Origin of the sequence: Cohnella xylanilytica (genome assembly GCF_014212175.1) — a bacterium.
Classification (GTDB): Bacteria; Bacillota; Bacilli; order Paenibacillales; family Paenibacillaceae; genus Cohnella; species Cohnella xylanilytica.
In genome coordinates, this window is sequence record NZ_JACJVR010000013.1 from 1 (window position 1) to 54,866 (window position 54,866).

49 protein-coding genes are annotated in these 54,866 nt (G+C 62.4%); 9 read left to right on the forward strand and 40 right to left on the reverse strand.

Annotated elements, in window-relative coordinates:
* Window positions 1-158 precede the first annotated feature (158 nt).
* From H7B90_RS04175 to H7B90_RS04195, 5 genes are all read right to left on the reverse strand, one after another.
* Complete coding sequence (locus H7B90_RS04175; RefSeq protein WP_185134626.1) at window positions 159-848, reverse strand: hypothetical protein; 690 nt, start codon at window positions 846-848, stop codon at window positions 159-161.
* Window positions 849-1,427: 579 nt separating this feature from the next.
* A complete protein-coding gene (nagZ, locus tag H7B90_RS04180; RefSeq protein WP_185134627.1) occupies window positions 1,428-3,029 on the reverse strand; it encodes a beta-N-acetylhexosaminidase in 1,602 nt (533 codons plus the stop codon).
* Window positions 3,026-4,687 (reverse strand): response regulator, encoded by a 1,662-nt coding sequence (locus tag H7B90_RS04185; protein WP_185134628.1) that lies wholly within the window; start codon window positions 4,685-4,687, stop codon window positions 3,026-3,028. The genes nagZ and H7B90_RS04185 overlap by 4 nt, the downstream gene beginning before the upstream one ends.
* Before the next feature lie 26 nt (window positions 4,688-4,713).
* Window positions 4,714-6,534, reverse strand: a complete 1,821-nt coding sequence (locus H7B90_RS04190) for a cache domain-containing sensor histidine kinase (protein ID WP_185134629.1) — start codon at window positions 6,532-6,534, stop codon at window positions 4,714-4,716.
* A gap of 280 nt (window positions 6,535-6,814) precedes the next feature.
* The gene (locus H7B90_RS04195; RefSeq protein WP_185134630.1) at window positions 6,815-8,287 is read right to left on the reverse strand and encodes an MDR family MFS transporter; all 1,473 of its coding nucleotides are present in this window, start codon (window positions 8,285-8,287) and stop codon (window positions 6,815-6,817) included.
* A gap of 162 nt (window positions 8,288-8,449) precedes the next feature.
* Here H7B90_RS04195 and H7B90_RS04200 point away from each other — a divergent pair, with 162 nt between their 5' ends.
* Window positions 8,450-9,139, forward strand: coding sequence for a TetR/AcrR family transcriptional regulator (locus H7B90_RS04200; protein WP_185134631.1), 690 nt, complete (start codon window positions 8,450-8,452; stop codon window positions 9,137-9,139).
* A 598-nt stretch (window positions 9,140-9,737) separates the two neighbouring features.
* On the opposite strand, the gene hemG is transcribed toward H7B90_RS04200, so the two are convergent.
* The 3 genes from hemG to hemE all read right to left on the reverse strand — a co-directional run bounded on the left by hemG (window position 9,738) and on the right by hemE (window position 13,304).
* Window positions 9,738-11,234: a protoporphyrinogen oxidase gene (hemG, locus tag H7B90_RS04205; RefSeq protein ID WP_185134632.1), complete on the reverse strand. Its 1,497-nt coding sequence runs from the start codon at window positions 11,232-11,234 to the stop codon at window positions 9,738-9,740.
* 91 nt (window positions 11,235-11,325) lie between these two features.
* Window positions 11,326-12,258: a ferrochelatase gene (gene hemH, locus H7B90_RS04210; protein ID WP_185134633.1), complete on the reverse strand. Its 933-nt coding sequence runs from the start codon at window positions 12,256-12,258 to the stop codon at window positions 11,326-11,328.
* Window positions 12,255-13,304 (reverse strand): uroporphyrinogen decarboxylase, encoded by a 1,050-nt coding sequence (gene hemE, locus H7B90_RS04215; protein ID WP_185134634.1) that lies wholly within the window; start codon window positions 13,302-13,304, stop codon window positions 12,255-12,257. Before hemE ends, hemH begins: the two co-directional genes overlap by 4 nt.
* A gap of 234 nt (window positions 13,305-13,538) precedes the next feature.
* Here hemE and H7B90_RS04220 point away from each other — a divergent pair, with 234 nt between their 5' ends.
* Entirely contained in the window at window positions 13,539-14,747 is a 1,209-nt protein-coding gene (locus H7B90_RS04220) for an MFS transporter (protein ID WP_185134635.1), read from the forward strand.
* Window positions 14,748-14,779: 32 nt separating this feature from the next.
* Here the strand turns inward: H7B90_RS04220 and H7B90_RS04225 are convergent, their stop codons facing one another.
* Window positions 14,780-15,505, reverse strand: a complete 726-nt coding sequence (locus H7B90_RS04225; RefSeq protein ID WP_185134636.1) for an O-methyltransferase — start codon at window positions 15,503-15,505, stop codon at window positions 14,780-14,782.
* A 349-nt stretch (window positions 15,506-15,854) separates the two neighbouring features.
* Here H7B90_RS04225 and H7B90_RS04230 point away from each other — a divergent pair, with 349 nt between their 5' ends.
* The 3 genes from H7B90_RS04230 to H7B90_RS04240 all read left to right on the forward strand — a co-directional run bounded on the left by H7B90_RS04230 (window position 15,855) and on the right by H7B90_RS04240 (window position 20,940).
* Window positions 15,855-17,849, forward strand: coding sequence for an LTA synthase family protein (locus H7B90_RS04230; RefSeq protein WP_185134637.1), 1,995 nt, complete (start codon window positions 15,855-15,857; stop codon window positions 17,847-17,849).
* Window positions 17,850-18,060: 211 nt separating this feature from the next.
* Window positions 18,061-19,449 carry an MBOAT family O-acyltransferase gene (locus tag H7B90_RS04235; protein WP_185134638.1) on the forward strand — a complete coding sequence of 463 codons (1,389 nt, stop codon included), beginning with the start codon at window positions 18,061-18,063 and terminating at the stop codon, window positions 19,447-19,449.
* A gap of 18 nt (window positions 19,450-19,467) precedes the next feature.
* Window positions 19,468-20,940, forward strand: a complete 1,473-nt coding sequence (locus H7B90_RS04240; protein ID WP_185134639.1) for a copper amine oxidase N-terminal domain-containing protein — start codon at window positions 19,468-19,470, stop codon at window positions 20,938-20,940.
* 99 nt (window positions 20,941-21,039) lie between these two features.
* Here the strand turns inward: H7B90_RS04240 and H7B90_RS04245 are convergent, their stop codons facing one another.
* The 11 genes from H7B90_RS04245 to H7B90_RS04295 form a co-directional block, all read right to left on the reverse strand.
* Window positions 21,040-21,300, reverse strand: a complete 261-nt coding sequence (locus tag H7B90_RS04245; RefSeq protein WP_185134640.1) for a YuzB family protein — start codon at window positions 21,298-21,300, stop codon at window positions 21,040-21,042.
* Entirely contained in the window at window positions 21,287-21,589 is a 303-nt protein-coding gene (locus tag H7B90_RS04250; protein WP_185134641.1) for an iron-sulfur cluster assembly accessory protein, read from the reverse strand. The genes H7B90_RS04245 and H7B90_RS04250 overlap by 14 nt, the downstream gene beginning before the upstream one ends.
* A 138-nt stretch (window positions 21,590-21,727) precedes the next feature.
* Window positions 21,728-21,979: a hypothetical protein gene (locus tag H7B90_RS04255; RefSeq protein ID WP_185134642.1), complete on the reverse strand. Its 252-nt coding sequence runs from the start codon at window positions 21,977-21,979 to the stop codon at window positions 21,728-21,730.
* 103 nt (window positions 21,980-22,082) lie between these two features.
* Window positions 22,083-23,297 (reverse strand): M14 family metallopeptidase, encoded by a 1,215-nt coding sequence (locus H7B90_RS04260; protein ID WP_185134643.1) that lies wholly within the window; start codon window positions 23,295-23,297, stop codon window positions 22,083-22,085.
* Between the two features lie 131 nt (window positions 23,298-23,428).
* On the reverse strand, window positions 23,429-24,241 hold the full coding sequence (gene racE, locus H7B90_RS04265; protein WP_185134644.1) for a glutamate racemase: 813 nt from the start codon (window positions 24,239-24,241) through the stop codon (window positions 23,429-23,431).
* A gap of 177 nt (window positions 24,242-24,418) precedes the next feature.
* On the reverse strand, window positions 24,419-24,724 hold the full coding sequence (locus tag H7B90_RS04270; RefSeq protein WP_185134645.1) for a YtxH domain-containing protein: 306 nt from the start codon (window positions 24,722-24,724) through the stop codon (window positions 24,419-24,421).
* A gap of 100 nt (window positions 24,725-24,824) precedes the next feature.
* A complete protein-coding gene (locus tag H7B90_RS04275; protein ID WP_185134646.1) occupies window positions 24,825-25,310 on the reverse strand; it encodes a hypothetical protein in 486 nt (161 codons plus the stop codon).
* 855 nt (window positions 25,311-26,165) lie between these two features.
* A complete protein-coding gene (locus tag H7B90_RS04280; protein WP_185134647.1) occupies window positions 26,166-26,837 on the reverse strand; it encodes a helix-turn-helix transcriptional regulator in 672 nt (223 codons plus the stop codon).
* Between the two features lie 190 nt (window positions 26,838-27,027).
* A complete protein-coding gene (locus H7B90_RS04285; RefSeq protein ID WP_185134648.1) occupies window positions 27,028-27,465 on the reverse strand; it encodes a DUF86 domain-containing protein in 438 nt (145 codons plus the stop codon).
* Window positions 27,466-27,468: 3 nt separating this feature from the next.
* Window positions 27,469-27,606: a hypothetical protein gene (locus tag H7B90_RS04290; RefSeq protein ID WP_185134674.1), complete on the reverse strand. Its 138-nt coding sequence runs from the start codon at window positions 27,604-27,606 to the stop codon at window positions 27,469-27,471.
* 13 nt (window positions 27,607-27,619) lie between these two features.
* Window positions 27,620-27,907 carry a Dabb family protein gene (locus tag H7B90_RS04295; protein ID WP_185134649.1) on the reverse strand — a complete coding sequence of 96 codons (288 nt, stop codon included), beginning with the start codon at window positions 27,905-27,907 and terminating at the stop codon, window positions 27,620-27,622.
* A 115-nt stretch (window positions 27,908-28,022) separates the two neighbouring features.
* Between H7B90_RS04295 and H7B90_RS04300 the strand changes: the two genes are divergently transcribed.
* Window positions 28,023-28,280, forward strand: coding sequence for a hypothetical protein (locus H7B90_RS04300; RefSeq protein ID WP_185134650.1), 258 nt, complete (start codon window positions 28,023-28,025; stop codon window positions 28,278-28,280).
* Window positions 28,281-28,328: 48 nt separating this feature from the next.
* Here the strand turns inward: H7B90_RS04300 and H7B90_RS04305 are convergent, their stop codons facing one another.
* Window positions 28,329-28,703 carry a cupredoxin domain-containing protein gene (locus H7B90_RS04305; protein WP_185134651.1) on the reverse strand — a complete coding sequence of 125 codons (375 nt, stop codon included), beginning with the start codon at window positions 28,701-28,703 and terminating at the stop codon, window positions 28,329-28,331.
* A gap of 139 nt (window positions 28,704-28,842) precedes the next feature.
* Complete coding sequence (locus H7B90_RS04310; RefSeq protein ID WP_185134652.1) at window positions 28,843-29,277, reverse strand: phage holin family protein; 435 nt, start codon at window positions 29,275-29,277, stop codon at window positions 28,843-28,845.
* 278 nt (window positions 29,278-29,555) lie between these two features.
* Between H7B90_RS04310 and H7B90_RS04315 the strand changes: the two genes are divergently transcribed.
* Genes H7B90_RS04315 through H7B90_RS04325 form a run of 3 tightly spaced genes read left to right on the forward strand, consistent with a single transcriptional unit; the run spans window position 29,556 to window position 31,601 of the window.
* The gene (locus H7B90_RS04315) at window positions 29,556-29,894 is read left to right on the forward strand and encodes a hypothetical protein (RefSeq protein WP_185134653.1); all 339 of its coding nucleotides are present in this window, start codon (window positions 29,556-29,558) and stop codon (window positions 29,892-29,894) included.
* Between the two features lie 35 nt (window positions 29,895-29,929).
* Window positions 29,930-31,000, forward strand: coding sequence for an FAD:protein FMN transferase (locus H7B90_RS04320; protein ID WP_185134654.1), 1,071 nt, complete (start codon window positions 29,930-29,932; stop codon window positions 30,998-31,000).
* Entirely contained in the window at window positions 30,984-31,601 is a 618-nt protein-coding gene (locus H7B90_RS04325; protein WP_185134655.1) for a ferric reductase-like transmembrane domain-containing protein, read from the forward strand. The genes H7B90_RS04320 and H7B90_RS04325 overlap by 17 nt, the downstream gene beginning before the upstream one ends.
* A gap of 97 nt (window positions 31,602-31,698) precedes the next feature.
* On the opposite strand, the gene phoU is transcribed toward H7B90_RS04325, so the two are convergent.
* From phoU to H7B90_RS04415, 18 genes are all read right to left on the reverse strand, one after another.
* The gene (gene phoU / locus H7B90_RS04330; protein ID WP_185134656.1) at window positions 31,699-32,358 is read right to left on the reverse strand and encodes a phosphate signaling complex protein PhoU; all 660 of its coding nucleotides are present in this window, start codon (window positions 32,356-32,358) and stop codon (window positions 31,699-31,701) included.
* Between the two features lie 30 nt (window positions 32,359-32,388).
* Complete coding sequence (gene pstB, locus H7B90_RS04335) at window positions 32,389-33,144, reverse strand: phosphate ABC transporter ATP-binding protein PstB (RefSeq protein ID WP_185134657.1); 756 nt, start codon at window positions 33,142-33,144, stop codon at window positions 32,389-32,391.
* 137 nt (window positions 33,145-33,281) lie between these two features.
* Entirely contained in the window at window positions 33,282-34,181 is a 900-nt protein-coding gene (pstA, locus tag H7B90_RS04340) for a phosphate ABC transporter permease PstA (RefSeq protein WP_185134658.1), read from the reverse strand.
* Window positions 34,178-35,140, reverse strand: a complete 963-nt coding sequence (pstC, locus tag H7B90_RS04345) for a phosphate ABC transporter permease subunit PstC (protein WP_185134659.1) — start codon at window positions 35,138-35,140, stop codon at window positions 34,178-34,180. The genes pstA and pstC overlap by 4 nt, the downstream gene beginning before the upstream one ends.
* A 105-nt stretch (window positions 35,141-35,245) precedes the next feature.
* Entirely contained in the window at window positions 35,246-36,103 is an 858-nt protein-coding gene (locus tag H7B90_RS04350) for a phosphate ABC transporter substrate-binding protein (protein ID WP_185134660.1), read from the reverse strand.
* Between the two features lie 33 nt (window positions 36,104-36,136).
* Window positions 36,137-37,531 (reverse strand): stalk domain-containing protein, encoded by a 1,395-nt coding sequence (locus tag H7B90_RS04355; protein ID WP_246578769.1) that lies wholly within the window; start codon window positions 37,529-37,531, stop codon window positions 36,137-36,139.
* A gap of 819 nt (window positions 37,532-38,350) precedes the next feature.
* Window positions 38,351-39,139, reverse strand: coding sequence for an alpha/beta hydrolase (locus H7B90_RS04360; protein WP_185134662.1), 789 nt, complete (start codon window positions 39,137-39,139; stop codon window positions 38,351-38,353).
* 183 nt (window positions 39,140-39,322) lie between these two features.
* Entirely contained in the window at window positions 39,323-41,764 is a 2,442-nt protein-coding gene (locus tag H7B90_RS04365) for a beta-mannosidase (protein ID WP_185134663.1), read from the reverse strand.
* A 148-nt stretch (window positions 41,765-41,912) separates the two neighbouring features.
* Entirely contained in the window at window positions 41,913-43,391 is a 1,479-nt protein-coding gene (gene hpaB, locus H7B90_RS04370) for a 4-hydroxyphenylacetate 3-monooxygenase, oxygenase component (protein WP_185134664.1), read from the reverse strand.
* A gap of 199 nt (window positions 43,392-43,590) precedes the next feature.
* The gene (locus H7B90_RS04375; RefSeq protein ID WP_260410744.1) at window positions 43,591-44,415 is read right to left on the reverse strand and encodes a phospholipase D-like domain-containing protein; all 825 of its coding nucleotides are present in this window, start codon (window positions 44,413-44,415) and stop codon (window positions 43,591-43,593) included.
* A gap of 145 nt (window positions 44,416-44,560) precedes the next feature.
* Window positions 44,561-45,643, reverse strand: a complete 1,083-nt coding sequence (locus tag H7B90_RS04380) for a Gfo/Idh/MocA family protein (RefSeq protein WP_185134666.1) — start codon at window positions 45,641-45,643, stop codon at window positions 44,561-44,563.
* 30 nt (window positions 45,644-45,673) lie between these two features.
* Window positions 45,674-46,393, reverse strand: coding sequence for a ThuA domain-containing protein (locus H7B90_RS04385; RefSeq protein WP_185134667.1), 720 nt, complete (start codon window positions 46,391-46,393; stop codon window positions 45,674-45,676).
* A 16-nt stretch (window positions 46,394-46,409) separates the two neighbouring features.
* On the reverse strand, window positions 46,410-47,429 hold the full coding sequence (locus tag H7B90_RS04390; protein WP_185134668.1) for a LacI family DNA-binding transcriptional regulator: 1,020 nt from the start codon (window positions 47,427-47,429) through the stop codon (window positions 46,410-46,412).
* Window positions 47,430-48,326: 897 nt separating this feature from the next.
* Entirely contained in the window at window positions 48,327-50,246 is a 1,920-nt protein-coding gene (locus H7B90_RS04395) for an LTA synthase family protein (RefSeq protein ID WP_185134669.1), read from the reverse strand.
* Window positions 50,247-50,559: 313 nt separating this feature from the next.
* On the reverse strand, window positions 50,560-51,717 hold the full coding sequence (locus tag H7B90_RS04400; RefSeq protein ID WP_260410745.1) for an NAD(P)/FAD-dependent oxidoreductase: 1,158 nt from the start codon (window positions 51,715-51,717) through the stop codon (window positions 50,560-50,562).
* On the reverse strand, window positions 51,714-52,463 hold the full coding sequence (locus H7B90_RS04405; protein WP_185134673.1) for a methyltransferase domain-containing protein: 750 nt from the start codon (window positions 52,461-52,463) through the stop codon (window positions 51,714-51,716). Before H7B90_RS04405 ends, H7B90_RS04400 begins: the two co-directional genes overlap by 4 nt.
* Window positions 52,456-53,616 carry a type III polyketide synthase gene (locus tag H7B90_RS04410; RefSeq protein WP_185134670.1) on the reverse strand — a complete coding sequence of 387 codons (1,161 nt, stop codon included), beginning with the start codon at window positions 53,614-53,616 and terminating at the stop codon, window positions 52,456-52,458. Before H7B90_RS04410 ends, H7B90_RS04405 begins: the two co-directional genes overlap by 8 nt.
* A 173-nt stretch (window positions 53,617-53,789) precedes the next feature.
* Window positions 53,790-54,779, reverse strand: coding sequence for a Gfo/Idh/MocA family protein (locus tag H7B90_RS04415; protein WP_185134671.1), 990 nt, complete (start codon window positions 54,777-54,779; stop codon window positions 53,790-53,792).
* Window positions 54,780-54,866 lie beyond the last annotated feature (87 nt).

Consider the following 54,866-nt stretch of genomic DNA (forward strand, 5'->3'; position numbering starts at 1 on the left):
TTTTAGAACATCTCCCTCTCGCCGCCCCCTCTTTCGACCGAGATACTCGATGTTTTAGAACATCTCCCTCTCACTAGCCCCTTTTCCGTCCGAGATACTTGATGTTTTAGAACATCTCCCTCTCGCAGGCCCCTCTTCCGACCAAGATACTTGATGTTTTAGAACATCTCCCCCGTGCGAGTCTCATCCTCGTAGATAAGAGATGCCGCATTCCCGGTCAGCATGAACCGGTGACACCTTCTCTCGCTTCCTCCCACCGGCGCGATCCAACGGGCCGCTTCCAGCTTGCTCAAAATTTTGCGCGTCGTCTCCTTGCCCAACTGGAGCCATTGGCTGGCGATCGCGAGGTCGAAGGAGTCGTTCCAATACAAAGCGCAACGAACGACCTCCCTCTCGTAGACAGGCAAACGCATCAATCCCGTATTGCTCGCGCTGCCGACCCGGCCGATAAACTCGTACAGATCGCGCCGGCACCAATCAGGCTTCCTCTCCAGCTCATCCCGTCCGTATGGATAGTAAACGAGGCCTAACGCAGCCATCGAGCGTGCGCGAGCGCGTTCGAAAGAGAACCGCCCCCTTGTCATCTTCTCCGCGTGGGTGATGTAGTGCTCCTCTTCGAACACGGTCCTTAACCTCGGACAATAGACGTCTCCGTAAATTTTCACTCCCGATAGACTCGTCATCTCATGCTCCAGCACGAGGCCGTCAAAGGTGCCGAATACCGGGAGCAGCACCGTCTGCAGCAGAATCTTCGTTCCCGTCAAATCCCTTCCCAGCATCTCCTTCCTCTGCCCCTCGGCCCCTCGAACCTGCTCTCTCCAATAAGCTTCGAACTTCTCGTCAAACATCCTCAATGCCTCCTTAGAAAAAAATAAAAGCGCCGCCTACCCCATCAAAGGAGCAGGCGGCGCGTGCTTCGCGCCGACTATCGTACATCAACAAGATAGCATATCCTTCCAGAAACGGCAACCGGCGACGGGGGCATGACAGCGTTCAAACAAGGGCCGCCAACCCCATCGAAGGAGCAGGCGGCGCGTGCTTCGTGCCGACTATATCGTACATCAACAAGATAGCATATCCTTCCAGAAAACGGCTACCGGCGACGGGGGCAAGACAGCGTTCAAACGAGCGCCGCCAACAACATCGAAGGAGCAGGCGGCGCGTGCTTCGGGACAGCTATATTGTTCTTCAACAAGGCAGCAAATCCTTCCAGAAGCGGCTACCGGCGACGGGGGCAAGACAGCGTTCAAACGAGCGCCGCCAACAACATCGAAGGAGCAGGCGGCGCGTGCTTCGGGACAGCTCTATCGTACTAACAAGATAGCAATTCTCGCCAGAAGGGCAACCGGCGACGGGGGCATGACAGCGTTCAAACAAAAGAAGCTGTCCGCGCGGACAGCTTCCGATGGATGTAACGATGGCCGGTATCAGGCCAGCTCTTGCCTCGCGAACGGGCCGATCGTCACGGGCAGGCGGCCCTTGGCCGGAAGCCGCCCCGACAGAACGCCGGCGAGCGCGGTCATCATCGTCGGCTTGTTCTCGAACGTGCATACGTAAGCGGGCACGTCCGGCACCTCGAGCAGGTCGTAAGGCGTGCGCGTCGCGACGAGCACGAGCGGCTTGCCGAGCGCGGCGAGCCTCGCGATCAGATCGGCCTGGCGCCGCGAGAAGCCGGCGTCGTACGACGCGAACACGATCGCGTCCGCCTGCTCCGCCCACTCCAGAGCCGCCGCGCTCTCGGCCTCGTCGGGCTCGAGCCCGACGCGCACTTCCTCCACGGCGTAGCCCTCGTCCCACAGCGCCGCCCCAACCGTGCGCTCCTGCGCGATAACCTCGATCACTTCCGTGCCGACCCGAGCCTCCGCCCAGACGCTGAGCACCTGCGAGACGCGGCTCAGAGGCAGCAGCTCCGCCCCCTTGACGACCGTCACCGCCGCCTCGCTGGCGAGTCTCGCAACCTCCCGGGCCGCGGCCGCGTCCGGATTCACCGGGAGCGAAGCCGCGAACAGGCCTCGCTCGAGCTTCAGCTTCCGCACCCGCTCCGCCGCCTCGTTGATCCGCGATTCCGGGATCTCTCCCGCGAGCACGGCCTCGTACACCGCTTCGAGCGCAGCGATCTGCCGGTCCAGCCGATGGCTGACGAGCACGAGGTCCGCTCCTCCCTTCACCGCCTCGACCGCCCCCCGCGCGACGCCGATCGTGCCCGCGATCGCGTTCATCTCCAGGCAGTCGGTCACGACGACGCCGTCATAGCCGAGCCGCTCGCGAAGCAGGCCGGTCAAGATCCGCTTCGACAGCGTCGCGGGAACGTTGTCCGGCTCGTAAGCCGGGAACACGACGTGCGCCGTCATGATCGCGTCGACGCCGGCTTCGATCGCCGCGCGGAACGGCAGCAGCTCCACCGCGTCCAGCCGGTCCCGCCCGTGCGGAACGACCGGCAGCTCGTGGTGCGAGTCGGCGGCCGTGTCCCCATGTCCCGGGAAATGCTTGGCCACGGCGGCCACGCCGCTCTCCTGATACCCTCTCACGGCGGCGACGCCGAGAACGGCCACCCGCTTCGGATCCTCCCCGTAGGAACGGACGCCGATAACCGGGTTCGCCGGATTGTTATTCACGTCCAGGCACGGGGCGAAGTTCATGTTGACGCCGATCCGCCGCAGCTCCGCGCCGGACCAGCGGGCCGTCTCGTAGGCCCAGGCCGGCTCGCCCGCGGCGCCGAGCGCCATCGAACCCGGCATGACCGTGACGCCTTCCTCCAGCCGGACGACCATGCCGCCCTCCTGGTCGATGGAGACGAACAGCGGCACGTCCGCCTCCGCCTGCAGCTTCGCCGTCAGCGCGGCGACCTGCTCCGCATCCCGCAGGTTGCGGCGGAAGTAAATAACGCCGCCAAGCCCGTATTCCTTGATCAGCCGACGGATGCCATCCGTCGGCTCATAGCCGTCGAAGCCGCAGACGAACAGCTGCCCCACCTTTTCCTTCAAGCTCATCTGCCGCCAGTCTTGCCGTTCGTCGCGATTGCTCGTCATCCTAGACTCTCCTTATCGGTCCATCCGGACAGGATCGGTTGTTCTTCGGACCGGCTGTGCGCCTTCTCGCGGTATTCGGAAGGCAGCATGCCGGTATACTTGCTGAATACCCGGGTGAAATAGCGGCGTTCGGCATACCCGACCATCTGCCCGACGACGGTGACGCTCTTGTCGCTCAGGGCGAGCAGCGACTTCGCCATCTCCATCCTCTGCTTCGTCACGTATTCGACGAACGTGTCGCCGAAGTGCTGCTTGAACAGCAGACTGAAGTAGCTGCCGCTGATGCCGAGGTAATCGGCCAGCATGTCGATGCTCAGATCCGAGGAGAGATTCCTCTCAATGTAGTCTTTGGCCGAGAGCATAAGCACGTCGCTCGTCTTCTTCTTCATGACGTTGTCGATCGACTGGTCGACGAGGCGGTTGATGAGCTGAAGCGTCTCCCGAATGCCCGGGCTGCGGTCGATCTGGCCCCAATAGTCCTTCTCGTCGTCCCGGCCGATGACGTCCATCGCCCTCATCTCGCGCAGCAGGTGGAGGCAGACGTAATGCAGAATCGGCTCCACCCGCTCGAAGGACGTCTCCGGCAGCCTCCGGAAGCTCTCGTTCAGCTCCTTCAGCGCGGATTCGGTCTTGCGCCGGTCGCAGCGCTTCAGCCCCGTCACCATCTCCTCGATGCGGTCCCACAGCTCCTGCGTCTCGTCCTGGACTCCCTTCCGGCGGTCCGGAACGAGAATTCCGTTCCCCTGCCCGCTCCCCTTCTCCAGCCCGCTTCCGAGATGAAGCGAGCGCTGAAGATGTTTGTACGTCTTGGCGAGCCGCTCCAGCGTCACGGGGGACGGATGCAGGGCGACGCGAATGTTCATTTTCAGATAGTTCACGACCGCCATCCGCAGCTTCGCCGCCCACGCCTCGCATTCCTCCCGGTCGAACGTCTCCGGCGGTATCCGCTCGATCAGGACGCACCACTCGCCGCTGCGCGCCTGCAGCACGGAATAAGGCACTTCGAACGATTGAAGGTTCTCCTGCAGGATGTTATGGATCGCGAAGTTCCACAGCTTGCGCTCCTTCTCGTTCCACAGGCATTCCTTCCGGGAATATTCCTCGACGTCGACGAGCATCATCGCGAACGTGAGGTCTTCGCCGGACATCTCGCGGAACTGAAGGAACGGCTTCGATTGCCCCCCTCCCACGTCGATGAGCAGGTCGTACAGCACCTTCTCGTAGGCAAGGCGGAACACCTGGCGCCATTCCTTCTGGATCGTCTGCTGCTCGGCGTTCCGCTCGCGGATGCCGTCCGCCAGCCGGGCGATCGTCTGCGCCAGCTCGTCGTAATCGATCGGCTTCAGGATATAGTCCCGCACCTCGTAGCGGATGACGGACCGGACGTAACTGAAGTCCTGGTAGCCGGTCATCATGATCACTTCGGCATCCGCGTCGAACTCCCGCAGCGCGCCGAGGAACTCGATCCCGTCCATGACCGGCATTCGGATGTCGCACAGAATGAGGTCCGGCTTCCACTCCTTCGCCAGCTCGAGGGCGATCTCGCCGTTCTTCGCCGTCCCGATCACCTTCGCTCCCATCTCTTCCCACGGCACGACGGCCTGAAGATTTTTGAGAATGTTGATCTCGTCGTCCACGAGCAGCACCTTCAAATCCATGGCCATTCCTCCCTGCCCGATTGTTCTCACTTCGGTATGAGACACTTGATGACAGTTCCTTGACCGGGAGAACTGCAGACCAGCAAGCCGTATCCCGGACCGTAGTGAATGCGCAGGCGGTCGGCCACGTTGCCGACGCCGAGCCCGCGCCGCTCTCCGGTCTCCGGCGACTCTTCGTACAGCTCTCCGAGAGTCGTCACGCCGCCGGTCGCGAACCGGGCGAGCCTCTCCTGCGGGATGCCGATTCCGTTGTCTTCCACGTAGAAGGCGATATGGTCCCCTTCTTCTTGGGCTCTGACCGTAATTTTGCCCAGATAATCGATCCCTTCGAAGCCGTGCTGGATGCTGTTCTCGACGAGCGGCTGCAGCGTCAGCTTCAGAATGCCGTAGGACCACAGCGATTCGGGAACGTCGATCTCGAACTCGAACAGCTCCTCGAAGCGGAACTTCTGAATCTCCAGGTAGCTGCGAAGATGCTCGAGCTCCTGATCGATCCGGATGATCTCCTTCTGCTGGATGCTGATGCGGAAAATATTCGCGAGCCGCTGCACCATCTTGCTCACCTTGCGGCCTTCGTTCTGGACGGCGAGAATGTTGATCGACTCCAGCGCGTTGAACAGGAAGTGAGGCTTGATCTGCGCCTGCAGCAGCATCATCTCGGCCTTCCGCTTCCGTCTCTGCTCCCGGGTCACGTCCTCCAGCAGCTCCGACACCCGCTCGACGAGGCTGTTGAAGCCCTTGGCCAAAATAACGGTCTCGTCGTTGCCGACGATCGGCACCCGCGTCGTCAGATCGCCCCGCTCGACCCGTCTCATCGCCCCGACGACCCGGACGATGAAGCCGACCGTCCGGCGGACGAACATCAGGTTGAACAGCAGGGCGCAGCCGAGCGACGCCGCCGTAATGCCGACCACCCAGGCGAGCACGGCCGTCTGGTCGCCGGACAGATACTTCCAATCGGTGACGGTGACGAGCGTCCAGTCGCCGACGCCGAGCCGCTTGATATCGCCCAGATTGTGGACCGACACGAGACTCTGCCGGCCGAGGAACTTCATCTTCTCGCTCTGGAAGTTCCTCTCCAGGCGCAGCTTGCCGTTCGGATCGGCGCTCAAGTAGAAGTTCTGGCCTTCGAGGGAGGCGCCGCTGTCGTAGACGACGGTGCCTCCCCGGCCGACGATCAGATAGCGGCGGCTGTCGCTCGCCCCCGTGTTATAGAAGTCGAAGGTCCGGCTCAGCTCGTTCATCTGGAACCGGATGACCAGAATTCCCTTGCTCGTCATCGTATCGATGTCGAGGAGCACGCGGATCTGCGTGAACAGGTTGTTCTCCCCCGTCAGCCGGCGGTCCTCGTTCGGACCGATCCACACCGGAGCCCCGTTCTTCTTGATTACTTCCTCGTAGATCGGGTTCTGGCGGAGCGTCGTGATGGAGAACGGGTTGTCCGGAATGAACTTCACGCTGACGACGCGCCCGTCGTTCCGGTAGAGCGTCACCGACTTGATGCCCGGGTACGTCAGCAGCACCCGCTGGCTCAGCTTCTGGTTCTCCAGCATCTCGTCGATGATCGCGTCGTTCTGGCCCGACAGGGGAGGCCCCTCCCCGCGGAACGACTGGTCGACGCTCTCGACGCTGTCCTTGGTCGTCACCCAGAAGTCGGAGAAGTAGTTCGCCTCGCGGAACATGCTGCTCAGGTTGCGTCCGATCGCGTTCATGGACAGCTCCATCTGCTCCGTGTATTTCTCTTGGGTAATGTGCTGGAAGACGAGATATGAGACGGTTCCGAGCACGAATAACGGCACGATGATAAAAATAAAAAAAGCGGTGAACACCCGTCTGCCCAGGCTCATCGGATCGCGTTCATCCCTTTCCGTAGTCCATTCACCCTGATTATATCAGGAAGAACGCGGCGAATACTCTCATTATAGTAGGTCGCGAGCGGCGCTATAAGAGCGTATCCTCTTCCGGGGGGATAAAAATGAACACAAAGAAGGGACGATCCGGATCTACTCGTCCGTTCGTCCCTTCGGCGGGTCGGCTTATCCCTTTTATCGTAAAAATCAGAAGCCTTTGGCAATCGTTCTATAAAGTCGATCTCAATGTATCGCCAGCCGACGGCGTTCTTCTGCCTTAAGCCGTCTTCCCTTCCCCGAGGCCGCCCGCGATTCCCGGAGTGCGGGCTTCCTTCCGCTTGCCGACGAGAAGGCCGAACGGCAGCGCCGCGATCCCGATGACGGTCGCGATCAGGAACACGTCGTTGACGCTCATCGTATAAGCGTGGAGCGGAATCGACGCGGCGTCGCCCCCTCCGGCGGCCAGCGTCTTCCCGTGGCTCGCCGCGTGGGAGATGAGCAGCGAGGTGAACAAGGCGATGGAGAACGAGCCGCCTACGTTGCGAACCCAGTTCGTGACCGAGGAGGCGTGGCCGGATTGGGCCGGCGGAATCTCCTCCATGCTCGCCGTGCTCGTAGCCGCCATCGCGAACGACACGCCGATATTGCGGACGGTCATCCATAGAATAATGTAGAGATGGCTGGTGCCGACGTCCAGCCGGGTCATCTCGAACGTGCCGAGCAGCACGAGCGCGAGACCGCCTACCGTCATCCAGCGGGGGCCGATCCGCGAATACAGCCGGCCGGCCAGCGGCATGCAGAGCGCCATAATAAGCGACGCCGGAAGCATGATGATGCCCGTGTCGAGCGGCGTAACGTGCTGGACGTTCTGCAGGAACAGCGGCACGAGCAGCGTCCCCGAGTAGAGGCTGATCATGAACACCGTGCTGGAGACGAGAGTGATCGAGAACCGGCGATTCGACAACACCCTCAGGTTCAGAAGAGGCTCTTTCGCTCTCAGCTCGCGCCAGATGAACAGCGCCAGCATGACGAAGCCGAAGACGAACAGGCCGAGCGTCTTCCAGGACGTCCACCCCCATTGGCGCCCTTCGCTAAGCGCCAGCAGAATGGAGGCGCTGCTGACGACGACCGTGGCGAGACCCGACTTGTCGAGCGACTTGCCGCCGCCGATCCGGTAGTCGGGAATCATCCATTGGATGAACAGAATCGCGACGAGCCCGATCGGCACGTTGATGAAGAACAGCCACGTCCAGCTGTAATTCTGAATCAGCCAGCCGCTGATCGTCGGGCCGAAGGCGGGCGCCAGCATGGCCGACAGCCCCCAGATGCTGACGGCGAACGCCTGCTTTTCCCGCGGGATGACTTGGAAAATAATCGTCATGGTAGCCGGAAGCACGAGGCCGCTGAACACGCCCTGCGCGATCCGGAAGACGATGAGCGACGTCGCGCTCCAGGCGAACCCGCACAGCAGCGAGAACGCGACGAAGCCGATCATCGCGTACAGATACAGCTTCTTGAACCCGATCTTCTCCCCCAGGTAGCCGGTCAGCGGGGCGATGACGCCGAGCGAGAGCATGAAGCCGGTGAGCACCCATTGAATCGTGTTCAGGCTGCTGTGGAAATCCTCCATAAGGAGCGGCAGCGCGATGTTGATCGTGCTGATGCCGAGGACGCTTAGGAACGATCCGAAAAATATCGCGAACATAATCGGCCAGAAACGGATCTTCGTCTCTTCTTGGCTTGCGGTCATGGTTACTCCCTCATCCCTTTGTGTCTAGTATGGTGAGAAGATCATACAACACAATTCAGACCGTGTAAACTACTTTCGATTATTTTAGTTTAGTTTGTCTATTTGGTTTACCTGGCCGCCAATCTTGTTTATACTGTTCTAAAGAAGGGATGGAGAGCGCTTATGAGAACTCAGGAAGACGGCGCCGTCGGCTGGCGCTACACCGATCCGGAATGCCGGAATAAGCTGGTCTCCAAGCTGCTGTACCCGTTCAAGTCGGGCGGGTTCCAACAATTGCGCATGGACGACGTCGCCAAGCAGATGGACATCTCGAAGGCGACGCTTTATAAATATTTCAGCTCCAAGGAAGAGATCGTGGGGATCGTCGTCGATCTGTTTATCCGTCGGATTATCGATCTGTACAAGGATTATCTCGGCGATTCGGAGCTGCCCTACCCGGTTCGGTTCCAGAAGTCGTTCCCCCAGACGCTGCTGATCGCCAACTACGGCAGCGAACCGTTCATGAACGACCTTCGCGACTCGCTTCCGGAGCTGTACGAACAGGTGGACGCCGCGATCGGCGCGCGGAACGAGAGCTTGAAGGAGTTCTACGAGGCGGGGATGGAGGCGAAGGCGTTCCATCGCCAGAACGCGACGCTGATCGTCATGCAGGACGAACTCATGTGCAAGCAGCTGGTCAACCCGGTCGTCTTGATGAAGAACAACCTGACGCTGCAGAACGCCATCTGCGATTATTACCGGATGCGCAAGCTGCAACTGCTGACGCCGGAGGCTCACGGCTCCCTCGACGATTCGGAGCTTCAGGGCAAGCTGGAGATGCTCGTCAAGAAGATCATGTTCGGGATGGCATAAACCGGGAGTCCGGATCGGAGCTTGGATAGAGCGGGCTTGGAGAACGTTTTGGGGCGCGGAAGGCGAGATGGCGAACGGGAAATTGGCGAACGGGAAACGGCGGGCGATGACTCGCGGAAGGCGCACGGAGCATGGCTACGAATCGAGGAAACGCTATTTTGGTGAAAATAAGCAAATTTCGTGTCTAACGAATCGTAGCAACGCTATTTCGTTCCGGAAGCCCGATTTTGCCCCTCGACGGCCCAAATAAGGTCGCTGGGATTCGTTAGACCCTCTATTAGGGGCATTCGGGCCAAATAGCGATTCCTGGGTTCGTTAAAGCGCGAGCCCTCCGAAAAGCCCCGATCGTATCGAAGGTCATTCGTTTTCGCCGCTAGGCGCCAAGCCGTCCTACCGAATTCGGCGTTCATAACGGCCGAGGTGACCGTTACGTTCTCTCGGACGTATGGGGCGTGCCTATCTTGAGTCCGCTTTCTGTATCGAAGAGGCTAGAGAATAGGTCTGCCTTGAAAAAAGAGACCTTCCGAAGGAAAACGGCGATTCCGTTCTCCATCGGAAGGTCTCTTTGTCTTTGCGCTCGCGATACGAAGCTCGGAAATCAGGCCTCGTCCGCAAGCATCCGCTCGGCGGCTTCCTTCGCCATCTGGACGCAGTCCGGCAAGCCGACGCCGTCGAACGGGGCGCCCGTCGCGTAGACGCCGGGAAGCCGGCTCGCCAGCTCCGCGCGGAACGCCGCGACGCGATCGGCGTGGCCGACCGGATACTGCGGCATCGAGCGGCGCAGCCGCGTGATCTCGACGAACTCCGGCTCGGCGGTGAGCCCCATCAGCTCGCGGATGTCGCGCCGCACCGCCGCCGTCATCTCCTCGTCCGACAGCTCGACGGCGGACTGGTCGTCGGCGTGCCCGACGTAGCAGCGGATCAGCCGCTTGCCGGCCGGGGCGGTATGCCCCCACTTCGACGACGTCCACGTGCTCGCCGTGATCGTCCGCCCTTCGCCGTGCGGCACGAGGAAGCCGGAGCCGTCGAGCTTATGGTTGAAGCCCTTCGCGTCGTAGGCGAAGACGACGTTCGCCACCGACACGTAGTCGATGCGAAGCGCGCCGACATCGACGTGCGGCGAGAGCAGCTCGGCGGTCGCGTAGCCGGGAAGCGTCAGCAGCACGTCGTCCGCTTCGAGCGTCGAGCCGTCCGCGAGCGTAAGCCGGTACGCCGCGGCGGGAGCCGAAGCTGCCTCCGCCGAGCCGCGGCCGCGCTCCTCCGTCCGCGCGATCGCCGCGACTTCCGCGCCGAGACGGATCTCGGCGCCTTCTTCGCGCAGCTTCTCCTCCAGCGCTTCGATCAAGGTGCTGAGCCCGTTCCTGAACGTCAGGAACGCGGTCGGCGGAATCTTCGCCCCGCCCACCGCCGCGGAGCGGGCTTCCGCCGCCTTCGCTCCGGCGGCCGGAGCGGTCTTCCGCGCTTCGATCATGCCGCGGATGACGCTGCCGTGCTTCCGTTCCATCTCCGCGAACTGAGGGAACGTCGCCTTCAAGCCGAGCCGGTACAGATTGCCGGCGTGGATGCCGGCGAGCAGCGGCTCCGCGACGCGCTCGACCATCTCCCGGCCGAGCCGGCGCTCGAGGAAGCCGCCGACCGTCTCGTCGGCGTCGTCCTCCTTCGGCGGCAGCCGCAGCTCGTCGAGCGCCCGCAGCTTGCCGCGCGGCGACACGACGCTGTTCCTCGCGAACGCGCCCAGGTCGTTCGGGATGCCGAGGTTCAGTCCCTTCGGCATCGGCTGCAGCCGCCCGTCCATCGCCAGGTACGTCTTCGTCGCCTGCGGGTTCGTGCCGGTCAGCTCGTCCAGCAGGCCGAGCTCCCGGGCCAGACGCAGCATCGGCAGCTTCCGCCCGAGGAACGAGTCCGGCCCGCGTTCGATGACGAAGCCGTTCTTGCGAAGCGTGTTCACCTTGCCGCCGAGCCGGCCCGACTTCTCCAGCACGACGACGTCGATCTCCCGTCCCCGCTCCTTCGCCAGCCGCTTCAAATAAAAAGCGGCGCTCAGGCCGGTGATGCCGCCTCCGAGTATCGCCACCCGTCTGACATCCCGTCTCATAACGCCACTCTCCTCTTCAGTTATCGCTTCGTTGCCCCTTCAGGCATCGCTTCTGCTAACGCTTCTAACGCTTTTAACGCTATTAATGCTTTTAACGCTTCGAGGCCTCCAACACGGATTCCGCCAAAGCCTTCATGTACTGCGGGTCGTCGTTCAGCATCGCGATCCGCTCCAGGCGGATGCCGCGCTCCTCCGAGAACCGCCGCGCCTCGATGTCGATGTCGTACAGAACCTCCAGATGGTCCGACACGAAGCCGACCGGCGCCACGAGCACGTTCTTCGTTCCTTCGCGGGCGAGCGCGTCCAGCGTGTCGAGAATGTCCGGGCCGAGCCACGGCTGGCCGGTCTGCCCGGCGCTCTGCCACGTGAACTGCCACCGCTCCACGCCGGCTAAACCGGCCACGGCGCGCGACGTCTCCAGCAGCTGCTCCGGATACGGATCCTTCAGCTCCAAGATCTTCTCCGGCAGGCTGTGCGCGCTGAACAGCACGAGCGCGTCTCCGCGGCCGTCGCCGAACTTGTCCAGCCCTTCGGACACCCGCTTCGCCAGCGCCGAGATCAGCTCCGGATGAAGGTGGTAGCTCTCCACCGTCGCGAGGCGAATGCCGCGCTTCTCGGCTTCTTCCTTCGCCCGCTTCATGTAGCCGCCGACGCTCATCGACGAGTACTGCGGCGTCAGCACGATCGCGACCGCTTCCTTCACGCCGTCCTCCGCCATCGCGGCGACGCCGTCCTCGATGAAGGGAGCCGCGTGCTTCAGCCCTTGGTAGCACTTGTACGCGCCCGCTCCGGCCAGCTCATCCAGCGTGCGCTGGAGCGCCGCCGCCTGGCGGTTCGTATTCTCGCGGAGCGGGAACACGCCGCCGACGATCGCGCGGTAGCGGCTCGTCAGATCCTCCAGCTGCTCCGCGGTCGGGGGATGCCCCCTGCGAATGTGCGTATAATAGGCTTCGACGCCTTCCATGCTCTCCGGCGTGCCGTAAGACATGACCAGGACGCCGACCGGGTTCGAATGATCGCTCATGTCGGGACTCCTTCCTTCAGCTTCCGCTCCGAATAGTCGTGCACGAATTCCGTCAGCTCCCGCAGCTTGTCGAGGGACGCTTCCGGGAACAGCCCGTGTCCCAGGTTGAACACGAATCCGGGCTCGCGCATTCCCTCGTCCAGGAGCCGCGCCGCGTGGGCGTGGATAACGGACTGCGGGGCGGTCAGCACGTACGGGTCGAGATTGCCCTGCACCGCGAACTTCCCGCCGGTGCGGCGGCGCCCTTCGGCGATCGGCACCCGCCAGTCGAGGCCGACGACGTCGGCCTTAAGCTCCGTCAAGAGCGGGAGCAGCTCGCCCGAGCTGACGCCGGGGAAGTAGATCTTCGGAAGGTCCAGATCGGACAACCGGTCGAAAATCGTCCGGACATGCGGCAGCACGAACTCCGCGAAGTCGTGCGGGGCGAGCGCTCCGACCCAGCTGTCGAACAGCTGGATCGCCTGCGCCCCGGCGCCGGCGTGGGCCCGGAGGTAGTCGGCCGCCATCTCGGCAAGCTTCCCCATGAGCTTGTGCCAGACGGCCGGCTCGGAGTACATAAGCGCCTTCGTGTTCGCGTACGACTTGGAAGGCCGTCCTTCCACGATATAGCTGGCGAGCGTGAACGGCGCTCCCCCGAACGTGATGAGGGGAACGTCCAGCTCCCGTCTCAAGATCCGGATCGTCTCGAGTACGTGCGACAGATCGCCTTCGACGTCGATCGGGCGAAGCTTGTCGACGTCCGCCGCGGAGCGCACCGGGTTATGGATGACGGGACCGACGTCCTTGACGATGTCGAAGTCGATTCCGATGGAAGCGACGGGATTCATAATATCGGAATACAGAATGGCGGCGTCGACGCCGAGCTTCCGCACGGGCATCAACGTCACTTCGGCGGCCAGCTCGGGCTGGCGGCAAATTTCAAGCAGCGAGTATTTCTCTTTGATTTTCCGGTAATCGGGGTCATACCGTCCGGCTTGGCGCATGTACCATACCGGCACCCGGTCTACGGGTTCGCCGCGGCAAGCGCGCAAGAATCGGTCGTTCATCAGCCTTCGGCCCCTTCATGGCATGGAATGGTATACATCGTATTCTTTCATTATGCCCCTTTTGGAAGGCGCTCACAACCTGTAAGCTCCGGGGGAGTATGACAATAGTATGACAAACCTCGACAGGAATGCGGTCCTTCTAGGGCTTCGGGGCCGCTTGTGCTATACTGGTTTTCGCATCTCTTACTTCTAAGATAACATAGAATGCCCGGCATTCGCACAAGGGGGATCGTCATGCCGCGTTGGAAGGTGAACCTGGCGGTTCTCTGGTTCGGCAACTTTATGGTGACGGCGGGAATGACGATGATTACGCCGTTCCTCTCCTTATATTTGCAGCAGGACCTGGGCGTTGCGGGCGCGCGCGAGATCGGCGTGTGGGCGGGCTTCATCTTCGCGGCGAACTTCGTCACCTCGTTCTTCTTCCAGCCGTTGTGGGGGAAGCTGTCGGAACGTTACGGTCGGAAAATGATGCTGCTTCGCTCCGGCTTCGGCATGTCGGCCGTCATGGTGCTGATGGGGTTCGCGGCAGCTCCCTGGCAGCTTCTGCTGCTCCGCGGGCTCAACGGCGTCATCTCCGGCTATACGCCCGCCGCGGTCTCTCTCGTGTCGGCGACGACCCCGAAGGAGAAGATGGGCTTCGCCATGGGAACGCTGCAATCGGGCGCCACCGCGGGGACGATTCTCGGCCCCCTCATCGGTGGCCTCATGGCGGACACGTTCGGGTTCCGTCCTATTTTCTATATCACGGGCTCTCTTCTCTTCCTGGCATCGGCGTTGTCCTGGCTTATGGTCAAGGAGAAGTTCGACCGGGAGGCGGCCGCGAACCGCCCTCAGGTCGGCATGCTCAGAGGCTTCGGCGAACTGATTCGCGTTCCCCAGCTTCCCGCCTTGTTCACGGTCACGTTCCTCATCCAGTTCGCCATGCTGAGCCCGATGACGCTTATTCCGCTCTACGTGCAGCGGCTTCACGGCACGACGGACGATCTCGCCTTCTGGTCCGGCTTCGTCGGCTCGGTGACCGGCTTCTCGAACATGTTCTCCGCGCCGCTGCTCGGCCGTCTCAGCGACCGGATCGGCTCCGTGCGGATTCTGATCGTCTCGCTGATCGGAGCCGGCCTGCTGTTCATTCCGCAAGCGTTCGTCGGCTCCGTCCCGCAGCTGCTCGTCTGCCGGTTCCTGCTCGGCTGCTTCGTCGGCGGGCTGATCCCGACCGTCAACTCCCTCATCCGCCGGCATACGCCGGAAGGGCGCGACAGCCGGGCGTTCGGGTTCAACGGCAGCTTCCTCGCGCTCGGGAACATGGTCGGCCCCGTCGTCGGCGGCGCCCTGTCGGGCCTGATCGGCATCGAAGGCCTGTTCCTCGTCTCGGCCGCCTTCCTGCTCGCCGCCTCGGCATGGACGTACCGGACGTTGTACCGGCCGGCGCGCGAGACGGGACGGTAAGCATGTGCGAGGGGAGGCGACGCCTGCCCCCGCTACTTCACCATCGCGAGCGCCAGCCCGTCGTAGGAAGGCAGGTGCGTCCCGATCAAGCGCGGATCCCGCGCGATCGTGCGGTTGAATTCCCGCACGGCCCGGACGGCGGGCCCCGTCTTGTCGGGGTTCAGCGTGCGCCCCCGCAGCAGCGTGTTGTCGGCGGCGACGATCGCGCCGGGGCGGGCCAGCTTGATCGCGTATTCCAGATAGACCGGATAGTTCTCCTTGTCCGCGTCGATGAAGAAGAAGTCGAAGCGGCGGCCTTCCGCTTCGAGCCGGGCCAGGCTGTCCGCCGCCGCGCCGACGATCATCTCGCAGCGATCGCCGTAGCCGGCCGCGGCCAGATTGTCCCGCGCCAGGGCGGCGTATTCGGGCTTCAGCTCAAGCGAGGTCACGCGCCCTTCGCCGGGCGGAAGCCCTCTCGCCAGGCAGATGCCGCTGTACCCGGCCAAGGCGCCGATCTCCAGCAGGCTCCTCGCCCCTGCCGCCGCCACGAGCATCGTCAGCAGCCGCCCGTAGCCCGGCGCCACCGAGATGTCCGGCATTCCTCGCTCCCGGATCGTCTCCCGGATCCGCTCCAGCTCGGGATCGGCGTCGAACAGCGAATCGAAGTACTCTTCGGGACCGGCGATCTCGCGGAGGTCCCCGTTCGACTCGGCCTCGGATCGGCCCCGCGGCTCCCCGCTTCGATTCGCGGATTCGTCCGCTTGCGGATTCAAGTTCATGTCCATCGCATCCTCCCGGGCGGCCTCTTCGTCTCGCCGGCCGCCGTCTCTTGATCTTCTGTCCTATGTCTCCCTATTGTAGCGAGAATCCCTTCCGAACGCGAAGCTTCCTTTACGTTTGCCGAGTTTGCCAAGTTTGCCGAGATTGCAAGTGCCCGCTCCGACGCGGACCGGATTATCGATTAGAAATCTTTAATGAAGCTTCGGCTCTTACCCGCGTCTGCGGCGAGGGCGGAATCCGGCCGCGACCGGCTTTTCCAGATCCTTCTAAGGTTTGAAAAAACCCTTTCGTTCGCGCTATACTATCTTTTGTTTACAATCTGATTACAAATGGATGTGGGAACATTACATGATGTCTCAACTGCAAACCGCCGCCCGCAAGGGAGCGCGGCTCTCGCTGGCCGGTCTTCGGCATTGGCCGTACTGGGGAGCCATGCTGCTCATCGCGTCCATGCTCTATAAATTGAACTGGCTCGACGGCGAACTGAACGTCGGCGGCATGAACCATTGGAAGTGGACGGTCAACCTCGGCGCGATGGTGCTCGCCACCTTCTGGACCGTCTGGCTCGGCCGCCGGACCCGCGCCGTCGCGCTGGCCGCCCTGCATCTTCTCCTGTCGATCGCCATCTTCGCCGATCTCATCTATTTCCGCTACTTCAAGGACTTCATCTCCGTCCCCGTGCTCATGCAGGCCGGCCAGGTCGGCGAGCTGCAGGACAGCATCTGGAACCTGATCCACGGCGGCGACTGGATTCTGTTCGCGGACGTCCCGGTCGCCGTCGCCCTGGCCGCGTGGACCTGCTGGCGGCTTCGCCGCTCGCGCGCCCGGAGCGAATCGGCCTCCTTCTTGCCGGCGCGGCGCTTCCGCGGGCCGTTCTGGGCCCGCCTCGCGCTTGGCGCGGCCCTTCTCGTCGCTGGAATCTACATGATCGCCATTCCGGTGAACGAGCAGAAGAACGGCTGGGCGAGAGGGCTGTTCGTCGGCAACTGGTGGAACATCCCGATCTACAACGTGACGGGGCTGTTCGGCTTCCACGGCTACGATACGTACCGCTACGCGAAGGAGCACTGGTTCGGCAGCGGCCCCTCCAAGGAGGAGATCGCCGAAGCGGCCGACTGGTTCGCCGAACGCGGCAAACTTCAGAAGCAAGCCGAGAGCGAGCCCCTGTTCGGGGCCTATAAGGGCAAGAACGTGCTGGTCATCCAGGCGGAGGCGTTCCAGGAATTCGTGCTCGGCAAGTCGGTGAACGGCCAAGAGATAACGCCGAACTTGAACAAGCTGATCAAGCAAAGTTTGTATTTCCCGAACTTCTACCACATGACTTCGCAGGGGCGGACGTCGGACGCGGACTTCCTGACGAGCTGCTCGCTGCATCCGATGCCGTCGGGCTCGGTGTTCATCCGATTCGCGGACCACGAGTTCAACTGCCTGCCGAAGATTCTGAACGGCCAAGGCTACGACACGACGGTCCATCACGCGTACGACGGCAGCTTCTGGAACCGGACCAACATGTACCGCAACATGGAATACGCGAAGTTCTACTCGCTTAACGACTATACGAACGACGAGCCGCTCGGATGGTCGATCGGCGACAAGTCGTTCTTCCGCCAGACGGTCGACCAGCTCAAGGAGCGGGGACGGAATCCGTTCTACGCGCTCGCCATCACGATCTCCGGGCATCATCCGTTCAACCTTCCGTCGACGGCGACCGACTTCGATGCCGGCGAGTTCTCCGGCACGACGTTCGGCGATTATCTCGAGGCGTCCCACTACGTCGACGCGGCGATCGGAGAGCTCGTGCAGGACCTGAAGGACGAAGGGCTGTGGGACGACACGATCCTGATGTTCTACGGCGACCACGACAACTCTCTGTACGATATGAAGACGTACGAGCAATTTTACGGGCGGGCGCTTACGGACCAAGAGAAGGACGCGCTCGTTCGCAAGGTTCCCTTCTTCATCCGCTTCCCGAACGACGAGAACGCCGGCGTCAGCGAGAAGGCGGCCGGGCAGATCGACACCGCCCCGACGATTATGCAGCTGCTCGGCATCCCGGTCGGCGACAACAAGCTGATGGGCGTCAGCATGGTATCCGGCGCCGCGAAGCCCGTCGTCTTCCGCAACGGCGGGTATACCGACGGGAAGACGTACTACATCCCCTCCAGCGACGGAATCGTCGATAACGGCTCCTGCTACTCGCTTCCGGACGGGACGATGACGGACATGGCGGCTTGCAAGCCCGGAGCCGAAGCGGCGAAGAAGGAGCTCGAGATCTCGGATCGGGTCGTCGAGCACGATCTGATCCCGGATCTGGCGGACGCCGCGGAAGAAGAGAAGCGATAAACCGTCCTCGCCGAGAGGACGCGCGAACGGCACCGCGAACGGCAGCTTCGTTCCGGTGCCCTTCTTTTTGCGCCGGGAGGCATTTGAACTTTTGCAGGTCGAAGTACGTCGATTTTTAAGAAAAAAATAAAGGAAAATGTATTTTAATATGCTACAAAGTCGTTGATAATAGGTTGAGCAGCAATTCATCGCGGAAAGAAAGAGGGACGACATGTTATTCAATTCATACCCGTTTATCTTCCTGTTCCTGCCGGTCACGGCCATCGTATACTTCCTTCTGATCCGCTTCCGGTGGGTCGTCGCGGCCAAGACCTGGCTGGCTCTAGCTTCATTGTTCTTCTACGGTTATTGGAACGTCAAGTACATACCGCTTATTCTGGCCTCCATCGTCTTCAACTACCTGATGGGAAGATGGCTGGCCGCCTGGTCCGGGCGAAGCGTCGGCCAGAGGCGCGCCGTGCTTATCGCCGGCCTCGTCATCGACATCCTGCTGCTCGGCTACTATAAGTACGCGAACTTCCTGCTGCAGAACGTAGGCGAGCTGACCGGCCACACGTATTCGCTGCTGCAGATCGTGCTGCCGCTCGGCATCAGCTTCTTCACGTTCACGCAGATCGCGTTCCTCGTCGACGCCTACAAGGGCAAGGCGAAGGAGTTCAATTTTATCAGCTACACGCTGTTCGTGACGTTCTTCCCGCACCTGATCGCGGGCCCGATCCTTCACCACAGCGAGATGATGCCGCAGTTCGACCGCAAGCGCAACAAGGTGTGGAACTGGTCCAACGCGGCCCGCGGCGTCTACGTCTTCTGCATCGGCTTGTTCAAGAAGGTCGTCATCGCCGACACGTTCGCCATCCACGCGAACTACGGGTTCTCCAAGGCGACGGAGTTCACCGATTCCTGGATCGCCGCCCTGTCCTACACGTTCCAGCTCTACTTCGACTTCAGCGGATACACGGACATGGCGATCGGGATCGCGCTTCTGTTCAACATCCGGCTGCCGCAGAACTTCAATTCGCCCTATAAGGCGACCAGCATCACCGACTTCTGGAGACGCTGGCACATGACGCTGAGCCGGTTCCTCCGGGATTACATCTACATCCCCCTCGGCGGCAATCGGAGAGGCTTCGCGATCGCCAACCGGAACCTGATCATCACGTTCCTGATCGGCGGCCTCTGGCACGGGGCCGGCTGGACGTTCATCCTGTGGGGAGCTCTGCACGGCGTCGGACAAGCGATCCAGCGCGTCTGGACCCGCCGGGGTCGGCCGCTGCCGACCTGGTTCGCCTGGTTCCTGACGTTCCTGTTCATCAACGTCACGTGGGTGTTCTTCCGCGCCGAAGACTTCCACCAAGCCATTCGCCTGCTCAAGGGGATGGCCGGCCTGAACGGCTTCGGCCTCGACCTGGTCAAGGCGCACTGGGCTCCGATTCTGCTCATCATCGTGTTCCTGCCGTTCGTCCTGATCTTCAAGAACTCTTCCGAGAAGGAGGAGCGGTTCAAGCCCAGTTGGCAAATCGCTCTCGGCTGCGCCGTTCTCTTCATCGTCTCGCTGCTGTATTTGAACCGGATCAGCACGTTCCTCTACTTCAACTTCTAGAAAGGCGGTCGTTCCCGCATGTCCGCATTATCCAACACCGAATCCAGATCGGCGCGAGCCCCGTCCTTGAAGAAGCGCTCGAGGCGCATGGTCGGCTGGTTCGCCCTGTTCTCCGTCATCGCGGCCGCGGCCGTCTTCGCCATGACAGCGGTCATCGACCCGCTGCAGTTCTACCATAAGGTGACCTGGTACACGCCGCGCTTCTCGACCGAAGAGCGGTATCAGAATCCGGGTCTGGCCAAAAATTGGGATTACGACACGATCATCATCGGCACCTCGATGACCGAGAACTTCCTCCCTTCCGTCGTCGGCAAGGAGCTCGGAGGCAAGGTCATGAAGCTGTCGATGGAAGGCTCGACGGCCGACGAGCACCACAAGATGGCGCAGGTCGCCCTGCGCACGGGCAAGGTCAAGAAGATTCTGTGGGGGCTCGATTACTTCTCCCTGAAGGCGAATTCCTACGACAACAGCTCCAAGTTCCCGGAGTACATGTACGACGACAAGCTCTGGAACGATTACAAGTACTTATTCAACTATTCGGTGTTCGAACAGTTTTTCGCCAGCCTGAAGGCCCGCTACGACGGCTTGAAGCAGCAGAACCTCGAGTATCTCAACAACTGGAACCGCATCGTCACGTACGGCAAGGACCGGGTGGGCAAGGCTTATTCCAAGGCCAATCTCGAAGAGACGTACTTCGGCATCAACGAGGAGAGCCTGGACGTCGTGAAGAAGAGCTTCAACGACAATATCCTGGCGCTCGTCAAGGACAACCCGGACGTGGAATTTTACGTCTATTACCCGCCCTACAGCGTGCTGCGCCAGACCGTCTGGTACGACACGAACTCGGCCCGGTTCGAGAACCAGATCCAGATGCGCAAGTGGATGTACGAGCAGTTCTCCAAGTATCCGAACGTCAAGCTGTACGACTTCCAGGCGGCGGACGAATGGACGTACGACCTCGATCTCTACAAGGATTTGTCCCACCACAAGCAGGACGTCAACACGTGGATCGCGGAAGCGATCGGCCGGGACGATCCGAAGTACCGGGTGACGGATCAGAACGTCGACGAGCTGAACGCCCGGCTGGAGGAGGACGCCCGCACGGCGACGCTCACGACGGCCAACGACGCGGTCCGCTTCCAGGTCGTCGTGGACGGCAAGCCCGTCTCCTTCGCGAACCGCATCCTGGCCGAAGAAGGAGACGAGCTGTTCGTGCCCGCCAAGCTCGCCGCCGCCCAGCTGAAGGCCGACATTCAGTGGGATCAGGCGACGAAGACGGCCATCCTCTCCTCGGGCGGAACCAAGGTGAAGATGACCGCCGGCAGCAAGCAGGCTTCTACGAACGACAAGACGGTCGAAGCCAAGTACGCTCCCGAGCTGAACGGCGGAACGCTGCTCGTCCCGCTCGGATTCGTCGCCGGCCAGCTCGGCTGGAACGTCGGCGTCGGGCAGGCGGACGAGAAGATGAGCCAGATGACCATCGCGAAGTAAGGACGGACGGCTCCCGCGAATGCAAGAAGCCCCGGCAAGCGCTCTTCAAGAGACGCTTGCCGGGGCTTCTTCCTTGTTCGTGCGCTTGGACGGACGGAATTACTTCAAGTACTTGCGAGCTTTCTCCACCGCTTCGTCTTCGGTCGAGGCGGTAATGTACCGCCCGTTCACGTATACGAAGGCGTAACGCTTGCAGGGGCCGCAATAAGACTTGCAGCCGACCTTGATCTCGGCGCCGGGCGCCGCCGCCTGCAGCTTGCCTACGAGCGCCTTGACGCGCACGTGGCGGCATTTGTCGCAGACGCGAATATCGTTGGCCGGCTTGGCCGCCCGCGAGGAGGATTCCTCAGTGCTCGCCATGGTTGCCTTTCGATGGATTGGTGATGACGAAGCCTTCTTGCGGGAAGTACAAGTAGTCAATGATGATTCCGTCCAGGAAGTCCTCGCCGGACTTCAGCAGCACGTCGATTCCTTTGTCCGTCGAGACGATGACGTCGTCTTCCTTCGGCTTGTCCAGGTCGAGCCCGTAGTGGGCATGGTCGCCGTGGCTGTGCGTGACGAACGCGCGAAGCTTCAGCTCGGCGTTCTCCGGCTTGTCCAATTCGACTCGCAGCACTTTGGCCGCGTTGCGCGTGATCTTGCATTTCATGATGGCTATCGCTCCTGTCCACATATTCGGTCGGGCCGCGTAATCGCGGTTCGGCGCTTGATGAGTTCTCGCTCTATTGTAATGGCACGCCGCCGCTTGCGCAAGATCGCAAGCCAAGGCGAACGGTCCGTCTCCTTGTTATTCGAGCGCGTCCAAGCCGTACTTGCGCTCCATCCGGCCGGCGAACCAGCCCGCCGCCGCGAGCGTCACCGCGATGTCGTCGATCGGGACGAACGGCATGACGTCCGGCAGCACCCAATACAGCGCGACCGGCACGATGAACCAGAGCTTGTCCGCGATCGCGACCCGGGGGGAGCGCACGATCCTCCATACCCGGGACGGCAGATGCGTCCATAGCCGAACCCAGGATCCGAGCGGTCGCCGGGCCATGCGAATTCCTCCCCTTGCTTCGTGTTGTGCTGCGTCGTGTCGCGAAGTCGCCGTCTCCCAGAAGTGTACCCTTCAGAAGACGCGTTGAACCGTCGTCACTCCTTCACTCCGTCCATTCCATCGCTTCCGTCAGCAGCGAGACCGTCTCCGGATACAGATCCGCCAGCGATTCGAGCGGCAGCGGGTTGCGCCCCCACCCCGCTTCCACCGTGAAGCCGGGCCGCCGGAATTCGGCGATGAACCAATCCTTGAAGCCGGCGTCGCTTCCTTGAAGCCGGACGGGCCGGTACCCCGAAGCCTTGCCGAGCCTGTCGGCGAGCTGCGAAGCGTGAGGGGGTTCCAGGTCCCGGTAATTCCAGTAGATCTCTTCCCCTTGCGTATGGAAGGAGAGCGCCGCGTGGAAGCCGATCTCCCGCGTAAACTCGGCGAGCGCCCTCGCTTCGGGTTCGGACAGCGGAGCGGGGCCGGAATAGTCGCGAGGACCCGGTCCGGCCACCGCTCTCCGCTTCTTCTCTTCCTCCCAGAAGGCCGGGAACTGGTCGTTCAGGTCGACGCCGCGCACGTTGGCCTTCCACCGGCGAAACCTGGTAGAGCCGTTGTTCCACCGTAGCAGCTCCTTGTAGCAGGGATGCTCCGGGGAGAGATCCTCTTGCGTCAGATCGACCCCGTCCGGATTGACCATCGGCACGAGCCACAGCGTACAGCGACGGTACAGCCCCGCCGCCGGCTTGCCGCCGATCGTCCCGTGGCGCTTGCACGCCTTGGCGTAATCCTCCGCGAACCGCATGAGCGCAAGCGACGTGATCCATTCGTTGGCGTGAACGGCGCCGTTCGCGTGCAGCCGGAAGGAGCCTTCCCCGATCCGGATCGCGTGAATCGGCTTGCCGAGAACGCTGTGACCGATAACGGTCGAGTGGAGAAAAGGATATTCCCGCTTCAGCCGCTCGAGATCCTTGGCCAGCTGGGCCGAGCCGTATTCCGCGTCGGAGCGGACGATCCGGTCCTGACCGGCTGCCGGAAGCTCGATCCACTGCCCTTCCTCCGGCTGCGAATCCGGTTCCGGGTCCCGGTTGAGCTCGCGCAGCCGAGCTTCCGCGCAGCCCGCCTTGGCGGCGATGGACGCCCAAGTGTCCCCCGGCTGCGCCGCGTAACGGCGAGGCAGCCGGACGGGAACCTGCAGCATCTCGCCCGCGATCAGCGGCTCTCCTTCCGTCCACTGCGGATTCGCGGCGATGAGGGAGCCGTAGGAGATGCCGAAGTGCGACGCGATTCGGCGGGGGGTATCTCCCGGACGTACGACATACGTGATCGTGGTCATCGATTATCCCTCCCCATCTGCATCGATTCTACGATATATGAGAGGGAGAGAAGCAAAATGCCACCCGGCGGCGGGTAACCGCTCCCGGGTGGCCGATTCGGCTTATGGAACCGGTGCGGATGCGTTCCGGATCAGGCTCCGATGTGCGGCACTTGCCACACGACGGGCGTCAACCGGATCTGCTCGCCGAGCCAGTCTTGGGCGATCTCTTGGAACTTCTTCGAATCTCCGCTGCAGAAAAACTGGTGCACCGGGGATTCCACGCTGCCCGCCAGTTGATTGTTCTCATGAAGGATCGTGCTGATCTCCCGGGCCGTCTCGTCGGCCGAGCTGATCAGCGTCACGCTCGGTCCCATCACCTCGGAGATCGTCTCCGTCAGGAACGGGTAGTGGGTGCAGCCGAGAATGAGGCAATCGAGGTGACTGCTTCGCAGCGACGCCAACGATTGGAGCACCGTCTGGTACGTCTCCGGCGAACGGAAGTTGCCGGCTTCGACGAGCGGGACGAACCTCGGACAGGCCTTGCTCACGACTTCGACATGCGGCGACAATCGTCGCAGCGCCTGTTCGTACGCGCCGCTCTTGATCGTGCCTTCCGTGCCGATGACGCCGATCCAACCGGTCTTCGTCCTTCCGATCGCCGCCCGGGCGCCCGGGTTGATCACTCCGACGACGGGGATGCGGACGCGGCTGCGGATGTCCTCGAGAGCGACGGCGGTCGCGGTGTTGCAGGCGATGACGATCATTTTCGGATTGAATTGGGCCAGATAATCGACGATTTCGCGAGTGAAGCGAATGATTTCTTCCGCGGGTCGCGGACCGTAAGGAGTACGTGCGGTGTCGCCGAAATACACAATTTTCTCCCGGGGCAACTGACGCATCACTTCTTTGACGACAGTCAGTCCTCCCACGCCGGAGTCCAAGACTGCGATCGCTTGTTGCACGAGAACACCGCTTTCTTCATGTAAAGTGATGACTGAACATGATACATTATGAGACCTTTTCGCAAAAGGTACCTACATCTTAGCTCATATTCGGACGAGGTTCAAGGCACGCCGACAAGCCGCCCTGCGGGAGAGGGCGGCTTGCTTCGGGAGTGCCGATAGTTGGTTGTAGAGGGATCAGAGAGCGGCGGAATCTTCCGGAGCAGCTTGGTCGGACTCGGATTCCGTCTTCTCCTTCTTGGCCAGCTTCGAGCGAATGTCCGTCGCCCAGTCGTTGGACCGCTTGACGAGGGACTGCGCCGTGCTTCCGGCCTTGCGGCCGAGCTCGGCCGTCTTCTCCCCGACGTTATGCGCCGTCTCGGCGATGTCCTTGCGCAGCTCGCTGCCTTTCTTCGGAGCGAACAGCAGCGCCGTTACCGCTCCCGTCACCGCGCCGGCAAGCGCTCCCCACAGAAACGATTTTACCGCTTTTTTCTCGGCCATGATCGAATTCTCCTTCCGGTACTAAGCTTGCGCACGGCGGCCTTCATACGCCCCGGTTCGTGTGAACCGGCGATGGGCCGGCCGGCGTCTTCGAAGCCGTTCACCGTTTCTCGTCCGCATGTTCGTCCGCCGCCGCGGCAGCCGGGGAGAATGCGTTGGCGACCCGGCGCCGCCAAGCGTTCCAGAGATGAAGGCCGACGTCCGTCCAATCGAGCGCTTCCTCCAGACGCCGCATCTGTCTCTCCTCCGTCTCCGCCAGCTTGTCGGATACCCGTTCGGTCCATTGGATCGCCGTCCGCGACGCGGTCCGGGCAATCGTCTGAGCCGCTTCCCCGAGCGCCCGCCCCCCTTCCGCGAGCGACTCGAAGCCTTCCAGGCTTCTGCGGCACAGCTCCACCGTCTCGGAAGCTTCCTGTCCGAGCTTCCTCCACTGCCGCAGCGTCGCTTCCGCCTCCCGATCGAGCCTCTCGATCGAGGCGTCCCACCGGCGCAGCAAGCGCCGGATCGCGAGCGCCGCGGCCGCGATGGCCATCACGACCGCGATTCCCGCGGCGATGGCGATATAAGCCGCCCATTCCCATGCCAAGCCAACGCACCTCCCTTCTCCTCAGCTCTCGCTCTGGGCACCCGGGACATCCGCCCATGCGGTTAATGTAGTATAAGAAGATTGGGCTTGTCTTGACACAAGGGACAGAGCCGAATTTCATCCGCTTGGCCGCCTCGCTGCCCGTTTCGCCTCTTTTCCCGCGCTATCACTTTTTCCCTTATTCCCATCCCCCCGCTCTATCGGCTCCTCTTCACACCCTCTCCTCGCGGCTTATCCGCCTTAATCCGGCTTATACCCGCTCTCCCCTCTGCTCAGGTATCCTGCCTCTATCTTGGATGCCGCTCCAATCCTTCAGGCTGATCTATCCCCTTATCCCCTCCGCTCAGTCGGCTCGTCTTCACACCCTCCCCTCCGGCTTATCCGGCTTATACCCGCTCTCCCCTCTGCTCAGGTCATACGATTTGATTTTAGGGGCCTCGTTTTATTTAGAAGATTAGAAATGGGCATTCAAATGAGCAATTGCCCAATTCCAGACAGAAGTCTTCTATCTGAGCCGATGGGAGAATGACGATAAGTCGGATAAAGAAGAACTCATGAAACTGAGCCAAGGGGAGAGCGGCGGTAAATGACCAAATGAGCTAAAGAGAAACTCCCCTAACCGCAGACGGAAGTCCGCAACCTGAGCCGATGGGAGAATGGCCCTAAGATGCGATAAGGAGAACCCGTTGCTTCGAAGAAGCGAAGCACGAGCTAAAACGCGGGGAGAGCGGCGAGATCCTGAGCGGATGGGAGAGCAGCGGGAAGGCGGCAGTTGAGGACGATAGACGAGACGCGAGGAAAATAGGCCAATCAAAAAGACATGCCCGTCAACATCGTTCCGTGAGGGCATGTCTCTTATTCGGCGATCCGCGCTGCCTCCGCCCGCTGGGGGTCGGGTCGGATCGCGTAGGTGCAGCGCTGGCCGCCGTCCGCGAAGCATTCGGTGCGCTCGACGTCGGCGCCGAGCAGGTCCCGGAACAGCCGCTCTTCGCAGCGGCAGGCTTGGCGGTACCGGTTGGCGACCTGGGCGATCGGGCAATTGCGTTCGTACAGCTTGTAGGTGCCGTCCGGCTCCAGCTCCCAGTCGGCCATATAGCCTCCGGCATTCTGAATGGAAGCGAGCTCGGCCACCCGCTCCCCGAGCGACTTATCCGTCATGCGTTCCCGATACTTGGCCTCCAGCTTGCCCCGACGGCCGTCGAACAGCTTGTCGACCATCTCGGACCCGCCGTCCTGCTCTTCCAGCTCCGCGAGAAGGTCCAGCGTCAGGTGAGGATAATTCTTCGGGAACAGATCGTCGGCGAGTTCGGTGAGGGAGTAGCGGTAAGACGGCCTCCCCATCGCTTGCCGGAACAAGGACGATTGGATGAACCCGTCCCGCTCCAGCGTCTGAATATGGCGGCGAACGCCCATCTCGGTAATGCCGAGCGCCTTGGACAGCTCCAGAATGCTGCGGTCGCCTTCGGTTCGAAGCAGCTGGAGCAATTGACGGCGTGTTGTCCCTTCTTCCTGCGGCGGCACGGGCATCCTCTCCTCTCCCAAGCGGCGACCCCGGACGTTGCCGCGCTCGTGCTCGATTCGTTGATCCTCTTATTGTACCGGATGTTCAGGGCGGAGTAAATTTATTTTTCCAACCCAAAAGTATGCAAAGTCCGCCGATCGCCCCTAGCCAGGGACAAAAAAAGAAGCAAGGCGTCTCCGGCCGGAGAACGCCTCGCTATCTCTTATCCCATGGATCCAATTCCCTGCGCAAATATTCCTTCACCTCGGAGGCGAAGCCGCTCAGAAGCTCAGGCAGCGCACCGGTCGCCGGATGCAGCTCGGCGCGCGGCCAGCTGTCGTATTCCTGCACGAGAGGCTTGCGCAGCGACACGAGCGAACGCAGCGCCGCGCCCCGTTCCGCGGAGACGACGCCCTCGCCCGCGATGATGTCCACGATGTCCTCGTAGCTGCTGGCGTCCCGCATCATGAAGCCGTCGATCAGGAAGCTTCCGACGTCGGTCACGATCTCCAGCGCGAGATGCAGAGCCCTCTCCTGCGCCAGACCTTCCAGCAGCGTACCCTTCCAATGCGCCGCGAGCGCGCCCGCCGCTTCCGCGAGATCGGGAATGCACGCTAATCGGCTCTCGATTCCTTGCCGGTTGACGTAATACATCGCTCAGCCCCCATCGTCCCGGCGGTTGCGCTTGCCCTTGCGCTTCAGCCAAATGACCATGACGATCGCGCTGATGATAATCACCAGCAAATACGTCATCATCTCGTACAGATCTCCTGCACCCGAGTCGGTCGAATTCACGGCCCTCTTCCTTTCAGCTTACGTAGTCGACGCTGACCGAAGCTTCCCGCACTTCGTTCATGTGCTCGATGACTTTCTTATGCTCGGGGTGGACTTGATACGCCTGCAGCGCGTCCAGATCGGCGAAAGTCGTCGTCAGCGCGATGTCGAAGGAACGCTCCGAGTGCAGAACGTCCGTGCCGACTTCGATGGACAGAAGCTCGTCGATCTTGCCTTCCAGGTTGCGAAGCACCTGGGCGGTCCGCTCGACGCTCTCCGGGCTGCGATCCTTCAACTTGAACAAGACGATATGGGTAATCATAGCGGTTGTCCTCCTTCGATTCGTATCCAATTGTTCGCTTCCTCCGCATGAGGGTTCCCGCCGTCACGCATACTAACGGCAAAAAAGGCGTCCATCTCGCGGAAGGGAGACCATCTTGCGCTACCGAGTCACCTTGGCGTGTACGCTGATCGGCGTGGCGCTGTGCTTGTTCAACGCCACCGGCTACGATCCGCATAACCTGTTCCTCGCCATGTTCAGCGTGCCGATGTGGTTCGTCGAAGTGTTCGGCGACATCCATCAGGTCAACGTCTGGTTTATGTACGTGCTGACCGTGCTTAGCTGGGCTCTGATCGGATACGTGTCCGACCGGCTGATCGCCCGGACCCAATCCAGAAGCCGAAGAACGGCCTAGCCGTCTGCAAAAAAGGAGCCGGAAGGCTCCTTTTTCTCCGTCATGATATTACTCCACGATAACCTTGGCGATCATCTGGGTGTGGCCTTGGCCGCACATGATCGAGCACTTCAACTCATAAGTGCCGGGTTTGTCGAACGTGAATTCCTGCTTCGGATTGTCCTTGGTCAGGTTGATGCCCAGATCGGCGATCTCGGCGCCGTGGTTGCCCAGCTTGTTGGAGAAGCTGACGACGTAAGGCGTATTCGCTTTAACATGGTATTCCTGTTGGTCGAAATTAAAGTTGGTCGCGCTGATCTTCAGAAGTTCCGTACCTTCCGCCAGCTTCTCTTCCTTCGGCTTCTCGGGCAGCCCTTGCGCGAGCAAGTATACGCCGAACAAGCATGCGACTACGATCAAGACTGGCATGATCCACTTGTACATTGATGCTCCCCCTGCTTCCTCAAATGTCTACCTCTTATATTACCTAAAATCCCCGATTGATCTCAACTGTTCGGAGAAGAAGAGCGTCAACTTTTTTTCACATTTGACAAAATGATGAACAAGCGGAACATTCCTCTTGCTATTTGGCAGGGGGATCCCCTTTCCCCGGCGGTTCGGACGACCCGTTCCCGGAACGATCCCGCAGGATCTGGACGGCTTTGCGCAGCCGGTCCGGCAGCGGCAATCCCATTCGTCCGTAATTTTCCATAATCGACAGCAATTCATTCACGATGTAAAAATAAATCGCCCCGCCCATCGCGATGTTCTCCCCGAGCAGCACGTCGATCCGGTGCGCGATCAGCACGACGAGCAGCATCAGCCCCTTGCGCCCGAGCCCCCAGAATCCGATCGAGCTGTTCAGCCCCTTCCCCTCCCGGAGAGAGGCGATGACTCCGGTCAAATAATCGACTCCCATGACGAGCAGCAGCAGCGTCAACGATTCGGACCAGATGCCGAACGAGAATACGAGGAGGGAGCCGAGCACCGCGCACGCCATGCCCAGATTGGGTTGCATTCCTAATCCCCCTTTGCCGAGACATTCTTCGACAGTATATGAAGGGTGGACAAGATGAGCCACGTCCGTTCGTCCCTCGCCGGAAGCGGATAGCGGCGGAGCCCCGCGGCGGGACGTAGGCGAGCCGGTTAGCGGACGGGCGGCTTGACGGGCAGCGGCTGGAGGCGCGCGACGGGCAGCGGGCGGCGCGATTTTCAGCTGTTTTTCATCTTCGCCTCAAGCGCTCCTAAGGTTGGGCTGCGATAATGGGCTTATCGATCAGGAAAGGATGACGGACCGTGGCGAACAACAAATGGATCAAATGGATCGTCGGACTGTCCGGAGCGGCTCTGTTCTCCGGCCTCGTCGGCTTCCTCTCGAACGAGGGCGCGGCGACCGCTACCGCGACCGCCGGGCCGTCCGCCGTACAGAGTCCGGATAGCGGACAAGACTCCCTCAAGGACCAATGGAACGCGGACGACGGCGCCCAAGACGCCGTTCCGGACGACGGCTCCGGCGATACCGGAAGCGGCTTCGGCCGGCGCGGAGCGGGGGACGGCTTCTCCGGCTCGTACGGCGGCGATGCCGGACAAGACGGCTCCTCGTTCGGAGGCCGCATGCGCACCCGGGCTTCTTAACGTACCGGCGAACGACAGACAAGGAGGGAACGAATATGCATGCTTTTCACACGATGAACACCGGGTTCTCCACGGCGGGCCTGCCCCGCTCTTCCCAAGCCAAAGCGGAATCCTGGTTCTCCTTCGTCGAGAGGAACCTGAGCCGCTTCTCGCCGACCAGCGAGCTGTCGGCGCTGAACCGGTCCGCGGGCCGGCCGTTCATGGCCTCGGCGCTGCTCTATCAAGCGCTGGCGGCCGCCAATCGCTTCTATGAAGAGACGGACGGCCTCTTCAATCCGTACGTGGGCCGGCTTCTGAGCGACCTGGGCTACGGGACGTCCTTCGAGACCTTAAGCGGCGCCGATCCGAAAGAGGGGGATGCGGGGGCGAAGGCCGGGGCGGCGCACGGGAGGAGCGCCGGATCGACGCACGGGCCGGACGGCACGTCGTTGCGGCAGGCCGGGTCGGCCGTTCCCGACGGAAGGAACGCTCCCGCCGGCCCCGAATCTCCCCTCCGCCCGGGACTACTCCTCAGCCCCGGATCCCCCGCCGCGCTTAACGACCGGATGATGAGCGTCACGCTCTCCCCCGGCGCTTCCGTCGACCTCGGCGGGTTCGCCAAGGGCTGGAGCGCGGACCAGCTCTCCGCCATGCTTCTCAAGGAAGGCGTGCGCACGGGGGCGATCGACGCCGGGGGCGACATCGTCCTCTGGGGCTGCCCGCCCGGCGGCTGGGAGATCGGCGTTGCGAGCCCGTTCGCGCCGGACCGGGACCTGCTGTCGCTGCGAATCGGCGGAGCCGCCGGCGTCGCGACGAGCAGCCGCCTGAAGCGGCGCTGGCGGGACGAGTCCGGCGCCGAGCGCCACCATCTGCTCGACCCGCGGACTTCGCTGCCGGCCGATACGGATCTCGTCCAGGCGACGGTGCTCGCGCCTACGCTGACGGAAGCCGAGGTCTACGCCAAGTGCCTGCTCATCCTCGGCTCCGAAGAGGGCATTCCCTGGCTTCGCGCCAGGCGGCCGGGCTGCGCTTATGTGGCCGTCCGCGAGGACGGGGCGGTCTTGCGCGATCCGTCGGCGGCCGATCGCGAAGACGAAGGAGGCCTTCATTATGCGCACGCTATCTGAGCTGCTCACCGTATGGACGACGACGAGAGCCGCCGGCATCACGTCCTATCTGCTGCTGTACGTCTCGACGGTCGCCGGGCTGCTCGTCAGCTCCAGAATGGCGTCCAAGCGCGCCAAGGCCGCGATCCTGGGCGTCCATCAATGGAGCGGCTGGTTCGGCTTCCTCTTCGGCGCCATGCACGGCATGGTGCTGCTGTTCGACCGATACGTCGGCTACTCGGCCTTCGAGCTGGCCGTTCCGTTCGCTTCGGACGACCACCGGTATTTGAACGGGATCGGGACGCTGACCTTCTATATCTCCGCGCTGCTCCTCCTAAGCTCCGACCTGATGAAGAAGCTCGGCAAGCGCGTCTGGCGCGCGATCCACTTCCTGGCCTTCGCCGGGTACGGCCTCGCCTTGTGCCACGGGCTGCTGCTCGGGACCGATTCCCGCCAAGGCTGGATGCTCGCCATGTATGCCGCGACGGCGGCCTCGGTCGTCCTGCTCACGGCCATGCGGATCTACGGCGCGAGGCGGAAGAGCTCCTCTTCCGAGTACATCCCGCCCGCCGGCGGGGCGAAGCCCGTTCCCCTGGCCGGAGAGCGCCGAATCGTCCGCTGACGGCGCAGCGCCGCATACGGCAAAAGCCTGCCCGCCGGTCGACAGACACCGGGGGCAGGCTTTGGTTGCATAGGTCGGGATCCGAGCCCTCGTCGCATCAAGCGTTCAAGTCCGGCCTCGTCCCCGTCACGAGATAGACCGTGCTCTCCCCGATGTTCGTCGCGTGGTCCGCGATCCGCTCGAAGTAGCGCCCGACGAAGCTGAGCAGCGTCGCCTGCGAGATCGTCTTCGGATCCTCCACCATGATCGTGAGCAGCTCTCGAATGATCTGGCTGTACAGGGCGTCCACGACGTCGTCGTCCTTCGCCATCTTGTAGGCGAGGTCGACGTTCTCGGCGACGTAGGACTGGACCGACTCGCGGGTCATCGTCGAGACGATCTCCGACATTCTCGGCAGGTCGATCAGAGGCTTGATCAGCGTCTGGCCTTCGAGCCGGAGCACGACCTTGGCGACGTCGACGGACAGGTCGCCCATCCGCTCGAGATCGGAGGCGATCTTGAACGCCGCCAGAATACGGCGCAGATCCTTCGCGACAGGCTGCTGGGTGGCGAGCAGCTTCGCGCCCAGCTCCGTCACCCTCTCCTCCAGCTGGTTCAGCTCCAGGTCCTCCTTGACGATGCGCCGCGCCTTGATGACGTTGAGGTTCACGAGGGCGTCGGTCGCGTCGACGAGCGCCCTCTCCACCCGGCTTCCCATCTCCGAGAGCAGCGTCTGCATCTCCTGCAAGCCTTTATCGAATTCTTTTCTGACGGTCATCGTCTCGTCCTCCCGGGAGCGGCGTCCGGATTAGCCGAACCGGCCGCTGATATAATCTTCCGTCCTCTGGTCGGACGGATCGGAGAACAGCTTCTCCGTGTCGGAATACTCCACGACCTCCCCGTTCAGGAAGAACACCGTCTGATGGGACACGCGGGCCGCCTGGTGCATGTTGTGCGTCACCATGACGATCGTGTACTTGTCCTTCAGCTCCTGGGCGAGCTCCTCGATCTTGAGCGTGGAGATCGGGTCGAGCGCCGACGTGGCTTCGTCCATGAGCAGGATGTCGGGTTCGACGGCGAGCGCCCGGGCGATGCACAGACGCTGCTGCTGGCCCCCGGACAGGCTGAGCGCCGAGCGCTTCAGGTGGTCCTTCACCTCGTCCCACAGGGCCGCCGCCTTCAGGCTGTTCTCGACGATCTCGTCGAGCTGCTTCTTGCCGCGGATGCCGTGAAGACGGGGGCCGTACGCGACGTTGTCGTAGATCGACTTCGGGAACGGATTCGGCTGCTGGAACACCATGCCGACCTTCTTGCGAAGAGTCTCGACGTGCACGTCGCCGGAATAGATGTCGGTGCCGCCGATCTCGATCTTCCCTTCGATTCGCGTCCCCTGGATCATGTCGTTCATCCGGTTGAGCGTGCGGAGCAGCGTCGACTTGCCGCAGCCCGACGGTCCGATGAACGCCGTGATGGCTCGCTGCGGTATTTCCAACGATACATTTTTAAGCGCGTGGAAGGCGCCATAGAACAAGTTAAGCTTCTCGATCTGGATCAAAGCTTGCATAGGAACGTATCCTCCCGTAACGGAATTGCCGGTCCGGCGCGGCGAATCGGCCCTGGCGTCGGTCGGGGTCGGCATTCTCGGATCGATTGCAGGTTCGTAAGGGGACCGCGCGCGGCGCGGCTCCCGTTCGCCATGCGTCAGCCTTTGGTCTTGCGCGAATTGAACCAGAGCGGCACGCGGAAGACGAGGTTGATGAGCAGCACGACGAAAATAAGCACGGAGGTCGCCTTCTGCGCGATCTCTTGCGCGTCCGGCACGATCGCCTCCGATTGGACGTACCACAGATGCACGGCCAGCGTCTCGCCCGGGGAGAACAGATTGAAGTCCCACATCTCCCCGGAGGTCGTCACGCCCGCGGTCAGGATGATGACCGCGCTCTCGCCGAACGCGCGGCCGGCCGTCAGGCAGATGCCCGTCACGATGCCGGACAGCGCCACCGGGATGAGCACCCGCCGGATCGTCTGCAGGTGGGTAGAGCCGAGCGCGAACGACGCGTTCTTCAGCTCGACGGGGACGGAGCGGATCGATTCCTCCGTGACCCGGGTCAGGACGGGCAGGTTCAGGAACGCCAGGCTGACCGCGCCGCCGAGGATGGTGAGGCCGATCTGGAACATCTCGACGAACAAGGCGATGCCGAACAGGCCGAAAATAATCGACGGCACCGAGGAGAGCCCCTCGACGCAAATCCGGATGAGGCCGATCAGCCTGTTGTCCGGAGCGAACTCCGCCAGGTAGATGCCGGCGGCCATCCCGAGCGGAATGGAGATGACGAGCGAGATGAAGAGCAGGTAGAACGAGTTGAACAGGGCCGGGCCGATGCCGCCGCCCTCCTCGATCTCGCTCGGCAGACCGTACAGGAAGTCCCAGGTCAGCTTCGGCAGGCCGTTCTTCAGGAGCAGGAACAGGAGTCCGCAGATGAACAAAATGACGAGAGCTCCGATCCCCCACACGAGGCCGGTGAAGATCCGGTCGAGCGCGGCCGCGCGACCGTTGCGCTTGCCGAACGAGTTAGCCGCCGCCTTCGATGGTTGGCTCATGATTCGCGCGCCCCTCTCTTCTGCAGGAATCGGACGGCGACGATCATGAGCAGCGAGATGACGAGCAGCAGGAAGCCCATCAGGTAGAGCGCGTAGTTCCACGTCGAATCGAACTCGACGCTCGAGATCTGCATGACGATGTTGCTCGTGAGCACCGCCGTCGGGGTGAACAGGCTGCTCGGCATCTGTGCCGTGTTGCCGATGACCATGACGACGGCCATCGTCTCGCCGATCGCGCGCGCCATGCCGAGGATGACCGCGTACAGGATGCCGCTGCGCGCGGCCGGCAGGACGACGCGGACGATCGTCTGGAAGCGGTTGGACCCGAGCGCGTAGGAAGCGTCGCGGTACTTCTTCGGGACGGCGCTGATGGCGTCGTCGCTGATCCGGCTGATCGTCGGCAGCACCATGATCGTGAGCACGATCGCCGCGGCGAGCAGGCCGTCGGCCAGCTCGTTGCCGGTCAGGTCGCGCAGCAGCGGGATGAGCACGGTGAGGCCGAGGAAGCCGTAGACGACCGAGGGGATGCCGACGAGAAGGTCGAGCACGGGCCTCAGGATGTTGCGAAGCCACGAGGGCGTCACTTCCGCCAGGAAGACGGCGATGACGACCGAGAACGGAACGGAGATGACGAGCGTCAGCAGGGTGAGCGCCACCGTGCCGAAGATGAAGATCAGGGCGCCGTAGCGGTCGTTCTCGGGGTCCCAGTCCGCGGAGAAGAAGAATTCGCGGAACGACACGTTCTGGAACGTCAGCACGCCGGTGCGGAACATGAGGAACAGGATGCACAGCAGCACCAGGCATACGAATACGGCGCTGGCGATGCAGGCGACGCGGAAGATCGAATTCGACCATCTCAGGCGGGCCTTGCGATCGAACGCGGGGCCCGAGCCGCCGCGAATGCTCTGCCCGAGCTCGGCCGGGGCTGCCGCCTGGGCGGAGGCGTTCAGATCAAGCATGGATGCGGTCTCCTCTCACAAAGAGAAGCCAGCTTTGCGCCCAGTACGCTGAAGCTGGCTGGCTCTTCGATATATGGGGAATCGGGGATGTCGGATCGGGTCCGATTATTTCTTGACGGCCGACAGCGGGATGAACTTCAGCTTCTTCAGCGAGCCGTTCTGGAACTTGCTGCTCTGAATGTACTCGATGAACGCCTTCGTCGCGCCGGTCGGCTCGCCCTTCGTCATGAAGTAGCCGATGCCCCATACCTTGTACGAGCCGTTCAGAACGTTCTTCTCCGTCGGAGCGACGTTGTTGATCTTCATCGCCTTCATCTTGTCGGTCACGTACGGAAGGTCGATGTAGCCGATGGAGTTCGGCGTCGTCTCGATCGTCGTCTTCATGTCGCCGCTGGAGCCGACTTCCTTGTAGTTGTCGCCCTTGCTCATGAGTTCCTTGCCTTCCAGCGCCTTCATCTGGAAGTTGACGCGCGTGCCGGAGCCGAATTTGCGGTTCACGACGACGATCTCGGCGTCGTCGCCGCCGACGTCCTTCCAGTTCGTCACTTTGCCGGAGAAGATGTCCTGGAGCTGCTTCGTGGTCAGGCTGTCCACCTTGACGTTCTTGTTGGCGACGGCCGCGAAGACGGTGACCGCGACCGGGTTGGCGACTTGGCCGTCGAACTTCTTGAAGCCCGGAACGTCCTTGGAAGCGTCCCAGTCGACCGCGCCGATGTCGGCGATGCCCTTGCGGACGGATTGCGGTCCCGTGATGGAGCCTGCCGCGGAAGCGGAGATTTTGACCTTCGGGTTCTGCTTCTTGAATTCGCTGGCCGCTTGCAGCGTCAGCGGGAGAAGGGCGGACGAACCGTTGATGACGATTTTGCCTTTCAGGGTGCTCGCGGCGCTGGCCGCGGACGTGACGCCCGCCATCAGGGAGACGGCCAGGGCGATCGCGGATACGGATTTAATCCATTTTTTCATGGGATAATGACTCCTCTCGAATCGATCGAATGATTATTTGGTGATAGGCTTCCATACGCCGCCGTCGTTAACGAACAGCTGGTCGTTCTTGACGATCGCGACTTGGGAACCGGATGCCGCGATCGAAGACACTTCGGCGGATACCGTGTACAGCTGCTTCTTGGACCCGGAAGCCAGGTCGATCTCGTAGATGCCGTTGTTGGCGTCGTTAACGGAAGCGAGCACGTACAGCTTGCCGCCCGCCAGCACCGTCTCGATCACGTCGGAATCCCCGTAGACGGTCGACGTCTTCTGGTCTTGGCCGACGACGAGCGCCTTGGCCGGTTGATCTTCGCTCGGCACGCTGACGTAGTAAGCCTTGACTCCGTCATCGGAAGCGACGAAGAGCTTGTCGTCAGTCGACGTCGTCAGTTGAACCGGCTTGCCTTCGGCAACCGTCGAGTCGAAGGAGAAGATCTGCTGCTGGTTGGCCGAGAAGTCGATGGAGACGTTGTCCTCGTCCACGTTCGTGGCGTCGCTCGTCACTTTGCCGAGGGTCGTCACCGTGTAGATGAACTTCGTGCCGTCCGGGGAGACGCTCAGGTTCGCCTTGTAATCGACCTTGTCGTCCAGCAGCTTCGTGATCGTGCCGGAAGCCGGGTCGAGCTTGGCGATGACCGAGCCCTTGTCGCCCTGCAGGAAGAAGATCGAGCTGCTGTCCGCCGACCAGACGAGCTCCGGCTTGATGTTATTGTCGGAGCTGATCTTCGACGAGACCTTCGTGGCCAGATCGAGCACGTAGACCGCGCCGTCGCTGTCCGTGTACGCGGCCTTGGCGCCGTTCGGAGCGACGACCAGGTCGGATGCATTCGTTGAATGAAGGAGCTGCTCGTACTTGCCGGACTTGGCGTCGACGAGATAGTCGGTGCGTCCGTCGTCGCCCGTTACGGAGACGATGAGCGAGGACGGGCCCGCGAAGCGCGGGTTCTCGGCGCCTTCGAGCAGCTTCACGGTCGAGACGTTGATCTGCCCGCCGTAGACCGCCACCGTGCCGCCCAGTCCCGCCACGAGAGGACGAAGGGCGATGTAGCTCGCGCCGTTCACGCTGCGGACCGCTTGAGCCAGCGAGACCGTCGTCCCGTCGGCGACCAGCTGCTTCGCGTTCAGCTTCACTTCGACCTTGTGGCCGTTCAATTCGACGGTCGTCACCCCGTTATGTACCGAGATCTGAGCTCCGACCGCGGTGCCGAGGTCGCGGATCGAGACGAGCGTCTCGCCGTTCGAGCGGACGACGCGGAACGGAACCGCGGTGCCGTTCACCGCGAAGGTCGCTTCCTGAACTTGGAGGGCCGACGCGGCGGACTTCGCCGGCGTCGCCGCGGACGCCGCCCCTGCCGCGGACGTTCCTACGACTGCTGCTACTACGGAGACCGCTAATGCTCTCTTCATCAACATTGGCTCTTGTCACCCTTCTTTAGGTATCTTAGTGGTTTTAAGCTAACTCCGTACCCTTCTGCCTGCTGCTTCCCGACCGATCGCTCGAGACTGGATCCCCCCGAATCAGAAGCTCGATAATTGTAAATGGGTTCCTTTACAATCGCTATTATAAGGACGAAGTGTAAACCGGGATTGGATGGTATATTTTCACATTGTTAAAATTTGCTCATGTTAGCAAAAGGGGGTCGTCTGACTCTTGCGTATAACCAGAGGAGCGCGGGTTAGCGATGCGGCCATCGGCCGCGGCGGCTGCGAACGGAGCGGCTATGCGCTCGGGCCAGCATGGCCTATATTGGGCCTTCGGCGGCCGACTTGCGCGGGAGGTCGTGCGGCAGAGGCCCAAGTTGGGCCTTCAGTAGCTGTTACGCACGGAGGGGGTTCAATTTGAGGCTTTCAGCAGCTGACTTGCATGGGGGTTTGTGCCGCCAAGGCCCAAGTTGGACCTTCGGCAGCCGTCTTGCGGGGGTTCGAGCGGCAGAGGGATAATGAATCTTCGGGATTCTCTATGCAGGGGGAGAACGTCCAAATGGAGCCGAAATCTAGCCGACCCTATGCGCATGGGCGGCCAACTCAAGATTTTGTAAGGTTCCGACTCGCAATAGCAGCCTAACGCCTCGGATCGCCTCCCTCTTTCTCGCACGGCGGGCAAGCAGGCAAACCCCGACTTCATTCATCCGCATCCGAAAAGCAAAAAAGAAGCCCTCCCGAAGGTCGGTCTCCCGCCTTCCCGGATGGCTTCTTCTTCTCCTAGCCGGCTCTGAGCCCGCGGGCTCAGAAGCCGTTATACTTCAACCACGACGCGCACGCGTCGGTCCAACCGCGGACATGGGCGTCGTCCTCCGCCAATCCCAAGCCGTGGCGGCCGCGGGCGTACACGTGAAGGTCGAACGGCACCCCGTGCTTGCGCAGCGCCGCCGCGAACTGCAGGCTGTTCTCGACGGGAACGGCTCCGTCGTCGGACGTGTGCCAGAGGAACGTCGGAGGCGTGTCGCTTGTCACTTGCTCGTCGTTGCTCATCAAGGCGACGAGCTCGGGATCCGGCTCCGGGCCGAGCAGATTGGCGCGGGAGCCCTCGTGGGTATGCGGATCGCGCATCGTGATGACCGGGTAGCACAGAATCGCCAGGTCGGGGCGGCTCGACTGCCGCTCGATCTCGTCCTCCGCGTCCGGTCGTCCCGCGTCGTAATGCGTGGCGGCGGAGGACGCCGCGTGCCCGCCCGCGGAGAAGCCTAAGATCCCGACCCGGCGCGGATCGATCCCATACCGCTTCGCCTCGTGCCGCACGGTGCGGATCGCCCGCTGGGCGTCGAGCAGAGCGCACGGATAACGGTAAGGCGCCACGCGATACCGCAGCACGAACGCCGAGACGCCGATCGAATTGAGCCAGAGGGCGATCGGCTCTCCCTCGTGATAGGCGCGCATGCCGTACCCGCCGCCCGGAAGGACGATCACCGCCGGATGTCCTTCCCCTTCCAGCAGATAGGGAGTGATAGCCGGACGGTCCTCGTCCGTCGTTCCCGCCGCGAAGGGCGCTCCTTCGGGCCACAATAATTTCTCCATCAGCCGATATCCTTCCTTCGTCTACCAAGAATAAGGTTCGTCGCTGATAGATTACCATACCGAAGGGATCGTTCGAAACGGGAACACGGCAAAAAAGCGAAACGGGGCCGCCCCCGCTTCGCCTTCCTGCCGCATCGCATACGCGTTGCCGTTCGTTGCTATGCCGATGCCAATGCCGCTCGATTAGACGTATCCGATCGTCCGGATGCCGTTAAGGCTGATCGCCCGCAGCTCCGCGCCTTCCGGCAGCGAGCCCTTCAGCACGATCTCCCGGGTCTCGCCCGCGCGCAGATCGAAGAAGTTGTCGGACAAGGCGCCCGGCACGTTCAGGACGCCGACGTCCTTCGCGAAGACGTCGGTCGTCAGCGTAATCGCCGTGTCCCCGTTGTCCAGCGGCCGGCTCGCGACCTGAACGTTCGCCGGCTTCAGCTTCAACTGGCGCGGCTTGCCGAGCAGATAGGCTTGGCGCGCCAGGACCTCGCCTCCGGCCGACAGCAGGCTCACGAACACGACGGTCGTCGCCGCGTCGAAGCCCGCGACGTTCAGCTTCCCGATCGCCGTGGAACGATAGCCCAGGCCCGAGACCTCCCGCTCTTCCGAGCGGACGACGGAATCGGTCGCCAGGTCGTAGAACTCCGCCTTCACCTTGCCGGAGAAGTCTCCGCGGTCGTGGACGACGAACAGGTCGGCTTCGTCCTGTCCCGGCTCGATCTTCGCGATCACGTTCGGCGACTGGAACGTCCGCTTCATATAGAAATACGAAGGCTTCTTCACCTTGCCGTAGTCGACGAGCGCCCAGCTGATCGACGGCCACAGGTCGCTCCACTGCCAGATGAGCGCGCCGGACGTGTCGGGCATCCTGGATACCCAGTGCTCCACGCCGAACCGAAGGGCGTTCGCCTGCATCAGCTGGTTGACGTAGACGAAGTCGTTCTTGTCGGCCGGCAGGCGGTAATCGCCTACCGTATAGTAGAAGAGACGCTGGATGCCGTTCGGCGCCTTCTGCATCGCGTCGAACTTCGGATCGCGCAGATCCGCGTCCGGATCGACCTTGTCGAGAACGAGCGCGGACGGGTACGACTGCATGCCGAATTCGGACAGGAACCGTCCGTTCACTTCCCGATATTCCTCGTAAGGATGCGTCTGCCCCCACACGTACCAGGAATGCATGTCGCCGTAGTCGCCTTCGTAGCGCGAATCGTCGAACGTGAGCGTGTACGGGCTCGTCGGCCAGTAAGGACGGAGCGTGTCGCGCCGGCAAGCTTCCTTCAGCACGTCGAAGTAAAGCTTCTCCCCGAAGCCGTGCTTGCGCTTCTTGCGGCTGCGCTCGATGAAGAACTGGTTCTCGTTGTTGCCGCACCAGAGCACGATGCTCGGATGATAGCCGAACTCGTCGATGACGAAGTCGGCTTCCCGGCGCACGAGCTCGCAGAACGCGTCGTCGTCCGGGTAGTCGCCGCAGGCGAACATGAAGTCCTGCCACACCATAATGCCGAGCCGGTCGCACTCCGCGAAGAAGTCGTGGTTCTCGTACGTGCCTCCGCCCCACACGCGGATCATGTTCATGTTGGCGGCCGCGATGTCCTCGATCTCGGTCCGGTATTCTTCGGCCGTGTCCAGGTTCGGGAACAGCTTCAGCGGAATCCAGTTGACGCCCTTGCACAGAATCTCGATCCCGTTGACGACGATGAGGAATTTGCGGCCTTGCTCGTCGTACGGCATCCGAATCTGGACGTCGCGAAGGCCGACCGTGCATGCCGATTCGCAGGAAGCGGCCGACGTCCGCACCTCCGCCTCCAGCCGGTACAGAGGCTGGGCTCCGTGGCCGGCCGGGTACCACAGCTTCGGATCGGCGATCTCGAGGCTCGCTTCGTAGACGCGCTCCCCGGGGGCGAGACGCACCCGCTCGCTCTTCTCCGCGACGATAAAGTCGCCGTCGTAGAGACGGCAGACGAAGTCCGCTTCGGTCGATTCCCCAAGGGCCGAGACGACTTTATGCTTCGCCGCAATAATCGCCTTGTCCTCGGCGATACTGACGATGCGGTAGCCGAGATGCTCGCCGCGAACGCCTTCGTAGCTCTCCACGCGCACGGCCTTGTGAATGCCGACCGTAGCCACGCGGGCGCCCCAGTCCCAGCCGTAGCCGTACTGGGCTTTGCGCCCGAACAGCCGGGGCGAGATGCCGTTCCAGAGGAAGAGCGACTCGCCGAACGCCTTCTCCTTCTCCTTCATCGTCTCCGTCGGAGAGAAGATGCGCACGGACAGCTCGTTCTTCGCCTGGGCGATCCCCCGGATATCGAACCGGTAGGAGATGAACATGTTCTCCGTCCGTCCGAGAACGGTGCCGTTCAAGCTCACTTCGGCGAACGTGTCGATCCCTTCGAAGACAAGCTCGAGAGCTTGCGAGCGAAGCTGTTCGCCGTCAAGCTCGAACGTTCTCGTATATACCCAGTCGTCGTGCTCGACCCACTCGATCTTCGGCTCGAACAACGTATCGTATTCGTTCGGGAGCGCTCCCTGCTCCATGAGATCCTTCTGGATGAACCCCGGCACCCGCGCCCGGTATTGCTCGTTCGTCCGGACGTTAGCGGCCGTCCATATTCCGTTTAGTTCCGCGATCCGCATTTCTTCGCACCTGCTTTTGAGAATTTGATAGTCATGATAGGAGGTTACAGTTAGGCATATCATCTAAGATTTCGAGAGAAATGTCAAACAAAAAGATGATAAAAAAGACGATCCACCCGACGAAGAAGGGCAAAATCGCCTTGTCGCTCTATTCGGTTAAGGGAGGAACGTCGTCGTCGCTGTCCAGGAAGGCCTTCACCCGATCCCGGTACCGCTCCTTCAACGAATAATTCTGATACAGCCTGGACGCCACCCGCGTCGAATCCCCGAAGAAAAATCGCTCGTACAGCGTCTGTCTTCCGCCGAAGGGGCCGGCGCTCATCTCCCAGGCGAGCCTCAGCAGAGCGACCTTCCTCCGGGCGTCCGTCTTTTCCCCCTTCAAATAAGTCTCGAGCAAGGCCCCGTTCTCCGAATCGAAGTCCTTCTCTCCCGGAATCATGATCAGGCTTCCCGCCCCGATCAGCTGCAGGATCTCGACGATCCGGGGGTACAGGCGGGGGTAGAGGAAGTTGGCGCTGTACAGAATGTCGGGATTCGGCGCGAGCAGCCCGAACCGGTCGCGGACGGCCCCGGCCTCCGCCGCCAGCAGCATCGCCTTCAGCGCCTCCGCCATGGCGATCGCTTCCGCCGCCTTCTCCACGACGTGCGAATACCCGGCCAATCCGAACGAATCCACCATCTGCTCCAGCGTTCCGAAGGCGAATTCGGTCTTGGCGACGATCCGGGCGAGAATCTGATGGGAGACGTGCGTGTGGAACCGGCTATGCTCAAGCCAGGCGTTGACCATGAAGGGGTCGCCGAGCAGGAAGATTCTCTCTTCCGGAACGAGCACTTGGTCGAAGATCGCCAGCGTATCCATCTCGTCGAACCGCGAGCTCAGCGGATAGTCGTAGCGGGAGCCGTCCGTCGCCCAGTTCTCCCGGCAGACGAACCGAAGGCCGGGCACGTTGTTCGGGACGGCGAAGACGAAGGCGTACGGGTTCTCCTCGGCGGACAGGTGCGGCAGCGGGACCGGGAACACGAGAAGCTCTTCGGCCGTCGCCCCCTGCGTCGTCATCAGGAACGCTCCGCTGACGACGATCCCGTCTTCGGTTCTCCGCTCGACGCGCGCCGCGGCCGGAATCTCCAGCGTCTTCAGGAAGGAGGACAGCCTGGCGGCCGGAGGCTGGACGAACGCGTGGGACAGCGTCACGTCGCGATCCCGGCAATAGGCGTAATAGCGCTTCGCGTTGTCGGCCCATCGGGGATATTCCCGGGCGAAGAGGCCGGCGGTCGCGCCGAACGCCATGATCGCGGTGTTCATGTAATCCGGGGATCTTCCGAGGAAGCCGTGATGGCGCCCCGCCCAGAGAGACATCATCTCTCTCCGCCGGACCAAATCCCTTCTCGTCCGGGGCGGCAGGAAGGATAGTCCCGCCGGTTCGCCGGTATCCGGCGCCTCGTAGGTCATGCGGGCCCGGTAACGGTCGTCTGCCTGCATGTCGTACAGCTCCGCTTGCGTCCGAACGAGCCCGCTGAAGGCCGGGTGCTCCGTCAGGCCGCCGTCGATTCTCTCGCCCTTCAGCCATACGTGCGGCCGGCTCTCCCGGATGCGGGCGACGTATTGTTCTCCCGTCTTGATCGCCATTCGCGTGCCCCCTCCATGTCGAGAATCGCGGCGCCTCGAGCGGGATCCGTCCAAGCGGGCCGCCGGGCGATGCCGCCGCCTCACCAGCATATGAAGCGGGAGTGCCCCCAGGTTCCCCGTATACGCAAAAATCCGCGACGCCAGGATCGCGGATAAGGCGGCTTCGAGTCGCGGACGGCCGGCAGCGCGAACGCCGCCGTCAGCCAGCCGCCTTCCGGAAGCCGGCCGCTTCGGCTTCCGCCTCGGTGCAGAACAGGGCTTCCTCCTTCGTTCTCTCGTACTGGGCCCCGCCCGGCACGTGATAGATCTTGTCGCCCTTCGAATTGATGTTGCCTTTGATGCGGGGGTTCTTGCACGACGCGGGAGCGGCGGTCTTCCCGGCTCCGCCGTCTTCCCCGGCTTCCCCCGCCTCTCCGTCGGTCCCGGTGTCTTCGGCTCCGGCCGCATCGGAAGGCGTCTTCTCCTCGGGCATCGCGATCGAAGCCCGCAGCGTCTCGAAGTCGTTGTCGTCGTTCCACATCGCCTCGAAGCGCTCGGAGAACGAGCGCGCGATCTCGGCGTCGCGGAACGCCATGAAGATCTCGTCGTTGGTCGTGCTCGCCGACTTCGAATAATTGAAGGAACCGGTCGTGGCGACCTCTCCGTCGGCGATCGTCATCTTGAGGTGCATCAGCCCGCTGTGGCTGTTGATCTTCAGCGGAATGCCGGCGCTGCCGAGCAGCTTGAGCGCTTCCTTCTGCGACTTGCCTCCCGATTGGATGCGGTCCGTGATGATCCGCACCTTCACGCCCCGGCCCGCCGCGTTCTTGATCGCCTGCACGATATCCGGGTAGGTCAAGCTGTAGATCGCGATGTCGAGCGTCTCGGACGCTCCGTCGATCACTTCGATCAGCTTCTTCTCCGGATGCTGGTCCGCTTGCGTGAACGCCCATTCGACCTGTCCATCCTTAAGGTCCGCGGTCGACGCTTCGCGAACGGACGGCCCCGCCGCCGAGCATCCCCCGAGCAGCAGAGCCGCTGTCATAATGAGCGCGCTTCCTGTTCTCCAACGCATGCCTGTCATTCCATCCTCTCCGTCTCCCAAGCGTGACAACCCGAAATTCCATTATCCATCGGGTCCCGCGCCAAGTCAACGGAGGGCGGGGCTCACGGCCTCGCCGGACGGCGTCTTACCGAAGCGGCATCGGAGCCGGCCGCTCGCATGAGCTCGTCATCTTGTAATGGACTCCTTGCTCGGAAGCGTCGTGGAAGCCGTGCATCGCTTCCAGCACGTGGAACGCGAGCTCCCCGTTCGCGCGGTGCGGCCTTCCCGTCAGGATCGCCTCCGCCATGTCCGCCGCCCCGATGCCGCGGGCGTTGTCGGCGTTGCCGTGCGTCAGCGGAATCTCGCTCCACTCCTTCGCCCCGGCGCGCCGGACGAGGACCGGGCCGCCGAAGGTGTTCGGGTCCGGCACGAGCAGCGTTCCCGCGCTTCCGTACACTTCGATGCGCGGCAACTGCGAGCCGCCCTTCGTGTCGAAGCTGGTGAGCAGCGTTCCGATCGGGCCGGCCGCGAAGTCCAGAATGCCCGCCACGTGCGTCGGCACGTCGACCTGGATCGTCTGGCCCCGCTTCGGCTCGCTCGTGATCGTCCGTTCGGGGAACGACGCGCGCGCCGAACCGGTCACCCGCGAGATCGGGCCGAGCATCGCCACGAGGGCGGTCAAGTAATACGGCCCCATATCGAACATCGGGCCGCCGCCCTTCTTGTAATAGAACTCCGGATCCGGGTGCCAGCTCTCGTGGCCTCCGCTCATCATGAACGCCGTGGCGCCGATCGGCGTGCCGATCCAGCCGTCCTCGATCAGCTTGACGCAGGTCTGGATGCCGCCGCCGAGGAACGTGTCCGGCGCTCCGCCGACGAGCAGGCCGCGCTTCGCGGCCGTCTCCAGCACTTGCCTTCCTTCCTCGCGCGTGACGGACAGCGGCTTCTCCACGTAGACGTGCTTCCCGGCTTCCAAGGCTTGAATGTTCACCGACGCGTGGGCCTGCGGAATCGTCAGGTTAATGACCATATCGATGTCGTCCGCCGCCAGCAGCTCTTCGACCGAGCAGCCGCGAACGCCGTGCTCGGCCGCCTTCGCCTTGGCGCGCTCCACGTTCAAGTCCGCGCACGCGACGATCTCCATCGAATCGAACCGGCTCCCGTTCTGGAAGTAGATTCCGCTGATATTGCCCGTTCCGATGATGCCCGCTCTTATTTTTTTCCCCATAATGGCAGTATCCTCCCGCTTGAACGCTCGTTATAGTTGGTTGTCGGCCATGCCGGTATACGCCGCCGCCGCGGACGACCGTCCCGCGGCCGCCTTGCCCTCCGCGCACCAGAGGAAGCCGCGGCGCATCAATTCCTTCACGACGGGAATCTCGATGATATTGGCCTGATGGCCGAGCGAATTGTAGTAGACGCGTCCGACGCCCCAGCGCTTCGTCCAGACGACGGGCATATCGACCGCCTTGTTGAGCGAATGGGGGCCCGGAACGACGGGGAACCTCGTCGTCGCGAGCACTTCGACCGCCGGGTCGACGTGCAGGTAATACTGCTCGCTCGCCACCTGGAAGTCTTCGATGCCGTCCGTGAGCGGGCTGGAGGAATGCTTGATGTTCACCGTGTACTCGACGCCGTCGTTGCCCGGATGGGCGACCCATTGGCCGCCGGTCATGAACTGCCAGTCGACGTTGTCGCGGAACGAGTCGCACATGCCGCCGTGGCAGCCTGCCAGGCCGACGCCCGCCTGGACCGCCTCCGACACGTTGTTCACCCACTGCTGCTCGATTCTGCCCATCGTCCAGACCGGAACGATGAGGTCTAGGCCCTTCAGCTTCTCTCCTTCCGAGAACGCTTCCAGCGTATCGGACACTTCCACCTCGAAGTTCTCCTTCTCCAGAACGTCCCGGAAAATATCCGCGACCTGGCGGGGCTGATGGCCGTCCCAGCCGCCCCATACGATCAATGCTTTTCTCATGAATGCACCTGCTTCCTTAAATTAGGCTGGACTTCCGAACGATCAACCGAGTGCTCAGCGTCTCTCGGAACGGCCTCAGCCCTTCTTCGCTCTTCCGCCCTTCCAGCAGTCTCTCCGCCGCCAGCTTCCCCATCTCGTAGAAAGGAACCTCGACGGTCGTCAGAGGAGGATCGAACAGCGATGCGGCGTCGGAGTCGTCGTACCCGACGACCGGCAGAGCCTCCGGCATCCGGCAGCCTTGCTCGCGCAGCCCTTGAATGAGGCCGATCGCCATCCGGTCGTTGGCGCAGACGAGCGCGTCGAGGCGCTCCAGATCGCGCCGCACGGCGGAGGCGGCTTCGAACCCGCTCGTCCGGCTGTAATTCCCTTCGTAGATCAAATCCGGATCGGCCGGCGCTCCCGCTTCCTCCATCGCCTTCCGGTAGCCTTGGGCCCGGTCCGCGCTGTTGGAATAGCGGGCGGAGCCGTTCAGGAAGCCGATTCGGCGGCGGCCGGCGTCCAGCAGATGCTTCGTCGCCAGATAGCTTCCGGTCACGTGGTCCGCGCAGACGGAAGGGATGCGCGGATCGTCGTACCTCTGGTCGACGACGCAGAACGGCAGCCCGAGCTCGGCCATCCGGACGATCGATTCCATCTCCCGGGGCTGGTAGCTCGCTCCGAGGACAAGGCACGCGTCCACCCGCTGCGTGGCGAAGAGCGAAGCGTAGTCGTACGCTTCTCCCGGGTCCCGGTACAGAAGCAGCAGCCCTTGGCCGGACTCCCGAACCGCTTCGCCGATCCCGCTTAGGATCTCGGAGAAGTAGAAGGTGGAGAAAAGATGGACCTTCGGAACATGCGGCAGCACGACTCCGATGTTGCCGCTCTTGCCGCGGGCGAAGCTGGCCGCCACCGCGTTAAGCTGGTAGCCGAGCTTCTCGGCCGCCTCCCTCACGCGCGCCCGGGTCGACTCCTTGATCGGCCCGACCCCGTTCAGCACCCGGGACACCGTCGCTTCCGACACGCCCGCGAGTTCCGCCACTTCTTTGCGCGTCGCCATCGCTTGTCGCATCCCTCCCGCCTCGTTTGCCATGATCCTACAATGTACACGCGTACATTATGACACCGCCAATCCCTTCGCGTCAATGGGACGATCCAAAATATTCGAGGGGAAAATGAAACGGAAAGGGGGTGAGGGCTTATCCCCTTGCCTCAGCTGCTGCCGATACAGGTGTTCCGTCTGTCGCGCCAAACTCCCTGATGCCCGCCGACATAACTTCCGGGCTATCCCTATACCTCAGTCGCTATCTTTACGAGCTTCCACTATGCCGCCTATTGTTCGACTCCACTATGCCAGCTTAATATGCTTATCCTCGCTCCTTAGCCGGATCGGGATCATTCGAGCGCTCCCGATTGCCGTTCGTCAGCAGCCTCTGCCGCGGCATTTGAGGCTTATCCCTATGCCTCAGTGTCGTCGGTTCTATTTATTCGACTATATGGCTTATCCCCGTGGCTCAGTCCGTTTGCATCGCTAATTTCGAGAGAGGAAATTACCCGCATGGACGGGATAGCGACGTTGGGGACGAATGTAAGCAACCGGATTACTCGCCTGAACGGGAAAGCGACGAAGGGGTCGGAAGCGAGTAACCCGATTACTCACATATACGGGATAGCGGCGTTGGGGGCGAATGTAAGCAACCGGATTACTCACCTGAACGGGTAAGCGACGAATGGGGCGGAAGTGAGCAACAGGGTTACCCGCATAGGAATGTTGCTGAGCGGAGGGGATAAGCCTATAAGCTGCGATAAACCGATTACATCCGCATAAAAGCGCAACCGCCCGACTCTTTAAGCGCGAGCGTCGGCGGTCGCGCTACAGGCATAGCCCACAACACCCCCACCGCCGCATTCAGGTTCCGCAAACATGCCGATTCCAGCATAAAAAAAACCGCCGGGATCAGTTCCCGGCGGATGCGGCTGGTTCGGATTCGTTCTCTTGGCTGCCGTCGATCGGCCCGACGTTCGGGTCCTTATCCGGCAATTGCTTGACGTAGCTGTCGGACAGGTTGAGCAGCTTGAGCGCCCGGTTGTACTGGTCTTCCGTCGAACCGTTCGCGTCTACGCTGTTGTCGATTACCGAATAGTTCGTGCCGTCCTCGTAGGAGATGCCCGGCAGGAACATGCTCGTGTCGTTGATGAACGAGCCGGTCGGCAGGAAGTGCCTCATCGGCAGAAGGTTCGTCGTCTGGTTCAGCAGGTCCTCGCCGAAGTGGATCTGATCCTTCAACGAGACGCCCAGCAGGTTGGCGGCGGTCGGAAGGATGTCGATCTGTCCGCCCGTCTGCTCCCACTTGGCCGGGTAAGTGACGCCCGGAGCGTGCATAATAAGCGGGACGTTGAACATGTCGGTGTAGCCGTAGTCGCGGCCCATGACTTCCTTCATCAGGTCTTTCTCTTTGTTGTCCAGCGCGTACAGCGACAGCCCTTGATGGTCGCCGTAGAACAGGATGACGCTGTCGTCCCACAAGCCCCGCGCCTTCAAGTCTTCGACGAACTGGCCGAGGGCATAGTCCGCGTAGTTCTGGGAGCGAATGTAATCGCCGACGAGAGTGCCTTCGAAGCGCTCCGGCAGGTCCATCTTGTACTTGCGCTCCGGCAGGTTGAACGGGTGATGCGCGCTCATCGAGAGGATCATCGCGTAGAACGGCTGCTCGGACCGGTCCATCTCTTCGAGCTTATCGATCGTCTTGTCGAACAGAACCTCGTCCGAGGCTCCGAACGCGACGTGGTCTTCGGTTCCGTAGAATTTCTTGTCGTAATACTTCTGCCAGCCGAGCGACTTGTACAGCTCCGTGCGGTTCCAGAAGCTGATGTCGTTCGTGTGGAACGTCGCCGTCGCATAGCCGTTGCTTCCCAGCAGCTTCGGCAAGCTAGGGAGCGCCTTATCCACGTAATTCTGAATCGCCGGCTCGTGCCGCGGGACGTAGAGAGACGTATTGACGACGTACTCCGCGTCGGAAGTCGTTCCCGAGCCTACGCTCGTATAGAAGTTGTCGTAGTGGAAGTTCTCCGCCGCGAGCTTGTTGATGTTCGGCGTAATCTCCTGGCCGTCGATCTTGAGACCGATCAGGAAGTTCTGGAACGATTCCATCTGGACGATGATCAGATTCTTGCCTCGGTCCGCCCCGTAGTAAGCGGGAACGAGCGGCGGCTGAATGCCCTTCTGCCGGTCGATCGCTTCCTGCGTGATGTCCTTCTTGTCGATCATCTCTTCGTCGATCGCCGTATCGGCGAAGATCGTGTACACCTCGTAGTTGAGAATGCCCATTCCTTCGGCCTTCTTGATCTCGTTCATGCTCGCGTGGTTCGGCCAGATGCTGAAGATGCACAGAACGGCCGAGAGCGAGAACGCCCCCAGAAGGACGCGCCGGTTCGCCTTCCTCATGCCGATGTTCTTCAGCTTGGCGACCGTCTTCGGACGGAGCATGAAGATGCCGATAATGACGATATCCAGGAAAATAAGCAGATAATAGGGATCGATCAGCGAATACGTGCTGTCTCCGACCTTCGTCACTTTGTCGGCTTGGTTCAAGGCGTGATAAGTAACGATGACTCCGTAATACTTGTAATACATGAGTACAGCGAAGTAAAGCACCGTCAATAATAGGTTCACGATCATGTAGTAGAGGAACTTCCGCTTGGTCGCGAACCATTCGATGACGCAGAAGACCATCCAGAAGAACGGGATCTCCGTCACGACCGTCGCCCACGACGGGCCGTCGTCGAACACGACGAACCAAGCCAGAGCGCCCTTCAGCAGAAGGATAATCGTGAAGAAAATAAACGGTCTGTTGCGCAACGCCCGAATGACTGACATCGCTATATCCCTTCCTTCCTTGCGCACGCGCAAAAAACAGGCTGAGCGGCTTGCAGCCTGTCTTTAGAGGCGTTCCTTGATGTTTTTCATAGGCGTACAGGATTGATAGAGACCATTATGATGCTCAAATATTATTTTGTCAAAAAGAAACTTATTCCGACGATACGATTTTATAAACATTTTAGGATGGATTGAAACACTTCGCCAGCCCAAAAGCAAAAGCCGCCCGCGGGCGGCTTGTCCGCTCGCCGGAAGGCCGCCGGCGGACGCCCGCGGAGGCTCTTCCGCCGACCGCGGGCTTCGGCGGGAGAGCCTACGGCCGGCCGGAGGGCGAGGATACCCGGGTGGCCAGGAAGGCGCGCAGGGCCAGCTCGGGAGCCCCCGAGCCGATCCGCATCAGCAGGGAGGAGAGCGCCGGCTGGCCCAGCGCGGACTGCAGCAGCCGCCCCCACCGCGAGGGTCCGGCGAACGGCTTGCGAAGCGCCGAGGCGTACGCCAGCCTCCAGCGCTCCAAGCCGATCTCCCCGCGCAGATAGCGGTCCGCGAGCGGCGCGCAGAGCTCCGCCGACCTTAGCGCCATCGCCATCCCGTCGCCGCACAGCGGCGGCACGACCATCGCGGCGTCCCCGACGAGCGGGAAGCGGCTGCCCCATGCCCTCGGCTTCCGGCTGATCCGCACGGGCGCCACCGCCTTCTCCGTCCCCGGCACCGGGCGCCCTCCGCGAATCCGCTCGGCGAACCCGGCATGAAGCGAAGCCGCCGCGCGAAGCCAGCCTTCAGGGGCGGAGCCCGCTTCCCGCATGAGCGTCCGGTCGACGAGCGCGGCGACGTTGACCGTCCCCCCTCCGACCGGCGCGACGCCGACGTAACCGCCGGGGAAGAAGTACAGCTCGACATCCGTGCCCGCCGTCACGCCTTCCATATGCACCTTCCAGCCCACATTGCCTACCTCCGCGGGCCGGCGAACCTCGCCCGCCAGGCCCGCGGGCGCGTTCCTCCCCCATGCGCCGATCACCGCGCGGGAGCGGAAGGTCAGCCCCCCTTCCCGTCCGCGCGCTTCGATCCGGTACTGCCGGCCTTCCGGCGCGACGGACAACGCCGTCGTCGCCCTCCGCAGCTCGGCCCCGTGCTTCGCCGCCTCGCCGAGCAGGGCGCCGTCCAGCGCCGGGCGGCTGACGCCGAGAGCGGGGACGGGAAGCGGGAACCGCGACGAGCGGCCCGAGGCGGAGACGAGCCGCACGGCTTCGATCGGGGAAGCCGGCAAGCCGTCCAGAATTCCGCCCAGTCCGAGAGCCTCCAGGCTGCTCCGCGATTCGGGCGACAGGAACTCCCCGCACACCTTGTGGACCGGCGGATCGGCGCGATCGAGCGCCAGCGTGTCCCAGCCGCGCGCGGCAAGCGCTCCGGCCATGGCGGAGCCGGCGATGCCGGCCCCCAGCACGACGACGTCGTAGCAGCGCTCCATCGTCATCGCCCTCCTCCTAAGTCGCCGCCGCAGCCGCCTTGGCCGCAGAGCCGCGCGACGGCCGCGTATCGGAACAGCGGCCTCCACGAGACGTCCAAGGCGACGGTCCCGCCGGTCCCCGCGCCCAGTCGCGCCCAATCCTCCCGGCGGAACCCCTTGGCGACCGACAGCGGCCCGTCGTGGCGGATGTACCGGTTGCGCGACAGCACCCGCGTCGCGAGCGATACCGCCAGCCAGGCGAGCCAGTGGCGGTGAATGTCGGCCAGCACCGCTCCGATGCGGGACGCTTCCAGCAGGCGCGTCAGCACGGACGGCAGCTCCTCGTCGGAGAAGTGATGCGCCAGCTGGCTCGCCGTCACGACGTCCGCGCAGCGCGGCGGCAGCTCGAACAGGTCTCCCCGGCGCACCTCGATCCGGCTCTCGCCGCGGAACAGGCTTCTCGCTTCCTCGCACGCTTCTTCCGTCTTGTCCATCAGCACGAGGCCCAGCCGCACGCCTTCGCGGTCCGCCCAGCGGAGCAAGGCGCGATTGACGTCGCCCGATCCCGCTCCGACGTCCAGCACCGTCCAGTCGCCGGGCCTCCCCGCTTCCTTCCACAGCCGCTTCACGCCGTAGAGAGCGGGCCCGGAAGCGCCGAAAACGCGGTTCAGCAAGCGCAGGTGCCGCAGCGCCTCCCTCAGCTCCTCCCCGCCCCGGGCGAAATCGTCCATCAGCTCGGGCTCCCGAGCCCGCGTCCGCAGCCGGTTACCCATGGGCGAGGGCTGCGGGCGCTTCCCGCCCAAGTTCCGGCGTCTCCCCGACATATGCGATCTTCATCATCTCGGCGCCGACACCCGGCCCGAACGCGATCGCCACGCCGCTCGCCGATTCCGGATCGCGGGGAAGAGCGCCGCTCTCCAGCTTCCGTCTCAGCTCCTGGAAGACGAACAGCAGCGTCGCCGACGACAGGTTGCCGTATTCCCGAAGGACCGTCCGGCTGGCGCTTGTCTCCTCGCCGCTTAAATCAAGCGACGTCTGCAGCGCGTCGACGATCCCCCGGCCGCCGGGGTGAATCGCCCACAATCCCGGCTTCCCGTCCGCGCCGAGCCACTCGCCGAGCCGAGGCGGAACGACTTGTCCGATCAGCCGCGGAATGCCCGCGGACAAATAAAGATCGAACCCGGTCGGCCCGAGCTTCCACGCCATCTCGCCTTCCGAATCGGGGAACAGAACCGTCCGCCCTTCTCCCAAGGCGAAGAGGCCTCCGCCGCTTCCCGAGACGACGCACGCGGAAGCGCCGTCGCCGAAGAAGGCGGTCGCGTACAGCGCTTGGCGATCGTCGGACGGCTGGATATGAAGGGTGCACAGCTCGACGCAGACGACGAGGACGACGGCGGACGGATCTCCTTCGGCGAGATCCCGGGCCAGCCGGATCCCTGTCAGCCCGGCCGCGCAGCCGAGGAACGTGAGCGGGATTCGCCGCACGTCCGGTCGCATCCCGAGCCCCTTCGCGAGCGCGACGTCCAGGCCGGGCAGGAATTGCCCGGTGCAGCTCACCGCGATCAGATGGGTCACGTCGGACGGACTCGTCCCGCTGTCGGCCAGAGCCCGTTCGGCGGCTTGGCGGGCGAGGGGGACGGACTCCCGCTCGTAGACGAGCATTCTCTCGGCCGTCGTCGGCACCCCTTCGGGGTTGCCGTTCACCGCGTAGCGGCACAGCCCCGCCGCCTCGAGCAGGTTCGGCTCGCACGTGTAGCGCCGTTCGACGCCGGATTGCTTGAAGATTCGGCGGGCCCAGCGCGCCGAGTCTCCTTGGCCGCCGAGCGCATCCGACAGTCGGGCGGCGACGTCCTCCTGATCCAGCCGGTGGGGCGGCAAGGCCGTCCCGATTCCCTGGATCGCGATATTGCCGTGGCGAAGCTTCATCCGCGTATTCCTCCTTGCCCGCTAGCGCGAGGCGACTTGTCCTTTTCCTACACGGTATGAAGCTTCGTTCCATCCTATTCCGAAGATCGCGCGCCCGTCCGCAACTAAGGCCAAAAAAAGACGAAAGCCCCCGGCGTCCCAAGACGCCGAAGGCTTGCTTCCGACCGCTTCCATTATCGCTTCCGGTCCGCCGGATAGACGAGTCCCATCTGTCTTCTCGCCTCGTCCATCACTTCCATGACGGCGAGCGAGCGCTCGTGGGAATTGAAGGACGACTGCTTCTCTCCCCGCCCGATCAGGTCGATGAACTCCTGGACCTCGTACCGCATGCTCAGCGAAGATTGCTCGACCGCGATCTCCTCCGTCCGTCCGTCGCGGTACCGAATCTCCGCCTTCTCCGGATGGCTGATTTTGTCGATGAGGATGCTGCCTTCCTCGCCCTGGATCTCGCTGGGCAGGTAGGAATTCGAGATTTTCGAATATTGAATGACCGCTTCCATATCCCCGTAGTTTAATAGAAGGCTTCCTTCCCCGTCGACTCCGGAGGAGAGGAGAACCCCGCTGGCCTGCACCTTGTCCGGACGGCCGAACAGGACGATCGCGGGATAGAGGCAATAAATCCCGAGATCCATAAGCGCCCCGTTGGAGAATTCGGGATTGAAGGCGTTCAGCACCGTTCCCGCCCGGAAAGCGTCGTATCGGGAAGAATATTGGCAGTAGCTCGCGAAGTAGCGCCTCACCTTCCCGATGGAAGGCAGCTTGTCCCGGATCGCCTGGAAGTTCGGAAGCATCGTCGACTTGAGCGCCTCCATGAGCAGCACTCCGTTGCGGGTAGCGGCCTCGGTCATCATCCGCGCCTCCCTCGCGTTGGAAGCCAGCGGCTTCTCGCAGAGGACGTGGATGCCGAGCTCCATGCAAGCGATCGCCTGCTCCGCATGAAGACTGTTCGGGGTGGCGAGGTAGACCGCGTCGATCTCCCCGCTCCGGCACATCCGCCCGATATCGTCGTATGCGTGGGGCGCCCCGTGCTTGTCCGCGAATTCGCGCGCCTTCTCCGCCGACCGGGAATAGACCGCCGCCAGCCGGAAGCCCTCCGTCTCCTTCGCCGCCTCGATGAACGCGTCCGTAATCCAATTCGTGCCGATAACGCCGAATCGTACCATAATCACTCGCCTGCCTTGCCGTTAAGGTATTCGTTCAGCCTCCATCATATCAGTACAGGGCCGGAGTTCTAGAGTAAAGGGCTGAAC

Bases quoted from the DNA above. Each gene is read 5' to 3' on its own strand.
- hemG (WP_185134632.1), bottom strand. From the start codon at position 11,234: ATGAGACGGGATGTCAGACGGGTGGCGATACTCGGAGGCGGCATCACC.
- phoU (WP_185134656.1), bottom strand. From the start codon at position 32,358: ATGACCGTCAGAAAAGAATTCGATAAAGGCTTGCAGGAGATGCAGACG.
- hpaB (WP_185134664.1), bottom strand. From the start codon at position 43,391: ATGGCGATCAAGACGGGAGAACAATACGTCGCCCGCATCCGGGAGAGC.
- H7B90_RS04220 (WP_185134635.1), top strand. From the start codon at position 13,539: ATGCCGCGTTGGAAGGTGAACCTGGCGGTTCTCTGGTTCGGCAACTTT.
- H7B90_RS04365 (WP_185134663.1), bottom strand. From the start codon at position 41,764: ATGCGGATCGCGGAACTAAACGGAATATGGACGGCCGCTAACGTCCGG.
- H7B90_RS04325 (WP_185134655.1), top strand. From the start codon at position 30,984: ATGCGCACGCTATCTGAGCTGCTCACCGTATGGACGACGACGAGAGCC.
- H7B90_RS04305 (WP_185134651.1), bottom strand. From the start codon at position 28,703: ATGTACAAGTGGATCATGCCAGTCTTGATCGTAGTCGCATGCTTGTTC.
- pstB (WP_185134657.1), bottom strand. From the start codon at position 33,144: ATGCAAGCTTTGATCCAGATCGAGAAGCTTAACTTGTTCTATGGCGCC.
- H7B90_RS04190 (WP_185134629.1), bottom strand. From the start codon at position 6,534: ATGAGCCTGGGCAGACGGGTGTTCACCGCTTTTTTTATTTTTATCATC.
- H7B90_RS04410 (WP_185134670.1), bottom strand. From the start codon at position 53,616: ATGAAGCTTCGCCACGGCAATATCGCGATCCAGGGAATCGGGACGGCC.
- H7B90_RS04360 (WP_185134662.1), bottom strand. From the start codon at position 39,139: ATGGAGAAATTATTGTGGCCCGAAGGAGCGCCCTTCGCGGCGGGAACG.
- H7B90_RS04400 (WP_260410745.1), bottom strand. From the start codon at position 51,717: ATGACGATGGAGCGCTGCTACGACGTCGTCGTGCTGGGGGCCGGCATC.
- H7B90_RS04390 (WP_185134668.1), bottom strand. From the start codon at position 47,429: ATGGCGACGCGCAAAGAAGTGGCGGAACTCGCGGGCGTGTCGGAAGCG.
- H7B90_RS04250 (WP_185134641.1), bottom strand. From the start codon at position 21,589: ATGAAATGCAAGATCACGCGCAACGCGGCCAAAGTGCTGCGAGTCGAA.
- H7B90_RS04350 (WP_185134660.1), bottom strand. From the start codon at position 36,103: ATGAAAAAATGGATTAAATCCGTATCCGCGATCGCCCTGGCCGTCTCC.
- H7B90_RS04270 (WP_185134645.1), bottom strand. From the start codon at position 24,724: ATGGCCGAGAAAAAAGCGGTAAAATCGTTTCTGTGGGGAGCGCTTGCC.
- H7B90_RS04200 (WP_185134631.1), top strand. From the start codon at position 8,450: ATGAGAACTCAGGAAGACGGCGCCGTCGGCTGGCGCTACACCGATCCG.
- pstC (WP_185134659.1), bottom strand. From the start codon at position 35,140: ATGCTTGATCTGAACGCCTCCGCCCAGGCGGCAGCCCCGGCCGAGCTC.
- H7B90_RS04255 (WP_185134642.1), bottom strand. From the start codon at position 21,979: ATGGCCCGGCGACCGCTCGGATCCTGGGTTCGGCTATGGACGCATCTG.
- H7B90_RS04280 (WP_185134647.1), bottom strand. From the start codon at position 26,837: ATGCCCGTGCCGCCGCAGGAAGAAGGGACAACACGCCGTCAATTGCTC.
- H7B90_RS04245 (WP_185134640.1), bottom strand. From the start codon at position 21,300: ATGGCGAGCACTGAGGAATCCTCCTCGCGGGCGGCCAAGCCGGCCAAC.
- hemH (WP_185134633.1), bottom strand. From the start codon at position 12,258: ATGAGCGATCATTCGAACCCGGTCGGCGTCCTGGTCATGTCTTACGGC.
- H7B90_RS04285 (WP_185134648.1), bottom strand. From the start codon at position 27,465: ATGTATTACGTCAACCGGCAAGGAATCGAGAGCCGATTAGCGTGCATT.
- H7B90_RS04235 (WP_185134638.1), top strand. From the start codon at position 18,061: ATGTTATTCAATTCATACCCGTTTATCTTCCTGTTCCTGCCGGTCACG.
- H7B90_RS04185 (WP_185134628.1), bottom strand. From the start codon at position 4,687: ATGGATTTGAAGGTGCTGCTCGTGGACGACGAGATCAACATTCTCAAA.
- H7B90_RS04415 (WP_185134671.1), bottom strand. From the start codon at position 54,779: ATGGTACGATTCGGCGTTATCGGCACGAATTGGATTACGGACGCGTTC.
- H7B90_RS04385 (WP_185134667.1), bottom strand. From the start codon at position 46,393: ATGAGAAAAGCATTGATCGTATGGGGCGGCTGGGACGGCCATCAGCCC.
- H7B90_RS04320 (WP_185134654.1), top strand. From the start codon at position 29,930: ATGCATGCTTTTCACACGATGAACACCGGGTTCTCCACGGCGGGCCTG.
- H7B90_RS04310 (WP_185134652.1), bottom strand. From the start codon at position 29,277: ATGCAACCCAATCTGGGCATGGCGTGCGCGGTGCTCGGCTCCCTCCTC.
- H7B90_RS04195 (WP_185134630.1), bottom strand. From the start codon at position 8,287: ATGACCGCAAGCCAAGAAGAGACGAAGATCCGTTTCTGGCCGATTATG.
- H7B90_RS04175 (WP_185134626.1), bottom strand. From the start codon at position 848: ATGTTTGACGAGAAGTTCGAAGCTTATTGGAGAGAGCAGGTTCGAGGG.
- hemE (WP_185134634.1), bottom strand. From the start codon at position 13,304: ATGAACGACCGATTCTTGCGCGCTTGCCGCGGCGAACCCGTAGACCGG.
- pstA (WP_185134658.1), bottom strand. From the start codon at position 34,181: ATGAGCCAACCATCGAAGGCGGCGGCTAACTCGTTCGGCAAGCGCAAC.
- H7B90_RS04380 (WP_185134666.1), bottom strand. From the start codon at position 45,643: ATGGGGAAAAAAATAAGAGCGGGCATCATCGGAACGGGCAATATCAGC.
- H7B90_RS04230 (WP_185134637.1), top strand. From the start codon at position 15,855: ATGATGTCTCAACTGCAAACCGCCGCCCGCAAGGGAGCGCGGCTCTCG.
- H7B90_RS04295 (WP_185134649.1), bottom strand. From the start codon at position 27,907: ATGATTACCCATATCGTCTTGTTCAAGTTGAAGGATCGCAGCCCGGAG.
- H7B90_RS04260 (WP_185134643.1), bottom strand. From the start codon at position 23,297: ATGACCACGATCACGTATGTCGTACGTCCGGGAGATACCCCCCGCCGA.
- H7B90_RS04355 (WP_246578769.1), bottom strand. From the start codon at position 37,531: ATGAAGAGAGCATTAGCGGTCTCCGTAGTAGCAGCAGTCGTAGGAACG.
- H7B90_RS04405 (WP_185134673.1), bottom strand. From the start codon at position 52,463: ATGGGTAACCGGCTGCGGACGCGGGCTCGGGAGCCCGAGCTGATGGAC.
- H7B90_RS04225 (WP_185134636.1), bottom strand. From the start codon at position 15,505: ATGAACTTGAATCCGCAAGCGGACGAATCCGCGAATCGAAGCGGGGAG.
- nagZ (WP_185134627.1), bottom strand. From the start codon at position 3,029: ATGACGAGCAATCGCGACGAACGGCAAGACTGGCGGCAGATGAGCTTG.
- H7B90_RS04375 (WP_260410744.1), bottom strand. From the start codon at position 44,415: ATGACAGCGGCTCTGCTGCTCGGGGGATGCTCGGCGGCGGGGCCGTCC.
- H7B90_RS04395 (WP_185134669.1), bottom strand. From the start codon at position 50,246: ATGTCAGTCATTCGGGCGTTGCGCAACAGACCGTTTATTTTCTTCACG.
- H7B90_RS04240 (WP_185134639.1), top strand. From the start codon at position 19,468: ATGTCCGCATTATCCAACACCGAATCCAGATCGGCGCGAGCCCCGTCC.